Consider the following 56,956-nt stretch of genomic DNA (forward strand, 5'->3'; position numbering starts at 1 on the left):
GGGCGCCCAGTTTGAGGGCCAGTTCACGAGCGACATCGATTTCAGCGCGATGACGCTGACCATAATCAAAAGTGACGCAATGCACTTCATCATACTGGTGAAGTGCCTGAATCAGGCAGGTTGTGGAATCTTGTCCTCCGCTGAACACGACGACGGCACGTTTCATAGATCATCTCGACAGTTACGGTAAAAGCGTCATGTTAACGCCTGGCTAAAGCGGCGACCAGCTTCTTCACGCGTTTGGTGGAGGAAGCCAGGCTTCGGTGAAGTCAAACCAGCCGCGAGTGTTAAGGCGTATGCCGTTGACCCCCGGAGGCGCGCTGATTTGATACTGGTAGTTAAAGAGCGGTGTCAGGACGGCTGTCTCCATTAATCGGCTGAAGATAGCCTGAAGTCCTGCGTGTCGGTCACGTTCGTCGGCCTGCGTCTGCACCGCATCCAGCGTGGCCTGCAAATGGGCGTATGCCGGTGCGCTCAGCAGATGCGGCCAGAGCGCATCGCAGCGGAGCCATTGCTCAAGGGTATACGCTGGCGCTTCGCCAATCAGTCTGTCTCCCATCATGATGTCTGCATCGGCAAGCTGCTGGCAACCGTCCCACGTCTTGGCGTCGTGAAAGATGACGGTCAGTTCACAACCTTGCCGCGCAAGGTATGCTTTTAACTGGCTGGCCATGGTGTGAAGCTCAACCGGCAGGTGGTAGACAAGCGTCAATGCCTCTGGCAGCACAACGTCGGTTAAATCAGTCCACTGGGGGATCGCCCAGCCGGGAAGCAGTTCTTCGGTAGGAGTGATGAGCCCTTCGTTCAGGGGAAGCGTGTGCAGCAGCGTTGAGAGATGAATGATATTAATCAGCCGCTTTGCCTGAAGTTCGCTCAGACGCGGACTTTGTTTCAGCGTGAGGTAGCAGAAGCCCAGACTGGTGCTGTTACTCACCAGCCGCAGGCTGGTCAGCTCGTCGGCCTCGCCAATGGCGATTTGCACCGGGTGGCGACAGCTGGTGCCCAGACTGTAGTCAAAAAGCTGGGGCGTGATCCAGTACTCGATAGCCTTAAGTAACGGATGACCAAGGTGATACTGCTCGTGGCTTTCCAGACGCACCAGTTCAGGCTCAAAAACGCTCAGCCGAAAGGGACCGCTGCCCACCACGGGGTAATCAGGATGCGCCAGACGGCTACAGTAGGTTGCCAGCCTGTGCGCCAGCCAGTAGTCAGGTTGATGGAGAATAAACGTCAGGCTTTGCGGATGCGTGGTTTCGATACGTAAGACGCTGCGGAAAAGCGTGTCCATGCCGGGCTGCGATAGCAGCGCCGTCAGGCTTTGCCTGAGCTGTGCCGTCTCTATTTTATCGCCGTTATGCCAGTGCAGGGTGGAGCGTATGTAGAAATGCCAGCGCAGGCCGTCAGCAGAGACTTCCCAGTGATGCGCCAGATCGCCCGTGGGTTCACTGCTGTTACCATTAAAACGCGTCAAACCAGAGAATACCTGTCCCGCCAGATGCTGCTCCGCCCGGCCAGGGAGAAACCCCGGCTGAAGCGGCTCCAGCGAGCGATAGTAGGGAATACGCAGCGTCGGCGTATCGTTCTGCCATTGCCCGCCCATAAACGGATGCAGCAGCGATCGCAAATCTTCAGGCGCGAGCTGGGCCAGCTCCAGCGCGTTGTGCTGCTGTCCACTTTTCAGGGCCTCTTCCATCATCGTATTACGCAACGAATCCGGGGTGACGTGAAAGCGTAATTCCCCACGCTTTCCTCGTCCGGAGCGGGCGTGCCAGCTTAGCCAGCCCGCCTCCTGCGCCTGGCGCAGCAGGGTGCGTACATGTCGCTCGCTGCAAAAGCAGCGGCTGGCAAGTTCACTGATGGTCACCTGCTGCGTTGCGCCGGCGGAGGGGTGCCACAGACGCTGATACTGGTTAAGACGGTTAAGCTGGCGCATGAAAAACCCGGAACAATAATTATCATCTATTCACTATTACTTCCGTATATCTCACGTAATACTGATGCACAAGTTAACCGCATCACATTTCGGGAGTAATTATGGCTCGGCTCGCTGCATTTGATATGGACGGCACGCTGTTAATGCCGGATCACCGTTTAGGGGAGAAAACCCTGAACACACTTAAGCGCCTGCGCGAGCGTGAAGTCACCCTGACGTTTGCCACTGGTCGTCATGTGCTGGAGATGCGCCATCTGCTGGGAACATTTGCCCTCGATGCGTTCCTGATCACCGGCAACGGGACGCGCATTCACTCCGTCGAGGGCGATGTGCTGCACCGTCAGGATCTGGATCCGGAAGTGGCGGACATCGTCCTGCACAGCACCTGGGATACGCAGGCCAGCGTGCATGTTTTTAACGATGAAGGCTGGTTTACCGGGCGTGAGATCCCGGCCTTGCTGCACGCTCACGTTTACAGTGGCTTTAAATATCAGCTCATCGATTTGCGCCGCATTCCGGCACACAAGGTAACCAAGATCTGCTTCTGCGGCGATCACGACGATCTCTGCCGCCTGCGTATTCAGCTTAACGAGGCGCTGGGCGACCGGGCGCACCTGACCTTCTCGGCGGTGGACTGTCTTGAAGTGCTGCCGGTGGGCTGTAACAAAGGATCTGCGCTGGCGGTGCTGAGCGATCGTCTGGGGCTGACGATGCAGGACTGTATGGCCTTTGGTGACGCCATGAACGACCATGAGATGCTGAGCAGCGTAGGCCGTGGTCTGATTATGGGGAACGCGATGCCGCAACTTATCGCCGCGCTCCCGCATTTACCGGTTATCGGACACTGTCGTAACGAAGCGGTGTCCCATTTTTTGACGCATTGGCTGGACAAAAATAACCTCCCATATTCCCCCGAATAGCGAGATCCTTCCAGCAAGCCAGGCTAAAGCCTGGCTTTTTTTTATTTCACCAGATGCGAAATCTGCGCTTTCCACGGTTCAACATCGCCAATATTGGCCTGCACCCATTCTGCGTTGTAATAGGTGTCCAGGTAGCGCTCCCCGCTGTCGCACAGCAGCGTGACGACAGAGCCGCTAAGGCCTTCTTCACGCATTCTCGCGGCCAGTTGTAGCGCCCCCCACATATTGGTGCCGGTAGAGGCCCCGACTTTACGGCCAAGCTGTGTCTCCAGCCAGTGCGCCGTCGCGACGCTGGCGGCGTCCGGCACGCGGAGCATCTCATCCACAACGTCCGGAATGAACGAGGGTTCGACGCGCGGGCGACCAATTCCTTCGATCTTGCTCCCCACAGGGCTGCGCAGGCTGGCATCGCGAGATTGCCAGTAATCAAGGAACACCGAGTTCTGAGGGTCAACCACCATCAGCTGCGTATCATAACCCTGACAGCGGATATAACGTCCGATGGTGGCGGAGGTTCCGCCCGTGCCCGCGCTCATGACAATGTAAGAGGGGACGGGATGTGGCTCGTGGGTCATCTGGCGGAAAATGCTGTCCGCAATGTTATTATTGCCGCGCCAGTCGGTGGCGCGCTCGGCGAAGGTGAACTGGTCCATATAGTGACCATTTAGTTCGCGGGCCAGCATTTCGGAGGCCGCATAGATTTCGCAGGCGCTTTCCACAAAGTGGCAGCGTCCGCCGTAAAATTCGATCTGTTCAATTTTACGTTTCGCCGTGCAGGAGGGCATCACAGCGATAAACGGCAGGCCCAGCAGGCGGGCAAAGTAGGCCTCTGAGACGGCAGTTGATCCGGACGACGATTCAATAATCGTGGTGCCTTCTTTAATCCAGCCGTTACATAAACCGTATAAAAAGAGTGAACGCGCCAGGCGATGCTTCAGGCTGCCGGTAGGATGGGTACTTTCATCCTTCAGGTAAAGCTGAATGCCGGGAAATCCAGGCAAAGGCAGGCGGATCAAATGGGTATCTGCCGAGCGCTGATAGTCGGCATTTATTTCGCTGATGGCATGTTTAACCCAGGTGCTATTCATCGTAGTTATCCGTTTGTCATTTTGTGCCCAGCATAGCGAAAAGCACAGAAAAAATTGTTGCTATCTGGCCTTTAAAATAGAATGTAAGGAGAATAATTTTCTCTGGGAGGTGGATATGCTAGATAAAATTGACCGCAAGCTGCTTTCTTTGCTGCAAAGCGACTGCACCCTCTCTTTGCAGGCGCTGGCAGATGCCGTTAATCTGACCACCACACCGTGCTGGAAGCGCCTCAAGAAGCTGGAAGACGATGGCATTCTGCTGGGACGTGTGGCGCTGCTGGACCCCGAAAAACTGGGGCTTGGACTGACCGCCTTCGTCCTGATAAAAACGCAGCATCACAGCAGCGAATGGTACAGCCGCTTCGTCACCCAGGTTTCCGACATGCCCGAGGTGCTCGGCTTCTGGCGCATGGCGGGGGAATACGACTATCTTATGCGCGTTCAGGTGGCAGACATGAAGCGCTACGATGATTTTTACAAGCGGCTGGTCAATAGCGTACCGGGCTTGTCCGATGTCACCTCCAGTTTCGCCATGGAACAGATTAAATACACCACAGCGTTACCCATTGAATAACTTCATAAAATATCTTCAGGAAAAGACCGCGTGCGATTATTTGCCCAATTAAGCTGGTACTTTCGTCGGGAGTGGCAACGCTACCTCGGCGCGGTGGCCCTGCTTATTATCATTGCCATTTTGCAACTGATCCCGCCCAAAGTGGTGGGATACGTCGTGGATGGTGTTACGGAACAACATTACACCGCCGCACGGGTGATGATGTGGGTCGGTACGCTGGTGTTGACGGCCGTGGTGGTTTACCTGCTGCGTTATGTCTGGCGCGTGCTGCTGTTCGGCGCGTCCTATCAGCTTGCCGTTGAGCTGCGCGAGGACTTTTACCGCCAGCTGAGCCGCCAGCACCCTGAGTTTTATCTGCGTCACCGTACCGGGGATCTCATCGCCCGCGCCACTAACGATGTGGACCGTGTGGTGTTTGCCGCCGGTGAAGGGGTGTTAACGCTGGTGGATTCCCTGGTGATGGGCTGTGCGGTACTGATTGTGATGTCTACGCAAATTAGCTGGGAGCTCACGCTGCTGGCGTTGCTGCCGATGCCGCTGATGGCGCTGGCGATTAACCGCTACGGCGAGCAGCTCCATGAACGCTTTAAGCTGGCGCAGGCGGCGTTCTCGTCGTTAAACGATCGCACCCAGGAGAGCATGACCAGCATCCGCATGATCAAAGCGTTTGGTCTGGAAGACAGGCAGTCCGCGCTGTTTGCGGCCGACGCCGCCGATACCGGTGCGAAAAACATGCGCGTGGCGCGTATAGACGCCCGCTTTGATCCGACAATTTATATTGCGATTGGCATGGCGAACCTGCTGGCGGTGGGCGGCGGCAGCTGGATGGTGGTGCGAGGCACCATGACCCTCGGGCAGTTAACCAGCTTTGCGATGTACCTCGGGCTGATGATTTGGCCGATGCTGGCGCTGGCCTGGATGTTTAACATCGTTGAACGTGGGAGCGCCGCCTACAGCCGTATCCGCGCCATGCTGGCGGAAGTGCCGGTAGTGAACGATGGCAGCGAGCCGGTACCGGAAGGTCCGGGTGTTCTGAAGGCTGATATCCGCGTCTTTATCTACCCGCAAACGGAACATCCGGTGCTTGAAAACGTCAGTTTCACGCTGCGTCCTGGTCAGATGCTGGGCATCTGCGGCCCGACGGGCTCCGGTAAAAGCACCATTCTGTCACTGATTCAGCGCCATTTTGACGTGAGCGAAGGCGATATCCGTTTCCATGACGTCCCCCTGCCACGTTTGCTGCTGGATGACTGGCGCAGCCGCCTGGCGGTCGTCAGCCAGACGCCGTTTTTGTTTTCAGACACCATAGCCAACAATATCGCGCTCGGGTGCCCGACGGCGACACAGGACCAGATCGAGCATGTGGCGCGCTTAGCCAGCGTCCATGAGGATATTCTGCGCCTGCCGCAGGGCTACGACACAGAAGTGGGTGAGCGGGGCGTTATGCTCTCCGGTGGACAAAAACAGCGTATCTCTATTGCCCGCGCGCTGCTGCTGGACGCTGAGATCCTGATTCTGGATGATGCGCTGTCCGCGGTTGACGGGCGTACCGAGCATCAAATTCTGCATAACCTTCGCCAGTGGGGGGAGGGGCGCACGGTCATCATCAGCGCGCACCGTCTGTCGGCCCTTACCGAAGCCAGTGAAATTCTGGTGCTTCAGCACGGGCATATTGCCCAACGTGGTCAGCATGAACAGCTCGCCGGGCAGGCCGGCTGGTATCGGGATATGTACCGCTATCAACAGCTTGAAGCTGCGCTGGATGAGGAGGTCACCGATGCGTAAGTTTGGACAGATGTGGCCGACGTTAAAACGGCTGCTCGCCTATGGCTCACCGTGGCGCAAACCGCTTTCCATCGCCGTGCTGTTACTGTGGATCGCCGCGATTGCGGAGGTGACCGGTCCGCTGCTTATCAGCTATTTTATCGATAACATGGTGGCGAAAAGCTATCTGCCGCTGGGGCTGGTGGCGGGGCTGGGTGTGGCGTATGTCGGGCTACAGCTGACGGCGGCGGGGCTGCACTATGCGCAGTCGCTGCTGTTTAACCGGGCCGCCGTGGGCGTGGTCCAGCAGCTACGCACGGATGTGATGGATGCCGCGCTGCGTCAGCCGCTGAGCGAGTTTGATACCCAGCCGGTCGGGCAGGTTATTTCGCGCGTCACCAATGACACCGAGGTGATCCGCGACCTTTATGTGACCGTTGTCGCAACGGTTCTGCGCAGTGCCGCATTGATTGGCGCGATGCTGGTGGCGATGTTCAGTCTGGACTGGCGGATGGCGCTGGTGGCGATCGCTATTTTCCCGGCGGTGCTGATTGTGATGGTAATTTACCAGCGCTACAGCACGCCGATTGTTCGTCGCGTGCGCGCTTACCTTGCAGACATCAATGATGGCTTCAACGAAGTGATCAACGGCATGAGCGTTATCCAGCAGTTTCGCCAGCAGGCGCGTTTTGGCGAGCGGATGGGAGAAGCCAGCCGTTCGCACTATATGGCGCGGATGCAGACGTTACGTCTGGACGGCTTCCTGTTACGCCCGCTGCTGAGCCTCTTCTCTGCGCTGGTGCTGTGCGGGCTGTTGATGCTGTTTGGCCTGACGACGCGCGGAACCATTGAGGTGGGAGTGCTGTACGCGTTTATCAGTTACCTTGGCCGTCTTAACGAACCGCTGATTGAACTCACTACGCAGCAATCGATGCTGCAACAGGCGGTAGTCGCGGGTGAGCGTGTGTTTGAGCTGATGGACAGGCCGCGTCAGACCTATGGCGATGATGAACGTCCGCTGGAAAGTGGATCCATAGCGTTTGATCATGTCTCGTTTGCCTACCGCGACGATCAGCTTGTCTTGCAGGATATCAACCTCGAGGTACCGTCGCGCGGTTTTGTCGCCCTGGTTGGGCATACCGGCAGCGGCAAAAGCACGCTCGCCAGTTTGCTGATGGGCTACTATCCGTTGACGCAGGGGGAGATCCGTCTGGATGGACGGCCTCTTTCCGCGCTTAGCCACAACGCGTTGCGTAAAGGCGTCGCGATGGTGCAGCAGGATCCGGTAGTGCTGGCGGATACCTTTTATGCCAACGTGACGCTGGGACGATCTTTCACGCCTGAGCAGGTATGGGAGGTGCTGGAAACGGTGCAGCTGGCAGATCTGGCGCGCGGGTTAAGCGAGGGGATCAATACCCGGCTGGGCGAGCAAGGCAATAACCTCTCTGTCGGGCAAAAGCAGCTCCTGGCGCTGGCGCGCGTGCTGATTGAGACGCCGCAGGTGTTGATTCTGGATGAAGCGACCGCAAGCATCGACTCCGGTACCGAACAGGCGATCCAGCTGGCGCTGGCTGCCGTGCGGGATCGCACTACGCTGGTGGTGATCGCTCACCGCCTCTCAACGATCGTCGATGCCGATACCATTCTGGTGCTGCACCGTGGCCAGGCCGTTGAACGGGGTACGCACAGAGCGCTGCTTGAGGCGAAAGGACGCTACTGGCAGATGTATCAGTTGCAGCTGGCAGGCGACGAGCTGGCCGCCAGCGTGCGCGAGGAGGAGTCGCTCAGCGCCTGATGCACCATAACAAGGCAATGCGCTAACAGTCTTAACCGTTGGTGCAAAACTGAAACGCACCCTGCACTGCCATGGTGCGTTTTTTTTCACCCCTTCGCGGCGCATGCGCGCCGCGGCGCTTTCCTCCTCACATTTCACTTCTGGCACACCCTTTGCAATATACCTCTCGTGTTAGCTGCGGCCATTACCGAATTCTGACTGGAGGGGATATATGAAGCTGGTTACGGTGGTAATCAAACCATTCAAACTCGAAGACGTGCGTGAAGCGCTGTCTTCCATGGGTATTCAGGGACTGACTGTCACCGAAGTGAAAGGCTTTGGGCGTCAGAAAGGTCATGCCGAGCTTTATCGCGGGGCGGAATACAGCGTTAACTTCCTGCCAAAAGTGAAGATTGATGTGGCGATTGCCGACGATCAGCTTGATGAGGTGATTGATGTCGTCAGCAAAGCGGCCTACACCGGAAAAATTGGCGACGGCAAAATTTTCGTTGCCGAACTACAGCGCGTCATTCGCATCCGTACCGGCGAATCTGACGAAGCGGCGTTGTAAGTAACTCCTGGCACACAGTGATAGGGATCGAGAAAATGATGAAAGCAACAATGAAAACAGGTCTGGGTTCGCTGGCACTGCTGCCGGGCCTGGCAATGGCTGCACCTGCTGTGGCAGACAAAGCCGATAACGCCTTTATGATGATTTGCACCGCGCTGGTGCTGTTCATGACGATTCCGGGGATCGCGCTGTTTTACGGCGGCCTGATCCGCGGCAAGAACGTACTCTCCATGCTGACGCAGGTTGCCGTCACGTTCGCGCTGGTGTGCGTGCTGTGGGTGGTTTACGGTTACTCGCTGGCCTTCGGGGAGGGTAACGCCTTCTTCGGCAACGTTAACTGGGCGATGCTGAAAAATATCGAACTGACCGCGGTAATGGGCAGCTTCTATCAGTATATTCATGTCGCGTTCCAGGGCTCATTCGCGTGCATCACCGTGGGGCTGATTGTGGGCGCGCTGGCTGAGCGTATCCGCTTCTCTGCGGTACTGATTTTCGTGGTGGTCTGGCTGACGCTCTCCTATGTCCCGATTGCGCATATGGTCTGGGGCGGTGGTCTGTTGGCTTCCCATGGCGCTCTGGACTTTGCGGGCGGCACCGTTGTTCACATCAACGCCGCCGTAGCCGGCCTGGTAGGCGCATACCTGATTGGCAAGCGCGTGGGCTTCGGGAAAGAAGCATTTAAGCCGCACAACCTGCCGATGGTCTTTACCGGCACCGCCATCCTCTACTTTGGCTGGTTCGGCTTCAACGCAGGTTCAGCCAGCGCCGCTAACGAAATCGCCGCGCTGGCCTTCGTGAATACCGTGGTGGCAACTGCCGGGGCCATCCTCTCATGGGTATTTGGCGAGTGGGCCGTTCGCGGCAAGCCATCCCTGCTGGGTGCCTGTTCTGGGGCGATTGCCGGTCTGGTAGGTATTACGCCAGCATGCGGTTACGTGGGCGTGGGCGGCGCATTGCTGATCGGTATCGTCGCGGGTCTGGCGGGGCTGTGGGGCGTTACCGCACTGAAACGTATTCTGCGCGTTGACGATCCGTGTGATGTATTCGGCGTACACGGTGTGTGCGGCATTATCGGCTGTATCATGACCGGTATCTTTGCTGCACAATCTTTGGGCGGCGTGGGTTATGCTGAAGGCGTGACCATGATGCATCAGGTGCTGGTCCAGCTTGAAAGTATCGCGATTACGGTTGTCTGGTCGGGCGTTGTGGCCTTTATCGGCTACAAGCTGGCCGATATGACCGTGGGGCTGCGCGTACCGGAAGAGCAGGAGCGCGAAGGTCTGGACGTCAACAGCCACGGCGAGAATGCGTACAACGCATAATTTGAGTGCCTTGCCGGGTGGTGGCTTCGCCTTACCCGGCCTGAAAAAGTGAAATTTGCAGGCCCGGTAAGCGTAGCGACCGGGCTTTTTACCTCACCCTCGATTACGCATCACACCTTCCTGCACGGTAGAAGCCACCAGCACACCATCCTGGGTGTAAAACTCCCCGCGAACAAAACCGCGTGCGCTGGACGCAGAGGTACTTTCTACGCTGTAAAGCAGCCACTCGTTCATATCGAAAGGACGATGGAACCACATGGAATGGTCAATCGTGGCGACCTGCATCCCTTTTTCCAGGAATCCCACGCCGTGCGGCTGTAGCGCAACCGGCAGGAAGTTGAAATCCGACGCATAACCCAGCAGATACTGATGCACGCGCAAGTCTGCCGGTACGCTGCCGTTGGCGCGGATCCACACCTGGCGGGTGGGCTCAGCAGTATGCCCCTTCATTGGGTTATGAAATTCGACCGGGCGGATCTCCAGCGGTTTATCGCACAGAAACTTCTCTTTTACCTGCGGCGGCAGCAGATGTGCGAGTGCGCGGGCAATTTCGGTTTCCGATTTCAGATCGTCCGGCGATGGGGCAGACGGCATCTTTTTTTGATGCTCATAGCCCGGCTCTGGCGCCTGGAACGAGGCGGTCATGTAGAAGATGGGTTTGCCATGCTGGATGGCTGCCACGCGACGGGCGCTGAAGCTTTGACCGTCACGCAGAACTTCCACGTCGTAAACAATCGGTTTAGCACTGTCACCGGGGCGTAAAAAGTAGCTGTGAAACGAGTGCACCAGACGGTCTGCCGGGACGGTCTCCTTGGCGGCATACAGCGCTTGCCCCACGACCTGGCCGCCAAAAACCTGGCGTAAGCCTAAATCTTCGCTCTGTCCGCGAAAAAGCCCTTCTTCTATTTTTTCCAGGTTCAGCAATGTCAGCAGATTGTTCAGTGCCTGACTCATAGTGGTCCTCAATAAACGCCGTGGCGAAAGATACGCTGAGTATAACGCAGAAACGATAGTGGTCCGATGGGTAGAATTATCTTAATACCTGGGCAAAATTAGGCATAAATCCGTGATTTGTGCCACACTTGTTTACGTTATGTGAATAAAACGACATCGGATGGGATCGATCCCGCCGGTGCATTGATGATAAGGAGACTTCAATGAAACTCGTGCCTATGTTAAGCGGTGTTGCAATGGCGGTGGCGTTGTCCGCCTGTGCGGATAAGAGTGCCGATGTAGCGGTACCAACGGCGACCCCAAACGGGATTAACACCCTTTCACAGCAAGCTATTCGACAGCCTAACGTGTCCGGTACCATCTGGATCAAACAGAAAGTCGCTCTGCCGCCGGACGCGGTTTTAACGGTCACGTTATCCGATGCGTCTCTGGCGGATGCACCGTCTAAAGTCCTTGCACAGCGTGCAGTTCGTACAGAGGGTAAACAGGCGCCGTTCAGCTTCGTGCTGCCGTACAACCCGTCTGACGTTCAGCCTAACGCGCGTATCCTCCTGAGCGCGGCGGTAACGATCAACGATAAGCTGGTCTTTATCACCGATACCGTGCAGGAAGCGGTCAACAAAGGGGGCACCAAAATCGACCTGACCCTGGTCCCGGTGCAGCAGACTGAAGTACCTGTGGCAACGCAGACCAATCAGCCGACCTTGCCTACACCGCCAACACAGTTGTAACTTTCTTTCGCCCTCTTCATTTTGACGGGAGAGGGCGTCAGTATTCCCAGCGATACTTCTGCATATCTATCTGTCCCGTCCCGGACACCTGTACCCCTTCTGAGAGTAATGCCTGACGCTGGCGCTGCAAGTCTGGCCCGGTGAGGGAAATGGCGCCATGGCGATTAACGACCCGGTGCCATGGTAACGTACTTCCCTCCGGAAGCCTTCTTAGCACGCCGCCAACCTGACGCGCTGCGCGCGGAGAGCCCGCCAGTCGGGCGACTTCCCCATAGGTCGTGACACAACCTTCCGGAATCGAGGCCACGATTAGCCACACTCGCTGTGGGAAAGTGTCATGTTCGTCCATTGTTTCTCCAGCGGGAAATCAGCGAAGGGTAATGTTATACGAAGATAAAGAAGATTGTCGGGTCAGTTTGCGCAATAATCCAGCATCCAGTTGCCAGCGGCTTGCAATTGAGGTGCTCCACAGGGATAATGCGCCAGCGCGTTGGTTATCAACGCTCTCAATGGGGGCTCTGTTGGTTCTCCCGCAACGCTACTCTGTTCACCAGGTCAGGTCCGGAAGGAAGCAGCCAGGGCAGACGACGTGGGTGCCGGGATGTAGCTGGCAGGGCCCCCACCCATTTGTGTTCTTCTCTGAAGTTTCCCCCTATATAAACCTTCTCAATTATGTGCCTATTTTGTTCGTGCAATATATCCTTCATTGAACTGAAATAATAATGTCATAAACCTGTAATAATAGACTGTCATTTTATTATCGGGCGTCTTTTTGTTGTCATAAGTAAAAAAATATATATCTGGATAACAAACTTATCTTCGTGTATTAAATTAAACACGTGTTCCGAAAGGATGTGACAATCATGGTAACTGCGGTTTTAAACGTTAAAATTGATGAAGCGCTAAAAGAAAGACTCCGCCACTATGCGGAAGACAATAATGAGAATTTAAGCGTGACCACAGAGAAACTGCTGCTGCTGGCATTTGAAGCAGTAGAAGAGGCGGGAGTATCGGAAGAGGATGTTGATAATCAGCATACGGAAGAAGAGAGCGTAAATCCATTTACTCCTAAAGAAATCAAAGCACTACGTAAACTTCTGAAGAAGAGAAAATGAAACAACAACTATCGACTGCCAGCGATTACAACGAGGCCTGCAATCTGTTACGTTCGGGCTATGTGAAACATGTTCGTCTTGGCTGGAATGTAGGAAGTGATGAGTTCTTTCGAATTGCGTCTGACTGGTGTGATACCGGTGCAAAAATAAAGAAAGAAGGTGAAAATTTCATTATTTCGCTGAAAGGCTTCCCGATTCCTCCTCAACATTAAGTTGTTCTTCATGAAAACAGCTGACTGCATGCGTTACAGTCAGCTGTTTTTATTGTTTCTGGCGAATAATTTACACCAGGCTCCGTTTTACTGGCGGTGTACTTTTATTTAAGGCAAGCCACAGCGGTTTGATACGCAGTAATGCCTCTTCAAGTTCTGGCGAATTGAGTGAGAAGGGCATACGCAGGTAGCGGTCAAACGCGCCTGAAAGCCCAAAGCGCGTGCCGGTGCCCATAATGATGCCTGTCGTTTCCGCACGTGCCGCCAGTTGAGTCGCCAGCATGCCGGGTAGTTCAATCCAGTATGAAAGTCCTCCCTCCGCTTCCTGAAACCGCCATTCGGGGAAATGCTCCCGTAACATCTGGCCGCAGCGGTCACGCCGTTCTGCCAGCATTTGCCGCCGGGCAGGCAGGAAGGTTTCACTGTTTTCGATAAGCCACAGCGTGGCCAGCTGTTCCAGCACCGGAGAGCCCAGATCCAGCGTATCGCGCGTCTGTGCGAGCGTGGCGATAGTGCGGGACGAGGCGCGGATCCAGCCGAGACGAAGCCCACCCCAGAAGCTTTTGCCTGCGGAACCCAGCGTAATCACTGCGGCCTCCGGGTTAAAGGCGGCCAGCGGCGGCGGCGGGGGAGCATCGAACCAGAGATCGACCATGGTTTCATCCACCACCAGCGTGGTGCGGGTTTGCGCGGCGATGTCGGTTATGGTCTGACGCGTCGCGGCATCCATGCAGCGCCCGGTCGGATTATGAAAATCCGGCATTAGATAGGCCAGACGCGGGGCTGTCTGGGCAAGCGTTGCGGCAAAACCATCGGTATCCCAGCCCGTTTCTGGCAGCGAGACGCCCACGGGCCGGCATTGCGCCCCCTGAATCGCGGCTATCGCCAGCGGGTAGGTGGGATGATCCACCACCACGCGATCCCCGGGCCCGGTCATCATTCTTAAGATCAGGGCGAAGCCGCTGACGGCACCGTTCACCACCATCACTTCGTCTGCCCGGGTGGGCAGACCGCGTGCGGTGTAGCGGGCGGCGATAGCTTCACGCAGCGCTGGAAGCCCAAGCTGATCGTACCCGGTCAGCGCCAGATTCGGCGTAATGGTCGTCAGCGCGTGGGTGTAGGCCTGATGGATCTCTGGCCCTGCGTTGAGCGCGGCGGTTGAGAGATCCAGCGCCGCGCTGGCAGTGGAAAGCGTGGGCACGGCCCGGCTGTCTGGCAGGATCGCCCGGGAACCGCTGCCGTGACGGCTCTCCAGAAAACCCTCTTCACGCAGATGCGCCAGCGCGCTGCTGATGGTGGTGCGGCTGACGTCCAGTGCGGCGGCCAGTTCCCGCTCTCCGGGCAGGCGCGTGTTTAGCGCCAGCCTGCCATCCAGAATTAACAGGCGTAACGCGTCAGCCAGCTGGCGCCACCGCGGGGTGCGGGAAGAGGTTTGTTGCCAGTGCCCTAACAGGCGAACCAGAGACTGGCTTCCAAAACGACGTGATGACATGTGCAGTCCACTATTTGAAAACTGGACATTAATCATAGTGCCATTTTCAGCGAAGATGGAAGCTGGTTCTTCGGAGAAGAGAAAATGGTGCGTCGTCTGGTACAACTTTATGTCGGTTTAGCCCTTTACGGACTTTCAACCGCGATGTTTATTCGTTCGGATCTGGGTGTTGATCCCTGGAATGTTTTTCACCTTGGCGTCGCCATCCAGGCCGGAATGAGCATCGGCACGGTGATGATTTTAACCGGGGCTGCGGTGCTGCTGCTATGGATCCCGCTGCGTCAGCTTCCGGGGTTGGGTACGGTCAGTAACGTGATTTGTATTGGCCTGGCGGCAGATGCGTCAATGGCATTGATCCCGGAACTCACCTCGCTGCCCGTGCGCATCACCCTGCTGGTTTCCGGCATTGTGGTTAACGCCCTTGCCACCGGAATGTATATCGGCGCGGGTTTTGGCGCAGGCCCGCGCGACGGTCTGATGACCGGCATACACGCCCGGCTGGGCTGGTCGATCCGCAGCGTGCGTACCGCAATCGAGGTGACCGTGTTGATTGTCGGCTATCTCCTCGGGGGAGCGTTTGGCGTCGGAACCGTGCTGTATGCGTTAACCATCGGCCCGCTGATCCAGCTTTGTTTGCCGTGGTTTCGCCAGAGACCGCGCATGCAGAAAGCCGCGCAGCCGGAGCGGATTGCTTAATTTTGCGAAGCGCTCACAGGCTATAATGGCGTAACTGTGTCAGAATAGTGACTACCTTTTACGACGCCAGAATCTATGAAAGCGATCACTCTTTATGACGTTGCCCGCGTAGCGGGCGTTTCTTATCAGACCGTTTCCCGGGTGATTAACGACGCGGAACACGTTTCTGCCCGTACGCGGGAAAAGGTCCGACAGGCCATGGCGGCGCTACATTATGTACCTAACCGTGGCGCGCAGCAGCTGGCCGGGAAACGCACTCGCACGCTGGGGCTGATGACCAGCGATCTGGCGCTGCATGCGCCGTCGCAAATCGCCTCAGCTGTAAAATCCCGGGCAGTGGAGCAGGGGGCTGGCGTGCTCATCTCTATGGTGGAGCAGCCCGCGCAGTGTCAGGCTGCTTTGCAGGAGTTACTGGCGCAGCGCGTGGAGGCGCTGCTGGTGAACGTTCCGCTGGAAGATGCTCAGGCAGAAATGCTTCAGGAAATGGCCTCGCCGACCCCGGTTCTTTTTCTTGATGTTTCCCCCACAGCTCGGGTTAACAGCCTCGTTTTCAATGCTGAACAGGGCGCTGGCCTGGGGGCGGAGCATCTGCTTTCGCTGGGGCACCGGCGAATTGCGCTGCTCGCCGGGCCGGAAAGTTCTGTCTCTGCCCGGGCTCGCCTGGCGGGATGGAAAACTACGCTGGCTCAGGCTGGCGTGGAGGCGTTTGCGGTAGCGCAGGGCGACTGGAGCGCGGCCTCGGGCTACGAGAAAGGGCATCAGCTTCTGGCGGGCGCACAGCTGCCGGAAGCGATCCTTGTGGCGAACGATCAGATGGCGCTTGGCGTTTTACGCGCCTGTGCGGAAAAAGGCGTTGCGGTACCGGGGCAGATCTCGGTTGTCGGGTTTGATGATACGGCTGACAGCGCGTGGTTTTCCCCTCCGCTGACCACCGTTCGGCAGGCGTTCCGCGAGGCCGGTGAACGCAGCGTGGAGTGGCTCCTGGCAACTGCCCGTCACGCCGAACCCTGGCAACAACAACTTCCCGTTACGTTGATCGTTCGTCATTCCACCGCGCCGCGCGCCGTACAACAGGCCGATCGTGAAGAGCTGGCGCAACAGCTAAGAACGCTGGCGCTGCTGGCGGAGAAACTGGCGCGCAGCTAGCGCTTTTGTGATCGTGCTCGCCTGGTGACGATCAAAGTCTTTACCGCCACCGTTTACCATGGCATGTTGACTAAAATTGTGAGCGCTTCGCAAAGAGGATGATATGTCTTCCACATTGCCGCTGACCCTCAGCGCAATTCTGGCTCGTCGTGACTGGGAAAACCCGGGCGTGACGCAGTGGAATCGTCTGGCCGCACACGCGCCTTTTCATAGCTGGCGCGATGAAACCCTCGCCCGGGAGGATAAGCCTTCGCTGAGCAAGCGTCTGCTTAACGGCATCTGGCGATTCAGCTTTTTCCCGGCACCAGAGCAGGTGCCCGAGGCATGGGTAACGGACGATCTGTCTGATGCCGTTGAGATGCCCGTGCCGTCGAACTGGCAGATGGAGGGATTCGATACCCCCATCTACACCAACGTCACCTATCCGATAAATGTGAACCCGCCCTATGTACCGGCTGAAAACCCAACCGGTTGTTACTCGCTCACATTTGAGATGGATGATGCCTGGCTGCTCAGCGGGCAAACCCGCATTATCTTTGATGGGGTGAATTCAGCTTTTCATCTGTGGTGTAACGGCCAGTGGATAGGCTATTCCCAGGACAGCCGTCTGCCTGCGGAGTTCGACCTCAGCGCGGTGCTGCGACCGGGGCAGAACCGCCTGGCGGTGATGGTGTTACGCTGGTGCGACGGAAGCTACCTTGAAGATCAGGACATGTGGCGGATGAGCGGCATTTTCCGTGACGTCTCGCTGCTGCACAAGCCGGAAACGCAGATTGCCGATTATCAGATCGTGACCGATCTGAATGCCGAATGCGATCGGGCGCTGCTCCGGGTTGACGTTGCGCTGGAAGGCTTACGCTATGCCGAATGCGAGGTGGCGTTTACCCTGTGGCGTAACGGCGAAGCCTGCGCGCAAATCACGCAACAGCCCGGATCGGCCATCGTGGACGAACGCGGCAGTTGGGCGGAGCGGCTCACGGTGGCGATACCCGTGAACAATCCCGCGCTGTGGAGCGCTGAAACACCGGAACGCTATCGTTTGACCATGTCGCTTCGGGATGTGCAGGGCAACATGCTGGAGACTGAAGCCTGCGATGTCGGTTTCAGACGCGTCGAAATCAGCAACGGCCTGCTGAAGCTTAACGGCAAACCGCTGCTGATCCGCGGCGTGAACCGTCATGAACATCATCCTGAGAAGGGGCAGGTGATGGATGAGGCGACCATGCGCCGCGACATCGAACTGATGAAGCAGCATAACTTCAATGCCGTGCGCTGCTCGCATTATCCGAATCACCCTCTGTGGTACACGCTTTGCGATCGCTACGGCCTGTACGTGGTCGATGAGGCGAATATTGAAACCCATGGCATGGTGCCGATGAGCCGCCTGGCGGACGATCCGCGCTGGCTGCCTGCCATGAGCGAACGCGTCACGCGTATGGTGCAGCGGGACCGGAATCATCCGTCCATCATAATCTGGTCCCTGGGGAATGAGTCCGGGCATGGGGCGAATCACGATGCGCTGTACCGCTGGCTGAAAAGCACCGATCCCACGCGGCCGGTGCAGTACGAAGGCGGGGGGGCCAGTACGGCGGCAACTGATATTATTTGCCCGATGTATGCCCGCGTCGATCAGGATCAGCCGTTCCCGGCGGTGCCAAAGTGGTCGATTAAAAAGTGGATTGGTATGCCGGACGAAACCCGTCCGCTGATCCTGTGCGAGTATGCCCACGCGATGGGTAACAGCTTTGGCGGCTTTGCCAGCTACTGGCAGGCATTCCGCAGCCATCCCCGGTTGCAGGGCGGCTTTGTCTGGGACTGGGTCGATCAGGCGCTGACGAAAAAAGCGGAAGACGGCACGGCATTCTGGGCCTACGGCGGCGATTTTGGCGATAAGCCCAACGATCGTCAGTTCTGCCTCAACGGGCTGGTGTTTCCCGATCGCACCCCGCATCCCGCCCTTTACGAGGCACAGCGTGCCCAGCAGTTCTTTACCTTTACGCTGGTGAGCACCGCTCCGCTGCTCGTTGATATCCAGAGCGATTATCTGTTCCGTCATACTGACAACGAGAGTCTGCGATGGTCGGTGGCGCGTGACGGTGTGGTGTTGGCTTCCGGCGAAATAACCCTTTCTGTTGCGCCCCAGGGGACACAGCGCGTGGAGATCCCGCAGCCTGAACTTGTCGCTGAGCCGGGCGAGGTCTGGCTCAACGTGGAGATCGTTCAGCCGCAAGCCACGCCGTGGTCGCCGTCCGGCCACCGTTGTGCCTGGGATCAGTGGCCGCTCCCGGCTCCGCTGTACCTTACGCCACCGAAAGCAGACGGAACCCCACCACAGTTAACGGTGCAGGACGAGGTGCTGGACATCACTCATCAGCAGCAGCGCTGGCAGTTTAGCCGTCTCACCGGCAACCTGACCCAGTGGTGGAACGCGGGCGCTGAAACGCTCCGTTCCCCGCTAACGGATAACTTTACCCGGGCGCCGCTGGATAATGACATTGGCGTCAGCGAGGCGACCCGCATCGATCCGAACGCGTGGGTGGAACGCTGGAAAGCGGCAGGGATGTATGAGATATCCTCGCGCCTTATCCAGTGTGAAGCGGAGCAGCATGCCCGTGAGGTGGTGGTGACCACGCAGCACGTCTGGGAGCATCAGGGTAAAGCGCTGTTTATCAGCTACAAGGTCTGGCGGATTGATGACCACGGGTTACTGCACGGTGATGTGCAGGTGACGGTGGCGTCTGACATTCCTGAACCCGCTCGCGTGGGCCTGAGCGTTATGCTGGCGGATATCCCGCAAACGGTGCGCTGGCTGGGGCTGGGCCCGCTGGAGAACTATCCGGACAGAAAACTGGCGGCGCAGCAGGGGCGCTGGGCGTTACCGCTGGACGCCATGCAGACGCCGTATATCTTCCCGACGGAGAACGGTTTACGCTGCGACACCCGTGAGCTGACGTTTGGCTCACATCACTTCCAGGGACAGTTCCATTTCTCCCTGAGCCGTTACAGCCAGCAGCAACTGCATACGACAACGCATCAGCACTTGCTGCGGGAAGAGGCTGGCTGCTGGTTGAATCTTGATGCCTTCCACATGGGCGTGGGGGGGGACGACTCATGGAGCCCGAGCGTAGCTCCCGCCTTCATTCTGCAAAACCGTCGGCTGCGCTACACGTTTTGCTGGCAGCAGAACGGCTGAGCCGAAACGTGCGGCCACTGTCGTGGCCGCACGTAACACCGCGTAATGGGTTTATTTCCTTAGGTTGTGCTCGGCCCAGCGAATGAAATCTTCTTTAGGCAGCGCCTTGCTGAAATACCAGCCCTGTCCGTACTGCACGCCGTGGCGATGCAACCATTCGAGCTGCCCTTCAGTTTCAATGCCTTCTGCGACCATCGCCAGCTTAAGCGATTTGGCCATTTCGATGATGTGGGGAGTCACGTTCTTATACTCCAGCGCGTCCACAAAGGATTTATCAATCTTCAGGGTATCGACATCAAGATCCTGCAAATAGCTCAGGCTGGAGTAACCCGTACCAAAATCATCAATGTAGATGGCATGCCCGGAGCGCCGAAACGCAGCGATGGCAGGGGCGCTGACGGCAGGATCGGCAAAGCCGCGCTCGGTCAATTCAAGGGCGATCTGGCGCGGGTGGACGCCCCATTTGTTGAGCAATTGACTCAGCAGGCGAGGCAGCTCGGGGGACGTTAAATCGGATGGTGCAAGGTTGACAGAAATGTGCAGTTCCGGGTGATGATGCAGCCAGGCACCTAAATCCTCAAACACCTTATTCACCACCAGCTGTGTCAGCGTTGAAATAAGCCCCGTCTGCTCCGCCAGGGGAACAAAGAGATTAGGCGACAGGTCACTGCCATCTGGCTGCGGCCAGCGCATCAGCGCTTCTGCACCCACCAGTTTTCCACTGCATAGCGCCACAATGGGCTGATAGTGAACCTCGATCTCCCGGTTGTTGATCGCGTCGATCAGCCGGTTACGCGGGGAAAGCAAACGGCGGAGGATGCGAAGCACAATAAGGGCTGCAACCAGGCTTATCAGTATGCCTGCCGGTAGCCAGATGATCAGCTGCTGATGCCAGGATGCCGCGAGCGGTTTTAACGATGCCCAGGCAATAACCGTAAGCCCCAGTTCTGGCACCGGTTTCAACACGTACATCGAGCCGTTGTATTGCACGCGCTTAACGTCCTGCTGCTCCTTAACGACAGAAAGAATATACGGGTCGAGAATATTGCTTCTGGCAAATATCCGATGGGTTTCGCTGCCCACCAGGGCGGCATCCATCGAAATGTCACCGAACGGGACAACATCCACAAGCGACGCCGGATCGACCATTACCAGATAATGTCCTTTCCCCAGAACGGCCATATAACGGTGAATGCCGAGGTCGTTTTGCGAGGTGAGCCACGCGCTATATCCGTCTGCGGTGATCCGCATCGGGGGCGGTAAGATCGCCGTATTACTGGATTGTTCCAGAGAGGAGCAGAGCGGCTTCAGGTTATCGATATACATCACTTCCTGAATATAGCGCCATGAGAACGCGACACGACGCATTTCGCGTAAGTGCGGAGGAGTGCAGGGCGGGGCGTTGAACAACTGTAGGTGCGTGAGCGCCTGTTTTGCCTGCGCAACGACTCTGTCGGTACGGATCAGGACGCGCGAGGCATATCTGTCCAGTGCATCCACAAATTTCGCCTCTGCCTGACGATGCGCCAGCCAGATACTGAGGCACACAGGGACCAGCACAGAGAAGATCAGTACGCCTGTCACCAGGCTGACCAGATGTCGGGTTCGCATGCTGCTGTATCCTTTCCATATGCCCGACCAGGGCATGGAGTTTGCGCGCCAGATGAAAAATTTTTTATCGCTAAATGATATAGTTATAGCATGTAACAGTCTCTGGCAGTATTTGAAAAAACCTTTCAAAAACAGGCTGTGCGTCACAGGGGTTGTTTTTGCAGCAAAGCTCAGATAGTATTTTGTTATGTTATAACAATACATGAAGGCCAGAGATGAAACCGAATATCCATCCAACCTATCGCACCGTTGTGTTTCACGACACCACGGCTAATGAATATTTTAAAGTTGGCTCAACGATTAAGACAGACCGTGAAATTGAGCTTGAGGGGAAAACGTATCCCTACGTTACTCTTGATGTCTCCTCTAAATCACATCCGTTTTATACCGGGAAGCAGAAGACCTTCTCGACGGATGGCAGCGCGGCACGCTTCCGCAAGCGTTTTGGTGGCTTTCTTGATGCGAAGCGAGGCTAATCATGCAGGTGCTTAACTCATTGCGCAGTGCAAAACAGCGTCACCCGGATTGCCAGATAGTCAAACGCAAGGGACGCTTATACGTGATTTGCAAATCTAACCCGCGCTTTAAGGCGGTGCAGGGGCGTAAAAAAAGACGCTAGACGCGCGTTTCTCGCCAGCTTTCCAGGGATCTTTTCTGTTTGCCATCGACGGTAAAATTGTCGGTGGCAAGCCAGCTTTCAAACGCGCTCGCCAGCGCTGACCACTCTTTGTCGAGAATTGAAAACCAGTCGGTGTCCCGGTTTCGGCCTTTAATGACCAGCGCCTGGCGAAAACGCCCTTCAAACTGAAAGCCAAGACGCAGGGCCGCTTTGCGGGAGGGGTCGTTCAGGCTGTTGCACTTCCATTCATAACGTCGGTAGCCCAGGGTATCGAACACGTACCGCATCAGCAGATACTGCGCTTCTGTCGACATGGGCGTGCGGCTTAACAGTGACGAGAAGTGAACATGTCCCACTTCTACAACGCCGTTTTTAGGATCGATCCGCATAAGGGACAGCGTCCCGACAGGAGATTGGGTCTGGTTATCGATAACGCTAAAGTGGATGGGATCGGATAATTTGCTCACGCTCGCCACCCATTCGGCAAACTCCTCTGCGGTGGCATCGGGTTCACGCAGCAGCCACGTCCAGCTTCGGGTATCTCCGGCCAGGGAATACGCAGAGAACAACGCGTGGGCATGCTCCACGCGCAGCGGCTCAAGCCGACAATAGCGACCCTGAAGTACCACCCGGGACGGGTGCGGGCGAGGCTGCCAGTCGGTAAGGCTTTCCCCTACAGGTTGTCCAAACTCATTGAATACACTCATCTTTATTTCCACGATGTTGAAAAGATCTCCAGATTAGTGAATTACTGGTTCCTTAAAAAGAACCAGCAGGCTATGTTTTGCTGGTACCACGAGGAGGTAAAGATGAATATACCGGGTGATGAGCTATACACCCTGCTCCATGCTGCGCTGAAAAAACGTGGGGAAGAAACGCTCCAGCGCGCGCTCTACCTTGCTTTGCGGGAGGCCATACTGTGCGGAAGGCTTCGGTCCGGCAGTCATTTGCCCGGCTCGCGAACGCTGGCGCAGCAGATCTCGGTGTCCCGAAACACTGTTAATGCGGCGCTGGACCAGCTCACGCTCGAAGGTTATTTGCTGCGTAGCCGCCAGGGTACGCGGGTGGGGCAATTCGCTCATCGTACGATTGCCCGGACATTACCGGACCCGGACGTCAGGCTGACAAAACGTGTTGCCCTGCTGCCCGCGCCTGTGCCGCGCGACACTCCGGTGATGGCATTTACGCCAGGAACGCCTGCCATCAACTATTTCCCCTTGCCGCTGTGGCGGCGGTTATACGATCGCGTCCTGCGCGAGGAGGGGAGCGCCCTGTTAGGGTATGGTGACCCGGCCGGCGAGCCGACGCTACGGGCCGCCATTGCCCGCCATCTTGCGCTCTCCCGCGGCATTGACTGCGATGCCAGCCAGATTGTGATAACCGAAGGGGCACTGGAGGGCGTCAATCTGTGCACGATGCTGTTAAGCGAGCCGGGGGATGTCGCCTGGGTTGAAAATCCCGGCTATAGCGGCGCTAAAAGCGCTTTCGTCAAAACCGGCCTGGCGATGAGCGGCATACCGGTTGATGACGAGGGGATGTGCTGGGAAGGGTTGTGTGCGCCTTCACCCACGCTGATTTTTACCTCGCCATCGCATCAGTTCCCTTACGGAAGCGTGCTCAGCGCGCGGCGGCGTCTGGCGCTGCTGGAACTGGCCCGGCAGCACAGCGCGTGGATCATTGAGGACGATTACGACAGCGAATTCCGTTATGCCGGTGAGCCCGTACCGGCGATGCTGGGAATGGTCAACAATGCGCCCGTTGTGTATCTGGGGACGTTCAGCAAAACGCTGTTTCCGTCGCTCAGAATGGGGTTCATGGTATTACCGCCAGCGCTGGCGAAGGCAGCGCGTCCGGCCATCGGCTCGCTGCTGCGCGGCGGGCATCGCGCTGAACAGCGCACCCTGGCGCTATTTATTGAGGAAGGCCACTATGCGCGACATCTTGCCGCCATGCGCCGACTTTATCGTAAGCGATACCGCCAGCTGCGGGAGGTGCTAAGTGCAGAGCTTCATACGCCGCACCGTGTTCTTGCCGGAGAAGGAGGGATGCACCTGGCGCTGGCGATTGACGGTATCGACGACCAGCGGCTGGTGGAGCAGGCAAGAGCGTTTCAGCTGGCACCCGCTGCACTGAGCGGGTACTACCTTGAGACGACGCAGGGGCAAACCGGTCTGGTTTTAGGTTACGGCAATACCTCTGCTTCGCAGTTTGCGCCGGGTATTCGACGTCTTCAGGCGCTCATTACACAGCAGCGGGGCGGGAAAGGGTAAAGACATCATAAAAAGAGAGCTGGCCCTTGGTGATGACCATTTTCTGCAACTTCTCTTTTTGCCCGGCTTCGACAGCCGGCGAGTGCAGGATGCTGTCGATCAGCTCCTTCGGCACGTAACGCGTGTTGTACCACTCCCCGTTGTAGCAGACGCGGAAATCGAGTACGTCGATATCTTCATACCGGTAACGCGGATTGACGTCGAAAAAGAAAAACGCGTTAAACACCACGAACAGCACAACCAGCAGCCAGACGGAATCGACCAGCGTTTCAGACTTCAGCATGACGATAAGCGTTGCCAGCCAGGCGGCGTACATGGCGACGAACAATCCGGGATGTTTGCGAATAAAGCTGATGCTAAAGCGCGGACGATTGTCGCGCTTTTCGCGGGTATTGAGCTCGTCGATGGTGGCGGTAAGCAGGCGCTGTATCTCTGTCATTTTTTGCCTTTATGATTGTTAAAAATACAGGTGATCTGCCTATTTTATGAGAGGGGTTTATGCGATGAAAGTAACAGTTATGCCAGGAAAAAGCATAACAGTTACTCAGGATGCGCTTAGATCATTTTAATGATTTTCGCCGGATTCCCGCCCACTACCGCATTGGCCGGCACGTCTTTGGTCACTACCGCGCCGGAAGCGATAACCGCATTATCGCCAATGGTCACGCCCGGATTAATCACCGCGCGTCCGCCGATCCAGACGTTATGGCCTATGGTGACCGATTTACCATACTCCAGCCCGCTGTTACGTTCGGTCGCGTCCAGAGGATGCGTGGCCGTATAAATGTGCACCCCCGGTGCGAGCATACAGTTATCGCCAATGCGGATAGGGCAGACGTCCAGCATGACGCAGTCGAAGTTGGCGTAAAAATTGTTGCCCAGATAGATGTTATAGCCGTAGTCGCAGCGGAAACTCGGCTCAATATAAGCGCCTTCGCTTTGACCCAGCAGGTCAGATAATAAGGCGCGACGTTCGGCCTTCTCATCGGGTGCGGTATGGTTATAGCGGTGAACAATATGACGAGCGCGTAAACGGTCAGCCCTCAGCGTGTCATCGCCGGGGCGATAATATTCACCGGCAATCATCTTCTGTTTTTCTTCACTCATGGGAACCTCTCTGGAATCGTTTTACGTAGCGTAAAGAGGATTAGCCAGAAAGGGAACGTTCCCTAAAAGTGGCTGTGACGGGAGTCACAACATTCTTGCGTATAAATACGTTTTATACGGGGACCTGGCGTTTGCACTTGAAGCGTAATACGAAAGGTAAATTCAGCTTAACAACGGGCGTAGTGCCTTAAAGTCTCTCTTCAACGACTAACGAACAAATTTCCATACCGAAGAGGGGATCTTGTCATAGAGTTTATTCATGGTCAGTTCAGCAAGACGATGGTCGGCAGCTGAATAAAATACCGCCAGTTCATTATCAGACAGCTCGTATTTATTTTTCTCAATAACACGTTCGAGCGTGTCAATTGACTGACAGCGTCGCAGGCGCATCAAATAATCGACTTTAGTTAATGGTTTATCAGACATAAAATTCACCTTAGTATTTGTAATAATTTTAACAGGAAAGACTAACCGGATTAGCTCTGCTGACATTCGTGAAGCAGCGAAATAGACGGTTTCCTGATTTACGCCATTTCTGCAAATCCTGTGCGTTAATGCCGTAGCTGCTGAACAACATAAAGGTGTCGTCCAGGTATTCATCAATTTGCTCTATCAACTTATTATCTTCATTGTACTTAATTTTATAATTAAGTGCGAAGGTTGCGATATGCTCGATCAGCTCATTAAGCTGTAAATTGATCGCAGACGTTGGATCGTTCACCCAGCCATGGTTACTTTCTTCAAGATTGGCAAGGCAGTCATGGTACAAGGATTCGCAGAGAAATTTCAACTGCGCGATATCATGCCTTTTTGGCGAGTACTCGTCCATAGCGCATCCCCTTCTGAGTGATTTTTTACTCACCGAACATCATGTCGGGATGGATACAACTTGCTTAGCCACACGGGAGCTGTGTTCCTGATAACTCTAACTATAAGCCACTCTGATCAGGATTTCACCGCGCTATTACGAAAAATTACAATTAAAACGTTTCCTTGCGAGCGCTTACGCAAATGTGACCTCAGACGCGAACACTTTTATCGAGAGAAACCCTTTTTTTAATCCGTTCCTTAAGATTCATTGAGTTAGCGCAATGTTTCAATTGAAGTCCGGATTCAGATGTCTTCGGCATTTACGATGATTTAGGATTTGTCCGAATATTTTAGGCGATGAATTGATATAAAAAGAATGCTGAATTCTACGATTAGCTTATCGGATTATTATGATAAGTCTTATCAGGACGGGTGAAAATAAATAAAACGACAATAAGACTATTTTATGAATTTTTCTGAAAATGAAAAAGGCCGCAAATGCGGCCTTTTTATCATGTGAAACCGGTATCAGTGATGTTCTACCGAATGATTGTGCTCCACATCTTCATTTTTGCGGCTAAAGCGGCGACGTACCACCACGAAGAACACCGGTACAAAGAAGATGGCGAGAACGGTCGCAGTGACCATACCACCCATTACACCGGTACCTACCGCGTTCTGTGCGCCGGAGCCTGCGCCTGAGCTGATAACCAGCGGCATAACGCCGAGGATAAACGCCAGGGACGTCATCAGGATTGGACGCAGACGCATACGAACGGCTTCAAGCGTTGCTTCAATCAGGCCTTTACCTTCTTTCTCCATCAGATCTTTGGCAAATTCGACGATAAGTATCGCGTTCTTCGCCGACAAGCCAATGGTTGTCAGCAGGCCCACCTGGAAGTAAACGTCGTTAGTCAGCCCACGGAAGGTTGCGGCAAGCAGCGCACCGATAACCCCCAGCGGAACCACGAGCATAACGGAGAACGGAATCGACCAGCTCTCATACAATGCCGCCAGACACAGGAACACCACAATCAGTGAAATGGCGTACAGGGCAGGGGCCTGGTTACCGGACAGACGTTCCTGATAGGACATACCGGTCCAGTCGTAGCCAATACCCGCAGGCAGTTTGCTGGCCAACTCTTCCATCAGGTTCATGGCTTCACCGGTGCTTCGGCCCGGCGCCGCCTGACCGAGGATCTCCATCGAAGGCAAGCCGTTATAACGCTCCAGACGCGGCGAACCGTATTCCCAGCGCGAAGTTGAGAAGGCGGAGAACGGCACCATCTGGCCATCGCTGCCGCGAACGTACCAGTTGTTGATATCGTTCGGCAGCATACGGTATTGCGCTTCGGACATGACGTACACTTTCTTCACGCGACCACGGTCGATGAAGTCGTTGACGTAGCTGCCACCCCAGGCTGCACCCAGCGTGGTATTGATGTCACTGATGGACACACCCAGCGCCTGTGCTTTTTCCTGGTCGATATCGATCTTGTACTGCGGCGTATCTTCCAGACCGTTAGGACGCACGCCCACCAGCAGGTCAGGGTGTTTAGCCACCTCGCCAAATAGCTGGTTACGCGCCTGAGTCAGTTTTTCGTGGCCCAGACCGCCCTGGTCAATCAGCTGGAAGTCGAAGCCGGTCGCCGTACCCAGTTCAACAATCGCTGGCAGGTTAAAGGCGAAGACCATCGCATCTTTAATCTGTGAGAAGGTACCCATGGCCCGGTTGGTAATGGCTTCAACTTTGTTCTCATCACCCGGACGTTCGGACCAGTCTTTCAGAGAAACGAAGGCAATACCGGTGTTCTGACCACGACCCGCGAAGCCAAAGCCGTTAACCGCAAACACGGATTCGACGTTGTCTTTCTCTTTGGTCAGGAAGTAGTCGGTCATCTCATCCAGCACTTTTTGCGTACGTTCTTGCGTCGCACCCGCCGGAAGCTGAGCCATGCTCAGGAACACGCCCTGGTCTTCATCTGGCAGGAACGAGCTTGGCAGACGAACAAACAGGAAAGCCATGCCCACCACGATGATGATATAGAGCAGCAGATAACGACCGGTGCTGCGCAGGATGTTCCCCACGCTGTCGGTGTAGTGATGCGTACTCTTATCAAACATGCGGTTAAACCAGCCGAAGAACCCTTTGTGCTCGCCGTGGCCACCTTTCTTAATCGGCTTCAGCATGGTCGCACACAGAGCTGGCGTCAGAATCAGGGCTACCAGCACCGACAGCGCCATCGCGGAAACGATGGTAATAGAGAACTGACGGTAAATCGCACCGGTTGAACCACCGAAGAAGGCCATCGGGATAAATACCGCAGACAGAACCATCGCGATACCGACCAGCGCGCCCTGGATCTGGCCCATTGATTTACGGGTTGCTTCCTTCGGCGGCAGGCCTTCTTCCGCCATCACACGCTCAACGTTTTCGACCACTACGATGGCGTCATCCACCAGCAGGCCGATGGCGAGCACCATCCCGAACATCGTCAGGGTGTTTATCGAATAGCCAAATATCGCCAGAACCGCGAAGGTGCCGAGCAGTACAACCGGCACGGCGATGGTTGGGATCAGCGTTGCGCGGAAGTTTTGCAGGAACAGGTACATTACCAGGAAGACGAGGATGATCGCCTCAACCAGGGTTTTTACCACTTCGTGAATCGAAATTTTAACGAACGGCGTGGTGTCATACGGGTAAACAATTTTCAGACCTGACGGGAAGAAAGGTTCCATCTTCTTCAGTTCTGCACGGATAGCCGTCGCGGTGTCCAGGGCGTTCGCCCCAGTCGCCAGTTTGATACCTAAACCGGAAGCCGGTTTACCGTTGAACTTCGCAATAACGTCGTAGTTCTCGCCACCCAGCTCCACTTTCGCCACGTCACGCAGGCGAACCTGCGAACCGTCCTGATTCACCTTCAGCAGAATTTTACTGAACTCATCCGCCGAGGTCAGACGCGTTTGCGCGATGATAGACGCGTTAAGCTGCTGGCCTTTCACCGGCGGCGTGCCGCCTAACTGACCGGCTGCAACCTGGGCGTTTTGCGCTTTAATTGCGCTGATCACGTCAACCGGGGTCAGCTGGAAGTTGTTCAGCTTATTCGGATCCATCCAGATACGCATCGCGTACTGTGAACCGAACAGCTGAACGTCACCCACACCAGACGTACGGCTGATGGCGTCCTTCATGTTGGCGCCCACGTAGTCGGAAATATCTTCCTGCGTCATGGTGCCATCGGTGTTAATCACGCCGACAACCATCAGGAAGCTACTGGACGATTTCTCGACGCTCACACCCTGTTGTTGCACTTCCTGCGGCAGCAGGGGCATCGCCAGCTGCAGTTTGTTCTGCACCTGAACCTGCGCAATGTCCGCATCCGTACCTGATTCAAAGGTCAGGGTAATCTGAACTGTACCGGTTGAGTCACTGTTTGAGGACATGTACATCAGGTTATCGATACCGTTCATGTTCTGTTCGATAACCTGCGTAACGGTGTCCTGCACCGTTTTGGCATCAGCGCCCGGGTAGGTTGCGGAGATCGTCACTGCCGGCGGCGCAATCGTTGGATATTGCGCAACAGGCAGCTTCAGGATCGCAAGTCCCCCGGCCAGCATGATGATAATGGCGATCACCCACGCAAATATGGGGCGATCGATAAAGAAATTAGGCATGTCTTAACGGCTCCTGTTTAAGTTAAGACTTGGTTTGTTCTGACTGGCCAGCGGCCGATGCTTGTTGTTTGTCGTCAGATTTCACTTCCTGAGCTTTGACCTGCGCGCCAGGACGAACTTTTTGCAAACCAGTAATAATCACGCGATCGCCATCTTTCAGACCTTCCGTTACCAGCCACTTGTCGCCAATCGCCTGCGTTGCAGTGATATTGCGTGTTTCGACTTTGTTATCGGCACCCACAACCAGCGCGCTCGCATCGCCGCGTGGCGTACGGGTCACGCCTTGCTGCGGAACCAGAATGGCGCTTGGGTTAGTCCCTTCTTCAAGACGGGCGCGTACGAACATACCCGGCAGCAGGGTTTTATCCGGATTCGGGAAAATAGCCCGGATGGTGATAGAGCCGGTGGTCTGATCGACGGTCACATCAGAAAATTCCAGTGTGCCTGTCTGTGAGAACTTGATACCGTCGTTGGTAACCAGTTCAACTTTGGCTTTACCGTTTTCCTGTTTCAGTTGTCCGCTGGCAAGCTCCTGTTTGAGACGCAGGAAATCGTTGCTGGACTGTGTAACGTCAACGTAGATCGGGTCAAGCTGCTGCACGGTGGCCAGCGCGTTGGTTTGACCGTTCTGCACCAGCGCACCTTCGGTGACGGCTGATTTACCAATACGACCGCTGATAGGGGAGGTCACTTTGGTGTAGGCGAGGTTAATACGCGCGGTTTCTACCGCCGCTTTCGCCGCCACAACGGCTGCATTGGCTTGCTGTGCATCGGCCAGGGCAGAATCGTAATCCTGTTGGCTGATGTACTGCGTGCCGAGCAGTTTCTTGTAACGATTCAACGTCAGTTGCGAAATTTTGGCTGCCGCTTCTGCTTTCGCCAGATCGCCTTTAGCGCTCTCATAAGACGCCTGATAGGTTGCTGGATCAATCTGATAAAGAGACTCACCTGCTTTCACATCACCGCCTTCGGTGAAGTTACGTTTCAGGATGATACCGCTCACCTGCGGACGTACTTCTGCAATGCGATAGGCGCTGGTGCGGCCCGGTAGTTCTGTTGTCATCTGGAGAGGTTCGGATTTGAGCGTCACGACGCCAACTTCTGGCACCTGCTGAGCTCCTTGTTGAGCCTCTTTGTCGTCACATCCTGTAAGCGCTAAGCTGCCTGAGAGCATCAGAACGACCGCCAGAGGCGTTAACCCTCTGTTTTTGTTCATATGTAAACCTCGAGTGTCCGATTTCAAATTGATCAAGGGTCCTGAGTCTAAAAACCCATTGCTGCGTTTATATTATCGTCATGCTATGGTACATACATTCATAAATGTATGTAAATCTGACTCCTGTAAATTCATCAACGTATGGCACGAAAAACCAAACAACAAGCGCTGGAAACCCGACAACACATTCTGGATGTGGCAATGCGTTTGTTCTCACAGCAGGGTGTTTCGGCAACCTCGCTGGCGCAGATTGCTCAGGCCGCGGGCGTCACGCGGGGAGCGATTTACTGGCATTTTAAAGACAAGTCAGATCTGTTTGGTGAAATCTGGGAGCTTTCAGAGTCCAGCATCAGCGATCTTGAGAGTGAGTATCGGGCAAAATTCCCTCACGATCCACTCTCAGTATTAAGAGAAATATTAGTATATATCCTTGAAGCGACTGTTGTGGAAGAACGCCGACGTCTGATGATGGAAATCATCTTCCATAAATGTGAGTTTGTTGGCGAAATGGCGGTGGTTCAGCAGGCGCAGCGCGACCTGTGTCTGGAAAGCTACGATCGCATCGAGCAAGTTCTTAAGGAATGTATGCAGGCCGACATGCTTCCCGCTACGCTGTTAACGCGCCGGGCGGCGATCCTGATGCGCAGCTATATTTCCGGCCTGATGGAAAACTGGCTTTTCGCCCCGCAGTCGTTCGATCTGAAATCAGAGGCGCGCAGCTACGTCGCGATTTTCCTGGAGATGTGCCAGCTTTGCCCGACCCTCCGCAGCGAGGGAGCGCCGCTTACTGCCTGAATCTTTCCAGGAAATGTCTTAGAGGATTACCTTCCCGCTATTCTGCTTTAGCCGGGCGTGATATTCTTCACGCCCGACTATTTTCGGTCATTTCTCAGATCACATTCACGACTATGCTGCACACCTATCGCTCGACACATTTTGTTCTGGCCGTTTTTTTGATCCTGCTGTTTTTCTTTGCAGCCGCACCGCATTCCTGGGCCCGTGCAGACAACGGCAGTGACGTCCCGACGCGTGCCGAGGTTCAGTCGCAACTCGACACCCTGAATAAACAAAAAGAACTCTCCGCCCAGGAAAAGCTCGTTCAGCAGGACCTGACGGAAACCCTGGATACGCTGGATAAGATCGATCGCATCAAAGCCGAAACGGCCCAGTTGCGGCAGAAGGTCGCTCAGGCGCCGGAGAACATGCGTAAAGCAACGGAGGCCCTGAACGCGCTTAGCGACGTTGATAACGACGATGAAACCCGAAAAACGCTTGCCACGCTTTCGTTGCGCCAGCTCGAGTCGCGCGTGGCGCAGCTGCTGGACGATCTGCAAACGGCGCAGTCCGATCTCTCGACCTATAACAGCCAGCTGGTTTCGCTGCAAACCCAGCCTGAGCGCGTGCAGAACGCCATGTATTCTGCATCGCAACAGCTACAGCAGATACGTAACCGTCTGAATGGCATTACCGTGGGGGAAGGGGCGCTTCGACCGACCCAGCAAACGCTGCTGAACATCCAGCAGACGCTGCTGAACGCGGAGATTGAACAGCAGCGTAAGAGTCTGGAAGGCAACACGGTGTTGCAGGATGCGCTGCAAAAACAGCGTGACTACGTGAACGCGAATATCAACCGGCTCGAGCATCAGCTTCAGCTGTTGCAGGAGGCGGTGAACAGCAAGCGCCTGACGCTGACCGAAAAAACGGCGCAGGAAGCGGTCTCGCCAGACGAAACGGCGCGTATCCAGGCCAATCCGCTGGTGAAGCAGGAGCTGGAAATTAACCATCAGCTGAGCGAGCGCCTGATTCAGGCGACTGAAAGCGGCAGCGCGCTGGTGCAGCAGAATATTAAAGTCAAAAACTGGCTGGATCGCGCTTTGCAGGCTGAGCGCAATGTCAAAGAGCAGATTGCCGTCCTGAAGGGAAGCCTGCTGCTGTCGCGCATTCTTTACCAGCAGCAGCAGACGCTGCCGTCCGCCGACGAGCTGGAAGACATGACCAACCGCATTGCGGATTTGCGTCTTGAACAGTTTGACGTTAACCAGCAGCGCGATGCCCTGTTCCAGAGCGATACGTTTGTTGCCAAAGTGGAAGAAGGCCATTCAAGTGAAGTAAACGGTGAAGTTCACGACGCGCTGTTGCAGGTTGTGGATATGCGCCGCGAACTGCTCGATCAGCTTAATAAGCAACTGGGCAACCAGCTGATGATGGCGATTAACCTGCAAATCAACCAGCAGCAGCTGGTGAGCGTGTCTAAAAGCCTCCAGGAGATCCTGACCCAGCAGATTTTCTGGGTGAACAGCAACAAACCCATGGACTGGGACTGGTTTAAATCTTTCCCTGAAACGCTGAAATCCCAGATCAAAAGCATGAAAATTACCGTGAACTGGGAGAAAGCCTGGCCTGCGGTAATGATTGCCTTCCTTGCGGGTCTGCCTTTGCTGCTCATCGCCGGAGTAATACGCTGGCGTTTGAAATGGCTGAAGCAGTACCAGGCGAAGCTGGCCTCGGAAGTGGGGCAACTGCGTAACGACAGCCAGCTGCACACACCGAAAGCGATCCTGATCGATCTGATCCGTGCTCTGCCGGTCTGCCTGCTGATCCTCGCCGTCGGCCTGATCCTGTTGACCATGCAGCTCAATATCAGCGACCTGCTGTGGGCGTTCAGCAAAAAGCTGGCGCTGTTCTGGCTGGTGTTTGGTCTGTGCTGGAAAGTGCTGGAAAAAGACGGCGTCGCGGTCCGACACTTCAACATGCCGGAGAAACTCACCAGCCACTGGCGTCGCCAGATTGTACGTATCAGCCTCGCGCTGTTGCCGCTGCACTTCTGGTCCGTTGTGGCCGAGCTTTCGCCGCTGCATCTGATGGATGACGTGCTGGGACAGCTGGTAATTATGCTGAACCTGCTGCTGATAGCCGTCCTGATGTGGCCGATGTGCCGCGACAGCTGGCGTGATAAAGAGTCCCACAATCTTCGTCTGGTTACCGTAACGGTGCTGGCGATCATTCCGCTGGCGCTGATGGTGCTGACGGCAACGGGTTACTTCTATACCACGCTTCGTCTGTCAGGCCGCTGGATTGAAACCGTGTATCTGGTGATCCTGTGGAACCTGCTGTTCCAGACCGTGCTGCGCGGTTTGAGCGTGGCGGCGCGCCGCATTGCGTATCGTCGTGCTGTTGCCCGTCGACAGCATCAGGTTAAAGAGGGGGCTGAAGGGGCTGAGCCGCAGGAAGAGCCGACCATTGCCCTGGAGCAGGTCAACCAGCAAACGATGCGTATTACCATGCTGGTGATGATTGCGCTGTTTGCGGTGATGTTCTGGGCCATCTGGTCTGATTTAATTACCGTCTTCGCCTACCTCGACAGTATCACCCTCTGGCAATACAACGGTACCGAAGCGGGCGCTGCGGTAATGAAAAGCGTCACCATGGGCAGCCTGCTCTTTGCGCTGGTGTCGTCGGTGGTGGCCTGGGCGTTGATCCGCAACCTGCCTGGTCTGCTGGAAGTGCTGGTGCTCTCAAGGCTGAACCTGCGTCAGGGGGCGTCGTATGCCATTACCACCATCCTGAACTACGTCATTATTATTGTCGGGGCGATGACGGTATTCGGCTCGCTGGGCGTCTCGTGGGATAAACTCCAGTGGCTGGCGGCGGCGCTGTCGGTAGGTCTGGGCTTCGGCTTGCAGGAGATCTTCGGTAACTTTGTTTCTGGCCTGATAATCCTGTTCGAACGTCCGGTGCGTATCGGCGATACCGTCACCATCGGCACCTTCTCCGGGACCGTCAGCAAGATCCGTATTCGTGCGACCACCATCACTGACTTCGATCGTAAAGAGGTGATCATCCCGAACAAAGCCTTCGTGACCGAGCGACTGATCAACTGGTCGCTTTCGGATACTACGACGCGCGTGGTGGTCCGACTCGGGGTGGCCTATGGTTCAGATCTGGATAAAGTGAAAGAGGTCCTGCTGGAAGCCGCGAAATCACATCCTAAAGTGATGCACGATCCTGCGCCTGACGTGTTCTTCACCACCTTCGGGCCAAGCACGCTGGATCATGAGCTGCGCCTGTACGTACGCGAACTACGCGATCGCAGCTACACCGTCGATGAGCTGAACCGCACCATTGACCGTCTGTGCCGTGAAAACAACATTAATATCGCCTTCAATCAGCTTGAGGTTCACCTGCGTAACGAGAAAGGTGACGAACATACGGAAGTGAAGCGCGAGATTAAGGGTGACGAAAACTCCGCCCCTCACCCTGCCCTCTCCCCAGAGGGGAGAGGGTAAAAAGCGAATCAGGGCAGATCTTTCAAACCGCACCTAACGGTCCCCTCTCCCTCCAGGGAGAGGGCTAGGGTGAGGGTGAGGGCAACCGGCCTTCACCTTTCCCTCAAAATCCCGCCGCACAATCTCCAGCGCTTTCAGCACCGTCTCCGCCGGGATCTCGTGATTCTCCAGCAGCATAATTAAATCGACGGCCAGCTTGACCTCGTCGGGGGCATTTTCCAGTGACATTAGTGGCTCCTGTTAACGGGTCAGGCGTTCAATGACGCGTTCAATATCATCCAGCGCCTGACGGCAGCGGACGATGCGGCCTTCCAGCGCGCTGATTTCACGCATTAATAACTGCTGCTGTTGCAGCGTTTCGCTGGTGGTCAGGCGGGCTTCGCGCTCACACTTCATCTCAAACAGACGCCGCTCAAACTCCTGGTTCTCCAGCCGCTTGCGCTGCCATTTTCCGAGCCCAGGCGAGGCGCTGTCCCACGCCCGTAGCGGCCAGGCGGCGATTTCGCGGTGCAGGGCGGTGATCTGCTCGGTAAGATGCTCCGCAAGCCACACCACCTGTTCCTGCTGTTCACTCTCAACCGCGTGGCGAAGCTCGTCGAGGTTGGTCTGCATCTCAGCAAGGTAATCCTGAATGACGGTACTGCGGGTGCGGAAGAGCTGCCGATCAAAGCGCGGTTTCAGCGTAGCATGTCCCATCAGCGGTGTGGCCTGCGCCCGCAGCGCGATCAGCTGATTTTGCAGCCTCTCAAGAAGCAGTGCTGTTTTCAATGCGCTCTCCAGTGGTAAAGTAGCCGTTCAGTTTGATAACGATTCGCATTATGCAGCGTACTATTTTAATCATCATTGGCTGGCTCGCGGTAGTGCTGGGTACGCTAGGCATCGTATTGCCCTTGCTGCCGACCACCCCGTTCATCCTGTTGGCCGCCTGGTGCTTCGCCCGCTCGTCGCCGCGTTTTCACCACTGGCTCCTGTACCGTTCGTGGTTTGGCGGCTACCTGCGGCACTGGCAAAAACACCGGGCCATGCCGCCCGGGGCCAAGCCGCGCGCCATTGCCTTCATCCTGATCACCTTCGCCGTCTCGTTATGGCTGGTGAAAATGATGTGGGTGCGCATTCTGCTGCTGGCAATCCTGGCCTGCCTGCTGATCTTTATGTGGCGGATCCCCGTGGTTGATGAAAAGCAACAAAAGCACTGAAGCCTCATCATGGCGGTTGCAATTATGGCGCACAGCCAGTAAATTCGACCGTTTTCGAGCACAGGTGCGCCTGGTCAAAGGTTAAACAACTGTTACTTTGACCGACTCGTCGCGCGCCGTGAGTAACACTGTTTCATTTAGGCACAAACCGATGACCGCAACTGCACAGCAGCTTGAATATCTGAAAAATAGCATCAAAAGTATCCAGGATTATCCAAAGCCTGGCATTCTTTTCCGTGATGTCACCAGCTTGCTGGAAGACCCGAAAGCGTACGCCCTCAGCATTGAACTGCTGGTTGAGCGTTATAAAAACGCCGGGATCACCAAAGTAGTAGGTACCGAAGCCCGTGGCTTCCTGTTCGGCGCACCGGTTGCGCTGGCGATGGGCGTGGGTTTTGTGCCGGTGCGTAAGCCGCGCAAACTGCCGCGTGAAACCATTGCTGAGAGCTATGAGCTGGAATACGGCACCGATCAGCTGGAAATTCACGTTGATGCCATCAAGCCAGGCGACAAAGTGCTGGTGGTGGACGATCTGCTGGCAACCGGCGGCACCATCGAAGCGACCGTGAAGCTGATCCGCCGTCTGGGCGGGGAAGTGACCGACGCGGCATTCATCATCAACCTGTTCGATCTTGGCGGCGAGCAGCGCCTGGAAAAACAGGGTATTACCAGCTACAGCCTGGTACCTTTCCCGGGACATTAATCCCGTATCTCACAACCTCGCTCAATGGGTGAGGTTGTGATAGCATTCCCCTCCATTAATTCACCTTCCAGCGTTGCAGAGCCTGCCCATGAGTTATCAGGTGTTAGCCCGTAAATGGCGACCACAAACCTTTGCTGACGTTGTCGGTCAGGAACATGTGCTGACGGCCCTGGCGAACGGCTTGTCGCTAGGTCGCATCCATCACGCCTATCTTTTCTCCGGCACCCGTGGCGTCGGTAAAACCTCTATTGCCCGTCTGCTGGCAAAAGGTCTGAACTGCGAAACCGGGATCACCGCCACCCCGTGCGGCGTATGTGACAACTGCCGGGAGATCGAGCAGGGGCGTTTTGTCGATCTGATCGAGATCGACGCCGCCTCGCGCACCAAGGTGGAAGACACCCGCGATCTGCTCGACAACGTGCAGTACGCCCCGGCGCGCGGCCGCTTCAAGGTCTATCTGATCGATGAAGTGCACATGCTGTCGCGCCACAGCTTCAACGCCCTGCTGAAAACGCTGGAAGAGCCGCCTGCGCATGTCAAATTCCTGCTGGCGACCACCGATCCGCAAAAGCTGCCGGTCACGATCCTGTCGCGCTGCCTGCAATTCCATCTGAAGGCGCTGGACGTTGAGCAGATCCGCGCACAGCTTGAACACATTCTTGATGAAGAGAAGATCGTTCACGAGCCGCGCGCCCTGCAGCTGCTGGCCCGCGCGGCGGACGGCAGCCTGCGTGATGCGCTGAGCCTGACTGACCAGGCAATTGCCAGCGGTGACGGTAAGCTTTCCACTGACGCGGTCAGCACCATGCTCGGCACGCTGGATGACGATCAGGCGCTGTCGCTTATCGAAGCGATGATTGCCGCCAACGGTGAGCGGGTAATGACCCTCGTCAACGATGCCGCCGCCCGTGGCATTGAATGGGAAGCGCTGCTGGTCGAGATGCTCAGCCTGCTGCATCGCGTGGCGATGCTGCAATTGTCTCCGTCGGCCATTGGCGCGGACATGGCGACCATTGAACAGCGGATGCGTGAACTTGCGCGCACCGTGCCGCCGGCTGATGTTCAGCTTTATTATCAGACGCTGCTGATTGGCCGCAAAGAGCTGCCGTTTGCACCGGATCGCCGGATGGGCGTTGAAATGACGCTGCTGCGCGCGCTGGCCTTCCATCCGCGCAAGCCATTGCCGGAGCCGGAAACGCCCCGGCAGTCCTTTGCGCCGGTTGCGCCGACTGCGGTAATGTCACCGCAGCAGGTGCCACCGCAACCGGCATCGCCGCCGCCGCAGAACGTGCCGCTGTCGGATGCCACCAGTTCGGTGCTTGCCGCACGAAGCCAGTTGCAACGTGCGCAGGGAGCAACCAAACCAAAAAAGAGTGAACCGGCAGCGCCTGCAAGAGCGCGGCCGGTGAACAACGCCGCGCTTGAACGACTGGCCTCGGTAACGGAGCGCGTGCAGTCGCGTCCGGCACCGTCCGCGCTCGAGCAAAAAGCCCCGGCGAAAGAAGAGGCATACCGCTGGAAGGCGACTACCGTTGTTGAAACGGTCAAGGAAGTGGTCGCCACGCCAAAAGCGCTGAAAAAGGCGCTTGAGCATGAAAAAACGCCGGAGCTGTCCGCGAAGCTCGCGGAAGAGTCCATCGAGCGCGACGCCTGGGCCGCTGAGGTCAGCAAACTTCAGCTGCCGAAGCTGGTGGAGCAGGTCGCGCTGAATGCCTGGAAAGAGCAGGAAGGCAATCAGGTGCGTCTGCATCTGCGTCCGGGCCAGCGACATCTGAATTCCCCTGGTGCGCAAAAGGCGCTGGCCGAGGCGCTTACCGCCTTACAGGGTGTGCCGGTTGAATTGACTATCATTGAAGATGATAATCCGGCGGTGAAAACGCCGCTCGAGTGGCGACAGGCGATTTATGAAGAGAAGCTCGCGCAGGCGCGCGAGTCGATTATCGCGGATAACAACATCCAGACCCTGCGCCGGTTCTTCGACGCCGATCTGGATGAAGAGAGTATTCGCCCCCTTTGATCGTGAGTCTGACTTACGGTTGTAATCCTTAACGTGAAAGAAGAGAGAAGCCTATGTTTGGTGGAAAAGGCGGTCTGGGTGGCCTGATGAAGCAGGCTCAGCAGATGCAGGAAAAAATGCAGAAGATGCAGGAAGAGATCGCTCAGCTGGAAGTCACGGGTGAATCCGGTGCCGGTCTGGTCAAGGTGACCATCAACGGTGCGCATAACTGCCGTCGCGTTGAAATCGACCCGAGCCTGCTCGAAGACGATAAAGAGATGCTGGAAGATCTGGTTGCAGCCGCGTTTAACGATGCCGCTCGCCGTATCGACGAAACCCAGAAAGAGAAAATGGCCTCTGTTTCCAGCGGTATGCAACTGCCGCCGGGCTTTAAGATGCCATTCTGATGCAAACCAGTCCGCTGCTCACGCAGTTAATGGAAGCACTGCGCTGCCTGCCGGGCGTTGGCCCGAAGTCGGCGCAGCGTATGGCGTTTACGCTATTGCAGCGCGACCGCAGCGGCGGGATGCGCCTGGCGCAGGCTCTGACCCGCGCCATGTCAGAAATTGGTCACTGTGCGGATTGCCGGACCTTTACCGAGCAGGACGTCTGTAACATCTGCACGAACCCGCGTCGTCAGGAAAACGGTCAGATTTGCGTGGTGGAGAGTCCGGCGGACATCTACGCCATCGAACAAACCGGGCAGTTTTCCGGCCGCTATTTCGTGCTGATGGGGCATCTCTCCCCGCTGGACGGCATCGGCCCGGATGATATCGGTCTCGATCGTCTTGAACAGCGTCTTGAGTCCGAGACGATCAAAGAGGTGATCCTCGCCACCAACCCGACGGTGGAAGGGGAGGCAACCGCCAACTACATCGCCGAGCTGTGCGCGCAGTACGGCGTTGACGCCAGCCGCATCGCCCACGGCGTGCCGGTCGGCGGTGAGCTGGAGATGGTCGACGGCACCACGCTGTCGCACTCGCTGGCCGGACGACACAAGATTATTTTCTGACCAAACGGAGGCTGCGTGCGCGGCCTCCGCTTGAAAATTCCCCCCCTTATCCCCATCTCTCACTCAACGTTTTACAACCCCATTAAATGGCATTGTTGAGGTCGACTTAGATGAAAGGACAAGAAACCCGTGGTTTCCAGTCAGAAGTAAAACAGCTTCTGCACCTGATGATCCATTCCCTGTATTCCAACAAAGAAATCTTCCTGCGTGAGCTGATTTCCAACGCCTCCGATGCGGCGGACAAGTTGCGCTTCCGCGCGCTGTCCAACCCGGATCTGTACGAAGGCGATGGCGAACTGCGCGTGCGCGTCTCTTTTAATAAAGTGAACCGCACCCTGACGATTGCCGATAATGGCATCGGGATGAACCGCGACGAGGTGATCGACCATCTCGGCACCATCGCTAAATCCGGCACCAAAGCGTTCCTCGAGTCCATGGGCTCTGACCAGGCGAAAGACAGCCAGCTGATCGGTCAGTTCGGCGTAGGCTTCTACTCGGCATTCATCGTGGCGGATAAAGTCACCGTACGCACCCGCGCTGCGGGCGACAGCGCCGAAAACGGCGTGCTGTGGGAATCCAAAGGGGAAGGCGAATACACCGTTGATGATATCACCAAAGCGGATCGCGGCACCGAAATCACTCTGCACCTGCGCGAAGGCGAAGACGATTTCCTGAACGACTGGCGCGTACGCTCCATCATCAGCAAATATTCTGACCACATCGCGCTGCCGGTTGAGATTGAAAAACAGGAAGAGAAAGACGGCGAAACCGTGGTTTCCTGGGAGAAAATCAACAAGGCGCAGGCGCTGTGGACGCGCAACAAAGCTGAAATTAAAGACGACGAGTACAACGAGTTTTACAAGCACATCGCCCACGACTTTACCGACCCGCTGACCTGGAGCCACAACCGTGTGGAAGGGAAGCAGGAGTACACCAGCCTGCTGTACATTCCGGCGCAGGCGCCGTGGGACATGTGGAACCGCGATCACAAGCACGGCCTGAAGCTGTACGTGCAGCGCGTCTTCATCATGGACGACGCCGAGCAGTTCATGCCGAACTACCTGCGCTTTGTGCGTGGCCTGATAGATTCCAACGATCTGCCGCTGAACGTCTCCCGTGAAATTCTCCAGGACAGCACCGTCACCCGTAACCTGCGTAACGCCCTGACCAAGCGAGCGTTGCAGATGCTGGAAAAACTGGCGAAAGACGATGCGGAAAAATACCAGACCTTCTGGAAACAGTTCGGCCTGGTGCTGAAAGAAGGCCCGGCGGAAGACACCGCGAACGTGGAAGCTATCGCTAAACTGCTGCGCTTCGCCTCTACGCACAACGACTCCTCCGCCCAGACCGTGTCGCTGGAAGAGTACGTCTCCCGCATGAAAGAAGGGCAGGAGAAGATCTACTACATCACCGCCGACAGCTATGCGGCAGCGAAGAGCAGCCCGCATCTGGAGCTGCTGCGTAAGAAAGGCATCGAAGTGCTGCTGCTGTCTGACCGCATCGACGAGTGGATGATGAACTACCTGACCGAGTTCGACGGTAAATCCTTCCAGTCCGTTGCTAAAGCCGACGAGTCTATCGATAAGCTGGCGGATGAAGTGGACGACAGCGCGAAGGAAGCCGAGAAGGCGCTGGAGCCGTTCGTTGAGCGCGTGAAAACCCTGCTGGGCGACCGCGTGAAAGAGGTGCGCTTCACGCACCGTCTGACCGATACGCCAGCCATTGTCACCACCGATGCGGACGAAATGAGCACCCAGATGGCGAAACTGTTCGCGGCGGCGGGCCAGGCCGTGCCGGAAGTGAAATATATCTTTGAGCTTAATCCGGATCATCCGCTGGTGAAACGCGCGGCGGATACCCAGGACGACGCCCGCTTTGCGGAGTGGGTTGAACTGCTGCTGGATCAGTCCCTGCTGGCCGAGCGCGGCACCCTGGAAGATCCTAACCTGTTCATTAAACGTGTGAATGCGCTGCTGCTGGCGTAATACAAAACCTACCCCTCACCCTGGCCCTCTCCCCAAAGGGGAGAGGGTATAATCGTCCCCTCTCCCCTTTGGGGAGAGGGTTAGGGTGAGGGGGCATTCTCGCACTAACCCAAATAATCTCCCCCCGTTAACCGTTTCAGCCTCCCCGCCTTCCTTGAGCGATACCCGTTCTGGTGGTATTGTTTAGCGCTTTTGAAAAATTGAATCGACATTTGAGGGGATTTTCGCAATGCGTATTATTCTGCTTGGCGCTCCGGGCGCGGGTAAGGGAACTCAGGCTCAGTTCATCATGGAGAAATACGGTATTCCGCAAATCTCTACTGGTGACATGCTGCGTGCCGCTGTTAAATCTGGCTCCGAGCTGGGCAAACAAGCTAAAGACATCATGGACGCAGGCAAGCTGGTGACCGACGAACTGGTTATCGCGCTGGTAAAAGAGCGCATTGCTCAGGAAGACTGCCGCAATGGTTTCCTGCTGGACGGCTTCCCGCGCACCATTCCTCAGGCTGACGCCATGAAAGAAGCGGGCATCAACGTGGATTACGTGCTGGAGTTCGATGTACCGGACGAACTGATCGTTGACCGTATCGTTGGCCGTCGCGTGCACGCTGCCTCTGGCCGCGTTTACCACATCAAATTCAACCCACCTAAGGTTGAAGGCAAAGACGACGTGACCGGCGAAGAGCTGACCACCCGTAAAGACGATCAGGAAGAAACCGTGCGTAAACGCCTGGTGGAATACCATCAGATGACCGCACCGCTGATCGGCTACTACTCCAAAGAGGCGCAGGCGGGTAACACCAAATACGCGAAAGTTGACGGCACCAAAGCCGTGGCTGACGTACGTGCAGAGCTGGAAAAAATCCTCGGCTAAGCGCACCTCTCTCACCCGGAGCCCCGGGTGAGAAAAATTCTCATCTTACCTATTACAGCAATGGGTTTCGTTTAAACGCATTTCCGCTACAATTGACAGCCTATCAAATGGTTAAGAGGCGTGAATGAGTCAGGCGAAAACCGGCATCCTGCTTGCCAATCTGGGCACCCCAGAAGCACCTACTCCAGCGGCGGTAAAACGCTACCTGCGACAATTTTTAAGCGACACGCGCGTCGTGGATACCCCAAGACTGCTGTGGTGGCCACTGCTGCGTGGTGTCATTCTGCCGATTCGTTCTCCGCGTGTAGCAAAGCTCTATCAGTCCGTGTGGATGGAAGAAGGCTCGCCGCTGATGGTCTACAGCCGTCGTCAGGAGAAGGCGCTGGCCGCCCGTCTGCCGGACATGCCCGTTGCGCTCGGTATGAGCTACGGTAAGCCATCCCTGGAAAGCGCCGTCGACTCTCTGCTGGCGCAGGGCGTTGAACACATTGTGGTGCTGGCCCTTTATCCGCAGTATTCGTGCTCCACGGTGGCTGCCGTCTGGGACGAACTGGCACGCATTCTGGCGACCCGCCGCCGTATACCGGGCATCACCTTTATCCGCGACTACGCCGATAACGAGCTGTACATTCAGGCGCTTGCCAGCAGCGCGCGCGCGTCGTTTGAAAAACACGGCGAGCCGGATCTGCTGCTGCTCTCCTATCACGGTATTCCGCAGCGTTTCGCGAACGAAGGGGACGATTACCCCCAGCGTTGCCGCGATACCACCCGCGAGCTGGTCTCCGCCCTCGGCCTGCCGCCTGAGAAGGTGATGATGACCTTCCAGTCGCGCTTCGGTCGTGAACCGTGGTTGACCCCGTATACTGATGAAACGCTAAAAATGCTGGGCGAGAAGGGCGTGAAGCACATTCAGGTTATGTCGCCGGGCTTCTCGGCGGATTGTCTGGAAACGCTGGAAGAGATTGCCGTCCAGAACAAAGAGTTCTTCATGGAGGCCGGCGGAACGAAATACGAATACATTCCTGCGCTTAACGACTCCCCTGAACACATTGATATGATGGTGTCACTGGTCACCACCCGCCGCTGATCGCGTTACGGGCCGGGTTTGTGCTACCATTCCCGGCCCGTATTCTTTGCACAGTTCAGACCATGAAATTTCCCGGTAAACGTAAGTCCAAACACTATTTCCCCGTCGATGCCCGCGATCCGCTGTTACAGCAAATTCAGCAGGAAAGCGAAACCAGCGCTGCCTGGGTGGTCGGTATCGATCAGACGCTGGTGGACATTGAAGCCAAAGTGGATGATGCGTTTGTCGCACGTTACGGTCTGAGCGCCGGGCACTCGCTGGTGATTGAGGATGACGTTGCCGAAGCGCTGTATCAGGAACTGATGCGCGAAAATCTTATCACCCACCAGTTTGCTGGCGGCACCATCGGTAACACCATGCACAACTACTCCGTTCTGGCAGACGACCGCTCGGTGCTGCTTGGCGTGATGTGCAGCAATATCGAAATCGGTGGCTACGCCTACCGCTACCTGTGCAATACCTCCAGCCGCACCGATCTGAACTATTTGCAGGGCGTTGACGGGCCAATTGGTCGTTGCTTTACGCTGATAAGCGATTCCGGCGAGCGTACCTTTGCCATCAGCCCCGGCCATATGAACAAGCTACGCGCTGAAAGTATTCCGGAAGAGGTGATCGCGGGCGCGTCTGCGCTGGTGTTGACGTCTTATCTGGTGCGCTGCAAGCCGGGCGAACCAATGCCGGACGCAACCATGAAGGCAATTGAGTATGCGAAGAAATACAACGTGCCTGTGGTTCTGACGCTGGGCACCAAATTCGTCATTGCCGACAACCCGGAGTGGTGGCAGGCCTTCCTGAAAGAACACGTCTCGATTCTGGCGATGAATGAAGAAGAAGCCGAAGCGCTGACCGGCGAAAGCGATCCGCTGCTGGCGTCTGATAAGGCGCTGGACTGGGTGGATCTGGTGCTCTGCACCGCCGGGCCGGTCGGGCTGTACATGGCGGGCTTCACGGAAGAAGAGAGCAAGCGGAAAACCCAGCACCCGCTGCTGCCAGGCGCTATCGCCGAATTTAACCAGTACGAGTTCAGCCGCGCCATGCGTCATAAAGACTGCATCAACCCGCTGCGTATCTTCTCCCACATTGCACCGTATATGGGGGGCCCCGAGAAGATCATGAACACCAACGGCGCGGGCGACGGCGCGCTGGCCGCGCTGCTGCACGACATCACCGCTAACGCCTACCACAAAACCAATGTGCCGAATTCCAGCAAACACACCTTCAACTGGCTGACCTATTCCTCGCTGGCGCAGGTGTGCAAGTACGCGAACCGCGTGAGTTATCAGGTGCTGAACCAGCATTCACCGCGCTTAACGCGTGGGCTGCCGGAACGGGAAGACAGCCTCGAAGAGGCGTATTGGGACAGGTAAAAGAAGACCCCTCACCCTGGCCCTCTCCCCAAAGGGGAGAGGGAACTTGAACACCCTCTCCCCTTTGGGGAGAGGGCTGGGGTGAGGGGACCAGGCCGCACAAAATTTACCCCGTCACCGCCTCTTCAACCGGCGGCTTCGTCAGCATTGTCAGCATCGTATTCGCAATCTCACGCTCACCCATCACCACCTGATTCGCGCCGCGCTCGGTAATGTACTCTACTTCGTCATCATAATGGGCGCGGGCTATGATTTCGATATGCGGGCATTTTTCACGGGCTGTGGCGACAATCTCGCCAGCCTCGTAACCGTTCGGGATAGTGAGCAGCAGCCAGCGAGCGCAGTCCAGATGCGCCAGATTCATAATCTCTTCGTTAGCCGCGTTGCCCAGCACCGCGCGGATGCCGCGCTCGCGAAGCTCGTCGACGCGAGTGCGTGACGTTTCAATCACTACAAGTGGAATGCCCTGAGCCATCAGTTTTTCACCCAGCAGGCTGCCGACGCGGCCAAAACCGACCAGCAGCGCGTGGTTGCAGATATCCACCGGGATCTGTTTCTCTTCTTCTGTCGCCTCTTCCAGCGTCAGCTCTTCGAGGGTTTCGGTCTTCTCGAGATATTTCTCCAGCAGGGCAAACAATACCGGGTTCAACATGATGGAGAGGATCGCCCCCGCCAGCACCAGATTTTGCCCAGCCTGTGGCAGCAGATTCAGGGCCATCCCCAGACCAGCCAGAATAAAGGCGAACTCGCCAATCTGCGCCAGGCTGGCGGCGATGGTCAGCGCCGTGCGCGGCGAGTGACCGAACATCCGCACCAGGAAGAAGGCGGCAACGGACTTACCAAAGATGATGATTGCCAGCGTACCCAGCACGGCCAGCGGCTGCTGGATGAGGATCATCGGGTCGAACAGCATCCCGACGGAGACAAAGAACAGCACCGCGAACGCATCACGTAGTGGCAGAGTATCGTGCGCGGCACGGTGGCTCAGCTCGGACTCGTTCAGCACCATCCCGGCGAAGAATGCGCCCAGCGCAAAGGAGACGTCAAACAGCTCGACAGCGCCAAAGGCAATGCCCAGCGCCAACGCAAGGACCGAAAGCGTGAACAGTTCACGCGAGCCGGTGGCGGCGCTGCGGGACATGATCCACGGCACCAGACGGCGGCCCACCAGCATCATGATGGCAATAAACGCCACAACCTTACCGATGGTAATGCTCATATCCAGCGCCAGCGAAGCGAAGCCGATATTCTCTTTTTCCATCATCCCGGCGACGGCGGGCAGCAGTACCAGCGTCAACACCATCACCAGATCTTCAACTATCAGCCAGCCAATCGCGATTTGCCCGCGCTGGCTGTCTATCAGCTGCCTCTCTTCAAGCGCGCGCAGCAGCACCACGGTACTGGCGGTTGAAAGACACAGCCCAAATACGATACCGGTCATGATTGACCAGCCCAGCACCGCCGAAAGCGCCATGCCCAGCAGCGTCGCCACCCCTATCTGGGCGATCGCTCCCGGTATGGCGATCGACTTTACCGCCATCAGATCCTTCAGGGAAAAATGCAGTCCGACGCCAAACATCAGCAGGATAACGCCCAGTTCCGCCAGCTCCGGTGCAAGTTTGGTATCTGCGACAAAACCCGGCGTAAAGGGTCCTGCCAGCACGCCCGCTAACAAATAGCCTACCAGGGGCGAAATACGCAGTTTGTTGGCAATCATGCCGAGGATAAAAGCGAGCACAAGTCCACCAACAATGGTGGTGATAAGCGGTGTGGCGTGGTGCATTCCGTCTCCTTTCGCGATGGGTGATCCATTTTTGGTGCAAATACCAAAAAGCCGATTAATAGTTTATGACAATTTTTACGCTTATGTTTATGAATAATTGTTGAAATCACAATAAAAAGGCAATAAGCATAAAAAAAGGCAGATTTTGATAAATTTGCTGAGGGGAGGGAGAGGAAAGCCTTATGGCATCAGGTTATCCGGCTGCCAAAGTTTAACTTTGGCAGCCATGAAGTTACGCTTTATGACGGTTGTCAGGCAGGAATATGGTCAACATCCCCAGAAGTGGCAGGAAAGCGCAGATTTTATAGACCAGGAAGATGCTGGTGTGGTCTGCAACCATCCCTAACACGGCGGCGCCAAGGCCGCCCATGCCAAAGGCAAAACCGAAAAAGAGACCGGAAACCATACCGATACGTCCCGGCAGTAGCTCCTGCGCATAGACCAGAATGGCTGAAAACGCCGACGCGAGAATAAAACCAATAATCACTGTCAATATTCCGGTCCATTCCAGCGTTGCGTACGGTAAAACAAGCGTAAACGGCGCAACGCCGAGGATAGAGCCCCAAATCACATATTTACGTCCGATTTTATCTCCCACAGGGCCGCCAATCACCGTGCCTGCCGCCACCGCAAACAGGAAGGCAAAGAGATGGAACTGGGCGTTTTGTACCGATAATCCGAATTTTTGCATCAGATAGAAGGTGTAATAGCTGCTAATGCTCGCCATATAGAAATATTTCGAGAAAATCAGCACCAGCAACACGCTGACGGCAAGGATCACCTTATTACGCGGAAGGGGATTGGTTATCTTCGCGACAGGTTTTCCCTTATTTACGCGGTGCTGCGCGGCATACCAGCGGCTGATTTGCGCCAGGACGACAATCGCCAGCAGCGCGGCCAGCACAAACCACGCCACGTTGCCTTTGCCGTAAGGCGCGATAATTACCGCCGCCAGCAGAGGACCGAGGGAGCTACCAACGTTCCCCCCCACCTGGAACAGAGACTGCGCCAGCCCGTGGCGTCCGCCGGAGGCCATACGCGCCACGCGGGACGATTCCGGATGGAACACCGATGAACCGGTTCCTACCAGCGCCGCGGCAACCAGTACCGCCTCAAAGCTGCCCGCCATGGCCAGCAGCACCAGCCCGCTCAGGGTGAAGCACATCCCAATGGGCAGCGACCATGGCATCGGGTATTTGTCCGTCCAGTAGCCCACCACCGGCTGTAGCAGCGAAGAGGCCAGCTGGAAGGTCAGGGTGATCATCCCGATCTGCACGAAGGTTAATGAGAACTCAGACTGCAACAGCGGGTAGATCGCCAGAATCAGCGACTGGATCATGTCGTTGAGCAGATGAGAGAGACTGATTGCGCCTAATACTTTGAAGGAAGTGCGCGATTTCGGCGGCGACGCCGGAACGCCCTGAACAGGCTGGGTTGATTCACTGATTGCCATAAATACCACGTCAATTTGTAATTAGAGATGCAGGGAGTAATTATTATCCGACTAACATACTCGTCCGTGACATTTGAAGAAAGTCGCAATTCTGAAAACTTATTTGTCTATTCTTGTGAGTCACTGTAATTTTTGCGTTTGTCTATGGGTCAGGGAGAGAGAAGATGAAGTTAATAAAGCGTGGCGTCGCGCTGGCGCTCATCGCCGCATGGGGGCTGACAAGCCTGCCCGCGCAGGCGTATGAAAAAGATAAAACCTATAAAATTACCATTCTGCATACTAACGATCATCACGGCCATTTCTGGCGCAGCGAATACGGTGAATATGGCCTGGCGGCGCAAAAAACGCTGGTGGACGGCATTCGTAAAGAGGTCTCGGCTCAGGGCGGCAGCGTGCTGTTGCTGTCGGGCGGGGATATTAATACCGGCGTACCGGAATCTGATTTGCAGGATGCCGAGCCTGATTTCCGCGGCATGAATTTAATTGGTTACGACGCGATGGCGGTCGGAAACCACGAGTTTGATAACCCGCTGAGCGTATTGCGCCAGCAGGAAAAGTGGTCCAAATTTCCGTTCCTTTCCGCCAATATTTATCAGAAAAGCACCGGCGAGCGCCTGTTTAAACCGTGGGCGCTGTTTAAGCGTCAGGATCTGAAGATCGCGGTCATCGGCTTAACCACCGACGATACGGCCAAAATTGGCAACCCTGAATTTTTCACCGACATCGAATTCCGTAAACCGGCGGACGAAGCGAAGCTGGTGATCCAGGAGTTGCAGCAGAATGAAAAACCGGATGTGATTATCGCTACCACCCACATGGGGCATTACGACAACGGTCAGCACGGCTCTAACGCGCCGGGCGACGTGGAGATGGCGCGCAGCCTTCCTGCGGGCTCGCTGGCGATGATTGTGGGCGGTCATTCGCAGGATCCGGTCTGCATGGCTTCTGAGAATAAAAAGCAGGTAGATTATGTGCCCGGCACGCCGTGCGCGCCGGATCGTCAGAACGGGATCTGGATTGTACAGGCCCACGAGTGGGGTAAATACGTTGGCCGTGCGGATTTCGAATTCCGTAACGGCGAGATGAAGCTGGTGCACTATCAGCTCATCCCGGTCAACCTGAAGAAGAAAGTGACCTACCCGGACGGCAAAAGCGAGCGGGTACTCTACACGCCAGAGATCGCTGAAAACCAGCAGATGCTCTCCCTGCTGACGCCGTTCCAGAGCAAAGGGAAAGCGCAGCTGGACGTGAAGATTGGCACGCTTAACGGACGACTGGAAGGGGACCGCAGCAAAGTCCGCTTCGTACAAACCAACATGGGGCGTCTGGTGCTGGCCGCGCAGATGGCGCGCACGAATGCGGATTTCGGCGTGATGAGCGGCGGCGGTATTCGTGATTCCATCGAAGGCGGAAACATCACCTATAAAGACGTGCTCAAAGTGCAGCCGTTTGGCAACGTGGTGGTGTATGCGGACATGAGCGGGAAAGAGGTAATTGACTACCTGACCGCCGTGGCGCAGATGAAGCCGGACTCCGGAGCGTATCCGCAGTTTGCTAACGTCAGCTTCGTCGCGAAGGACGGTAAGCTCAACGATCTCAAAATCAAAGGCGAACCTGTTGATCCGGCGAAAACCTACCGCCTGGCAACGTTAAGCTTTAACGCCACCGGCGGCGACGGCTATCCGCATATCGATAACAAACCGGGCTATGTAAATACCGGGTTTATTGATGCGGAAGTGTTAAAGCAGTTTATCCAGCAAAATTCACCGATTGACGTGAACGCGTATGAGCCGAAGGGCGAGGTGAGCTGGCAGTAGAGCGGGTGTGTTGTGCCGGGTGGCGGCTACGCCTTACCCGGCCTACATTCGAATCGTAGGCCCGGTATGCGCAGCGCCACCGGGCAATTTTCTCAATCCCTGCGCGCAATATCCGCAAATTTCGCGTCCAGCATTTTCGCCAGATCGCCTGCGGCCAGTTCGATATCCAGCCCGCGTTTGCCGCCAGAAATATAGATCGTCTCAAATTCCTGCGAAGGCGCATCGATCAGGGTCGGCAGACGCTTTTTCTGGCCGAGCGGGCTGATCCCGCCGACCAGATAACCCGTAGTGCGTTGCGCAACCATCGGGTCTGCCATATCGACCTTTTTCGCTCCCAGCGCTTTGGCCACTTTCTTCAGATCAAGCTGTCCGGCGACGGGCGTCACTGCCACGGCGAGGTGCTTCATATCGCCATTCACCGCGACCAGCAGCGTTTTGTATACCTGGTCCGCGTTCAGCCCCAGCTTGCGCACCACTTCATCACCAAAGTTGGTTTCGTTCGGATCGTGATCGTAGGTGTGGATCCGGAAAGAAATTTTGTTTTTTTCGAGTAATTTAACGGCGGGAGTCATGGCTATCCTTCTTACGACAGACGGTTCATGCCAGCAGCATACGCCTGACGTTTGTCTAAAAAATAGCACCATCTTGCGCAATAGTATTGGCAGTGATGGTTACTTTGAGCGACAATCGGCGTAGCCGAAGGTCACTTCGGTATAATAAAAACGATGAAATTCCTCTTTGACGGGCCAATAGAAATATTGGCCATTTTTTTATTTCAGCAGCGACGGCAAATTCCCTTCTCCGTACAAATGCAACGCGCCAACCGCGACAACATAACGACCGGCAGGCAGGGCATACAGCGTCTCCCGCCACGCCTGGTTGCGCGCGTTCATCAGCACATCATACAACGATTCACTGAACGTCGACGGTAACGCCAGCTTACCGTCTGCGGGCGGCGCATCCAGCCACCAGCCAATCATCGTTTGCAGCAGACGCGCGTTGGTGTGCCAGTGGGTCAGGGTATCATCCAGCAGCATCTTGCCGTCATCAGGAAGCTGGCGAAGAAGCGCAATCTGGCTGTCCGTGCCTTCCAGTTCAATGACGGACAGGTTGCACGCCCTTGCCGCATTCAGCAGTTGATAATCGATACCGTAATCGCCGCGCAGCCCCAGGCGCTGCGCCTGGGTTGCCTGTAGCACCATGGCAATTTGCCACAGGGGCAGGGTGTCGAGCATTGAGAGCGAGACGCCGGACTCATCCGCAAGACGGGTAAGCTCAGCCAGCTGCGTCTCGTTAAGACGTTCAGCCAGGGGGCGGTCGCTTTCCAGCCCGGCAAACGGCGATTCATGGCCGGAGATGTCGGCTTCGACGATCAGCGCGTCGGCGCGCTTCAGTAGTTTAATCAGGCCGGAGGGCAGGGGGGACATATCCTGCGTGCCCATATGAATGCTTCCCACCAGGTGCAGTTGCTGCCCACCCGGAAGCGAAATATCCATACCGGGCCAGGCATAACGGCGGGGAAAAAGGGCGCGAAACGATGTTTTTATACGATTAAACAGACCCATACGCGCTCCATAAACGGAAAGGTTCATGCTAGCGCGTGGGGAAGGGGGGCGCAATAGGCGAAAGCCGGGCGGCGCTGCGCTTACCCGGCCTGCTTCCGGGATTCTACGCTTTCGGTTTAAACCGCAGCAGACGGTTAGCGTTGCTCACCACGGTAATTGACGAGAGCGCCATCGCCGCACCCGCAACAACCGGGTTCAGCAGGGTGCCGGTCAGCGGCCACAAAATCCCGGCGGCAATCGGAATGCCGAGCGAGTTATAGACGAAGGCCCCCAGCAGGTTCTGCTTCATGTTGCGCAACGTGGCTTTCGAAATCGCCAGCGCATCCGCCACGCCCATCAGGCTGTGGCGCATCAGGGTGATCGCCGCAGTTTCAATGGCGACATCGCTCCCGCCGCCCATCGCAATACCTACGTCAGCCTGCGCCAGCGCCGGGGCGTCGTTGATGCCGTCGCCGACCATCGCCACCTGACGACCATCACGTTGCAATTTCCTGATGGCGTCCGCTTTGCCATCTGGCAGTACGCCGGCTATCACCTCATCAATCCCGGCTTCTCTGGCGATGGCGTTAGCGGTAGTCGGGTTATCACCGGTTAACATCACCAGGCGATAGCCCGCATGGTGCAGGCGTTGCAAGGCATCCACGCTGTCCTGGCGTAACGGATCGCGTACGGCCAGCAGCGCCGCCACCTGACCATCCCTCGCCAGCAGAACCGGCGTCGCGCCCTGAGAGGCCTGCGCGTTCAGCTCAGCGTCCAGCACGGACGTATCAACACCGTGTTCAGTTAGCAGTGCCTGGTTACCCAGCAGCAGCGTATGGCCTTCTGCTTCACCGCTGACCCCTAAACCGCGCAGGGTGCGGAAGTTGCTTACCTGCGGCAGGCGGGCATCACCGGCTTTCTCAAGGATGGCGCGCGCCAGCGGGTGACTGGAGCCTTGTTCCAGCGCGGCGGCCAGGCGCAGGGCATCCGTCTCCGTACAGCCAATGGTATTAACGGCCACTACCTGCGGTTTGCCCTCGGTGAGCGTGCCGGTTTTGTCAAAGACGAGGGTGTCCAGCGTGCTTGCCCGTTGCAGGGCGTCAGCATCACGGACCAGTACGCCAAATTCGGCGGCGCGTCCGACGCCAGAGATAATCGACATCGGCGTGGCCAGACCAAGGGCACAAGGGCAGGCGATGATCAGTACCGTGGTGGCGATCACCAGGGTGTAGACAATCTGCGGCGCCGGGCCGAAGAAATACCAGATTGCCGCGCTCAGCAGGGCAATACCGACCACCACTGGCACAAAAATGGCGGAGATTTTATCGGCAAGCTGACCAATTTCCGGCTTACTGCTCTGCGCCTGGCGGACCATCCGAATGATGCGTGACAGTGTGGTATGACTGCCAACGGCGCTGGCGCGGAACAGCACGCTGCCGTCCTGTACCACCGTACCCGCATGCACCGCATCGCCCTGAGATTTCTGCTGGGGGATCGGCTCACCAGTCAGCATGGCTTCATCAAGCCAGGCATCGCCCTGGGTGATTTCACCGTCGACGGGCACGCGGTCACCGGTGGTGAGACGCAGCGTCATACCGGGTTGCACCTCTGAGAGAGGAACGTTTTTTTCCCCATCGTCGGTGACCACGCGGGCCGTCGGCGGGGTTAAATCGAGTAATCTTTCCAGCGCTTTCGACGAACGCTGACGCGCGCGGGCTTCGAGCATATGGCCTAAGTTAATCAGACCTATAATCATCGCGCTCGCTTCATAATAGAGATGGCGCGCCTCCATCGGGAACCACTGCGGCCAGACGTTAACGCTCATCGAATACAGCCACGCCGCACCCGTCCCGAGCGCGACCAGCGTGTCCATCGTCGCGGTGCGGTTTTTCAGGCTCTTCCAGGCGCTGGTATAGAAATGTCCGCCTGCAAACACCATCACCGCAAGGGTAATCAGACCAATCACCAGCCACAGGGTGCGGTTGTCTGCGGTGACCATCATGTTGTCACCCATCATGCCCCACACCATCACCGGAATACCGACCAGCAGGGCGACGATCGCCTGCCAGCGGAAGCGCTTCATGGTGGCGACAGCCGTTTCCTGCTGGCGCTCGCGGCGCTCGGCATCATCTTCGATGGCCTCCGCCCCGTAGCCCGCTTTCTCCACGGCCTGCACTAAATCTGCGGCGGAGGCACTGCCCATCACCAGCGCAGTACGCTCCGCCAGGTTTACCCGTGCCTGTGCGACGCCCGGTACCGCCTGTAAGGCGTTTTGTACCCGGGAGACACAGCTGGCGCAGCTCATGCCGTTGATCAGCAGCTGTTGGCTGTCATCAATATCATCAGCTACCGGAAGCTCAGGAGTGGCCGCTGTCAGTGCTTCCGACGGGGATGATGACTCTGCCAGCGGTTTAGCCTTTGGGTGGCTTAACTCCGCCCCGTAACCGGCCTGTTTAATGGTATCAATCAGCGCGTCGGCGCTGGCGCTGCCGGTCACGGCGGCATGATCGATAGTCACCTCAGCGCTTTCCACATCAGGACGCTGCTCCAGGCTTTCTTTAACACGTTTGACACAGTGGCCGCAGGAGAGGCCGTCCAGTGTCAGGTCAATAGTGTGAGACATAACAAAACTCCCGTATAATGTTCTGGTCAATTGTTGACCTTCACTCTGCTTTTCGCTAACTGTTATGAAGGTTAAACCTTCCATCAAGGGGAAGGTCAAGGGGGAAATGTGAATATCAGCGATGTTGCGAAAAAAACCGGCTTAACCAGCAAAGCGATTCGCTTTTATGAGGAAAAAGGGCTGGTGACGCCACCGTTGCGCAGTGAGAACGGCTACCGCAGCTATACGCAGCTGCATCTTGATGAACTGACGTTACTGCGCCAGGCAAGACAGGTAGGATTTAACCTTGAAGAGTGCGGCGAGCTGGTTAACCTGTTTAACGATCCGAAACGCCACAGTGCCGACGTGAAAAAACGTACGCTGGAAAAAGTGGCGGAGATCGAACGCCATATCATCGAATTACAGGCGATGCGTGAGCAACTGCTACAGCTGGCAGAATCCTGCCCGGGAGATGACAGCGCCGAGTGCCCGATTATCGACAATCTTTCCGGCTGCTGCCACCGTAAAACCCACGCCTAACAGGCTTTAATCCGCAGGGTAATGCCTTCCACCGCAATGACCTCAACCCGCGTGCCGGCGCTGAGGTCATCATCGGCCACCACCGGCCATGAACTGTCCCCCACGCGCATATGACCGCGTCCGTTGATCAGCGCGTTATCAAGCGTAAAACGTTTACCCACGATCTGCTGCCCACGCTGATTGAGATGCGCGTCGACCGGCTTCTGCGCCTTCACCCGTTTGTTCAGCCAGCGCCACCACAGCCAGGCGGCCAGCAGCGTCAGCACGGCAAACAGCGCGCCCTGCCACTCCCAGCCGACAGGCAGCAGCCAGACGACCAGCCCGGTAATCACAGCGGCAACACCGCTCCACAGCAGATAACCGTTGCCGCCAAGCATCTCGGCGGCCAGCAGCAAGCCGCCAAGGCTTAGCCAGAACGCATGAGGATGTGCAACGATGAGCTCAATCATTTTTTACGCTCGTTTCCGCCGTCTTTGATCAACTCGGCAATTCCGGCGATAGATCCCATCAGACTGCTGGCATCCAGCGGCATCATCACCACTTTGCTGTTGTTCGCAGAGCCGATCTCCTTCAGCGCATCGGTATATTTTTGCGCGACGAAGTAGTTCACAGCCTGGATATCCCCGGCGGCAATCGCCTCGGAAACCATTTGCGTCGCGCGGGCTTCCGCTTCTGCCGAACGTTCACGCGCTTCTGCCTGGAGGAAGGCAGACTGACGGTCGCCCTCGGCTTTCAGGATCTGCGACTGTTTTTCCCCTTCCGCTTTCAGGATCTCGGCCTGACGCACCCCTTCGGCTTCAAGAATATAGGCGCGTTTGGTACGCTCGGCCTTCATCTGCGCATTCATGGAAGCAATCAGCTCTGCCGGTGGGCGCACGTCGCGGATCTCAATGCGGGTCACTTTGATCCCCCACGGATTGGTGGCTTCATCAACAATGTGCAGCAGGCGGGTATTAATGCTGTCGCGCTGGGAGAGCATTTCGTCCAGCTCCATCGAGCCAAGCACGGTACGGATGTTGGTCATCGTCAGGTTGACGATCGCCAGCTCCAGGTTGCTCACCTCATAGGCCGCTTTCGGCGCATCAATCACCTGAATAAAGCACACCGCATCGATGGTGACGTTGGCGTTATCCTTAGAGATGACTTCCTGGGAAGGAATATCCAGCACCTGCTCCATCATGTTGATTTTACGCCCAATTCTGTCCATGAAGGGGACGATCAGGCTTAAACCCGGCTGAAGGGTATTGGTGTAGCGACCGAAACGTTCGACGGTCCACTGGTAACCCTGCGGGACAATTTTGACGCCTGCGCCCACGATAACCAGCGCAACGAAAATAAGGACAGGAACAACGATGAGCATAAAAACCTCCTGTTTTGCATGCCGTAACGAGAAAAATTGCGTATTTGTTGAACGTAAGTATATCGGTTAACGGGCGGGATTTCGCCCCTGTAAAGAGGTGGGAACCGGACTGGTAAAATTAAAACGCCCCGCCAGGAGAGCGGGGCGCATAGCGTTACTCTTCAGACCAGGTATAGCTGAAGTCGGTGATAAACCCATCCCCGGCGTCAGCGATGGCTTTCGATAAGCCCTGATAGTATTTTTCCAGGCCGATGGCCTCTATCTGCTGGATCTGCTCGCGAACGGGAGCGCAGAACAGTACTGCATTGCCCGCTCCGACACGTTTGTTGTTCGGCGGCAGATCGCCGGTAATCCCCTTAAACCAGGTTCTGATCCCTTGCTTTAAGCTGTGCGGCGCTTTTGCAAGATCCTTCTGGCCTGTCAGCACCTGTAAGGTGGGGAACTCATTTGCATTGACGGCGGTTTTCATGCGTGCAAAGAACGCGGTAAAAAGCTCAAAAGAGCCGAGATCCGTGACGCGAGGCTTGGTGGTTTTTCCGTTTTTATTGCCCATTTTTC

Annotated in this window: 52 protein-coding genes, 1 other RNA gene and 1 other annotated feature (2 of these 54 only partly in view); of the genes, 29 read left to right on the forward strand and 24 right to left on the reverse strand. The window is 56.2% G+C overall.

What is annotated here, in order from left to right; translation table 11 throughout:
* Both queC and INF86_RS04485 read right to left on the reverse strand, forming a co-directional pair.
* A protein-coding gene (queC, locus tag INF86_RS04480; RefSeq protein WP_045142053.1) for a 7-cyano-7-deazaguanine synthase QueC crosses the window boundary here: on the reverse strand, positions 1 to 166 show its start. 530 nt of this gene lie to the left of the window's left edge; 166 of the gene's 696 nt are visible here — the first part of the coding sequence; the start codon lies at positions 164 to 166; its stop codon lies beyond the left edge, outside the window.
* A gap of 66 nt (positions 167 to 232) precedes the next feature.
* A complete protein-coding gene (locus INF86_RS04485) occupies positions 233 to 1,933 on the reverse strand; it encodes an SgrR family transcriptional regulator (protein WP_063150411.1) in 1,701 nt (566 codons plus the stop codon).
* A gap of 101 nt (positions 1,934 to 2,034) precedes the next feature.
* Between INF86_RS04485 and cof the strand changes: the two genes are divergently transcribed.
* Complete coding sequence (gene cof / locus INF86_RS04490; protein WP_023299454.1) at positions 2,035 to 2,853, forward strand: HMP-PP phosphatase; 819 nt, start codon at positions 2,035 to 2,037, stop codon at positions 2,851 to 2,853.
* A 41-nt stretch (positions 2,854 to 2,894) separates the two neighbouring features.
* Here cof and INF86_RS04495 read toward each other — a convergent pair whose 3' ends face one another.
* A complete protein-coding gene (locus INF86_RS04495; protein WP_108367252.1) occupies positions 2,895 to 3,941 on the reverse strand; it encodes a PLP-dependent cysteine synthase family protein in 1,047 nt (348 codons plus the stop codon).
* 115 nt (positions 3,942 to 4,056) lie between these two features.
* Here INF86_RS04495 and INF86_RS04500 point away from each other — a divergent pair, with 115 nt between their 5' ends.
* From INF86_RS04500 to amtB, 5 genes are all read left to right on the forward strand, one after another.
* A complete protein-coding gene (locus INF86_RS04500; RefSeq protein WP_022647254.1) occupies positions 4,057 to 4,515 on the forward strand; it encodes an Lrp/AsnC family transcriptional regulator in 459 nt (152 codons plus the stop codon).
* Between the two features lie 30 nt (positions 4,516 to 4,545).
* Complete coding sequence (locus INF86_RS04505) at positions 4,546 to 6,300, forward strand: SmdA family multidrug ABC transporter permease/ATP-binding protein (protein WP_045307882.1); 1,755 nt, start codon at positions 4,546 to 4,548, stop codon at positions 6,298 to 6,300.
* Complete coding sequence (locus INF86_RS04510; RefSeq protein WP_171936205.1) at positions 6,293 to 8,074, forward strand: SmdB family multidrug efflux ABC transporter permease/ATP-binding protein; 1,782 nt, start codon at positions 6,293 to 6,295, stop codon at positions 8,072 to 8,074. The genes INF86_RS04505 and INF86_RS04510 overlap by 8 nt, the downstream gene beginning before the upstream one ends.
* A 211-nt stretch (positions 8,075 to 8,285) precedes the next feature.
* Positions 8,286 to 8,624 (forward strand): P-II family nitrogen regulator, encoded by a 339-nt coding sequence (gene glnK / locus INF86_RS04515; protein WP_006809867.1) that lies wholly within the window; start codon positions 8,286 to 8,288, stop codon positions 8,622 to 8,624.
* 35 nt (positions 8,625 to 8,659) lie between these two features.
* The gene (gene amtB / locus INF86_RS04520; RefSeq protein ID WP_022647257.1) at positions 8,660 to 9,946 is read left to right on the forward strand and encodes an ammonium transporter AmtB; all 1,287 of its coding nucleotides are present in this window, start codon (positions 8,660 to 8,662) and stop codon (positions 9,944 to 9,946) included.
* Positions 9,947 to 10,039: 93 nt separating this feature from the next.
* Here the strand turns inward: amtB and tesB are convergent, their stop codons facing one another.
* Complete coding sequence (tesB, locus tag INF86_RS04525; RefSeq protein WP_193543262.1) at positions 10,040 to 10,900, reverse strand: acyl-CoA thioesterase II; 861 nt, start codon at positions 10,898 to 10,900, stop codon at positions 10,040 to 10,042.
* A gap of 203 nt (positions 10,901 to 11,103) precedes the next feature.
* Between tesB and INF86_RS04530 the strand changes: the two genes are divergently transcribed.
* Entirely contained in the window at positions 11,104 to 11,631 is a 528-nt protein-coding gene (locus INF86_RS04530; RefSeq protein ID WP_022647259.1) for a YbaY family lipoprotein, read from the forward strand.
* Positions 11,632 to 11,668: 37 nt separating this feature from the next.
* On the opposite strand, the gene INF86_RS04535 is transcribed toward INF86_RS04530, so the two are convergent.
* A complete protein-coding gene (locus tag INF86_RS04535) occupies positions 11,669 to 11,980 on the reverse strand; it encodes an MGMT family protein (protein WP_193543263.1) in 312 nt (103 codons plus the stop codon).
* Between the two features lie 170 nt (positions 11,981 to 12,150).
* Between INF86_RS04535 and ffs the strand changes: the two genes are divergently transcribed.
* The 3 genes from ffs (at position 12,151) to INF86_RS04550 (ending at position 12,958) form a co-directional block, all read left to right on the forward strand.
* An RNA gene (gene ffs / locus INF86_RS04540) (signal recognition particle sRNA small type) lies at positions 12,151 to 12,247 on the forward strand.
* A 247-nt stretch (positions 12,248 to 12,494) separates the two neighbouring features.
* Positions 12,495 to 12,746, forward strand: coding sequence for a hypothetical protein (locus tag INF86_RS04545; protein WP_022647261.1), 252 nt, complete (start codon positions 12,495 to 12,497; stop codon positions 12,744 to 12,746).
* Positions 12,743 to 12,958: a hypothetical protein gene (locus INF86_RS04550; RefSeq protein WP_006809861.1), complete on the forward strand. Its 216-nt coding sequence runs from the start codon at positions 12,743 to 12,745 to the stop codon at positions 12,956 to 12,958. The genes INF86_RS04545 and INF86_RS04550 overlap by 4 nt, the downstream gene beginning before the upstream one ends.
* A gap of 70 nt (positions 12,959 to 13,028) precedes the next feature.
* Here the strand turns inward: INF86_RS04550 and INF86_RS04555 are convergent, their stop codons facing one another.
* Positions 13,029 to 14,450 carry a PLP-dependent aminotransferase family protein gene (locus INF86_RS04555; protein WP_023305590.1) on the reverse strand — a complete coding sequence of 474 codons (1,422 nt, stop codon included), beginning with the start codon at positions 14,448 to 14,450 and terminating at the stop codon, positions 13,029 to 13,031.
* An 84-nt stretch (positions 14,451 to 14,534) separates the two neighbouring features.
* Between INF86_RS04555 and INF86_RS04560 the strand changes: the two genes are divergently transcribed.
* From INF86_RS04560 to INF86_RS04570, 3 genes are all read left to right on the forward strand, one after another.
* The gene (locus INF86_RS04560) at positions 14,535 to 15,146 is read left to right on the forward strand and encodes a YitT family protein (RefSeq protein WP_022647263.1); all 612 of its coding nucleotides are present in this window, start codon (positions 14,535 to 14,537) and stop codon (positions 15,144 to 15,146) included.
* Positions 15,147 to 15,221: 75 nt separating this feature from the next.
* Complete coding sequence (locus INF86_RS04565) at positions 15,222 to 16,292, forward strand: LacI family DNA-binding transcriptional regulator (protein ID WP_022647264.1); 1,071 nt, start codon at positions 15,222 to 15,224, stop codon at positions 16,290 to 16,292.
* Between the two features lie 103 nt (positions 16,293 to 16,395).
* The gene (locus INF86_RS04570; RefSeq protein WP_193543264.1) at positions 16,396 to 19,485 is read left to right on the forward strand and encodes a beta-galactosidase; all 3,090 of its coding nucleotides are present in this window, start codon (positions 16,396 to 16,398) and stop codon (positions 19,483 to 19,485) included.
* Positions 19,486 to 19,536: 51 nt separating this feature from the next.
* Here the strand turns inward: INF86_RS04570 and INF86_RS04575 are convergent, their stop codons facing one another.
* The gene (locus tag INF86_RS04575) at positions 19,537 to 21,096 is read right to left on the reverse strand and encodes an EAL domain-containing protein (RefSeq protein WP_063199709.1); all 1,560 of its coding nucleotides are present in this window, start codon (positions 21,094 to 21,096) and stop codon (positions 19,537 to 19,539) included.
* Positions 21,097 to 21,311: 215 nt separating this feature from the next.
* Here INF86_RS04575 and INF86_RS04580 point away from each other — a divergent pair, with 215 nt between their 5' ends.
* Together INF86_RS04580 and ykgO are read left to right on the forward strand one after the other, a co-directional pair.
* Complete coding sequence (locus INF86_RS04580) at positions 21,312 to 21,572, forward strand: type B 50S ribosomal protein L31 (RefSeq protein ID WP_015571255.1); 261 nt, start codon at positions 21,312 to 21,314, stop codon at positions 21,570 to 21,572.
* Positions 21,573 to 21,574: 2 nt separating this feature from the next.
* Positions 21,575 to 21,715, forward strand: a complete 141-nt coding sequence (gene ykgO / locus INF86_RS04585; protein WP_003859006.1) for a type B 50S ribosomal protein L36 — start codon at positions 21,575 to 21,577, stop codon at positions 21,713 to 21,715.
* Here the strand turns inward: ykgO and INF86_RS04590 are convergent.
* Entirely contained in the window at positions 21,712 to 22,422 is a 711-nt protein-coding gene (locus INF86_RS04590; RefSeq protein WP_193543265.1) for a GNAT family N-acetyltransferase, read from the reverse strand. The two genes, ykgO and INF86_RS04590, sit on opposite strands and share 4 nt — an antisense overlap.
* Before the next feature lie 102 nt (positions 22,423 to 22,524).
* Between INF86_RS04590 and INF86_RS04595 the strand changes: the two genes are divergently transcribed.
* On the forward strand, positions 22,525 to 23,985 hold the full coding sequence (locus tag INF86_RS04595; protein WP_023299463.1) for a PLP-dependent aminotransferase family protein: 1,461 nt from the start codon (positions 22,525 to 22,527) through the stop codon (positions 23,983 to 23,985).
* Here INF86_RS04595 and INF86_RS04600 read toward each other — a convergent pair.
* From INF86_RS04600 to acrA, 6 genes are all read right to left on the reverse strand, one after another.
* Positions 23,957 to 24,424, reverse strand: coding sequence for a YlaC family protein (locus tag INF86_RS04600; protein WP_022647269.1), 468 nt, complete (start codon positions 24,422 to 24,424; stop codon positions 23,957 to 23,959). The genes INF86_RS04595 and INF86_RS04600 overlap by 29 nt on opposite strands.
* Before the next feature lie 116 nt (positions 24,425 to 24,540).
* Entirely contained in the window at positions 24,541 to 25,092 is a 552-nt protein-coding gene (maa, locus tag INF86_RS04605; protein WP_023305596.1) for a maltose O-acetyltransferase, read from the reverse strand.
* A 207-nt stretch (positions 25,093 to 25,299) separates the two neighbouring features.
* Complete coding sequence (locus tag INF86_RS04610; RefSeq protein ID WP_015571250.1) at positions 25,300 to 25,518, reverse strand: HHA domain-containing protein; 219 nt, start codon at positions 25,516 to 25,518, stop codon at positions 25,300 to 25,302.
* 28 nt (positions 25,519 to 25,546) lie between these two features.
* Positions 25,547 to 25,921 carry an Hha toxicity modulator TomB gene (gene tomB, locus INF86_RS04615; protein WP_006809850.1) on the reverse strand — a complete coding sequence of 125 codons (375 nt, stop codon included), beginning with the start codon at positions 25,919 to 25,921 and terminating at the stop codon, positions 25,547 to 25,549.
* A gap of 509 nt (positions 25,922 to 26,430) precedes the next feature.
* Positions 26,431 to 29,577, reverse strand: a complete 3,147-nt coding sequence (gene acrB / locus INF86_RS04620; RefSeq protein WP_023299464.1) for a multidrug efflux RND transporter permease subunit AcrB — start codon at positions 29,575 to 29,577, stop codon at positions 26,431 to 26,433.
* Positions 29,578 to 29,599: 22 nt separating this feature from the next.
* Complete coding sequence (acrA, locus tag INF86_RS04625; protein ID WP_022647272.1) at positions 29,600 to 30,793, reverse strand: multidrug efflux RND transporter periplasmic adaptor subunit AcrA; 1,194 nt, start codon at positions 30,791 to 30,793, stop codon at positions 29,600 to 29,602.
* 141 nt (positions 30,794 to 30,934) lie between these two features.
* Between acrA and acrR the strand changes: the two genes are divergently transcribed.
* Positions 30,935 to 31,588, forward strand: coding sequence for a multidrug efflux transporter transcriptional repressor AcrR (gene acrR / locus INF86_RS04630; RefSeq protein ID WP_032624732.1), 654 nt, complete (start codon positions 30,935 to 30,937; stop codon positions 31,586 to 31,588).
* Between the two features lie 113 nt (positions 31,589 to 31,701).
* Entirely contained in the window at positions 31,702 to 35,079 is a 3,378-nt protein-coding gene (gene mscK, locus INF86_RS04635; protein ID WP_046620519.1) for a mechanosensitive channel MscK, read from the forward strand.
* A gap of 33 nt (positions 35,080 to 35,112) precedes the next feature.
* Here the strand turns inward: mscK and rsmS are convergent, their stop codons facing one another.
* Complete coding sequence (rsmS, locus tag INF86_RS04640) at positions 35,113 to 35,307, reverse strand: pleiotropic regulatory protein RsmS (RefSeq protein WP_022647275.1); 195 nt, start codon at positions 35,305 to 35,307, stop codon at positions 35,113 to 35,115.
* 12 nt (positions 35,308 to 35,319) lie between these two features.
* Positions 35,320 to 35,847 (reverse strand): primosomal replication protein N'', encoded by a 528-nt coding sequence (gene priC, locus INF86_RS04645; RefSeq protein WP_193543266.1) that lies wholly within the window; start codon positions 35,845 to 35,847, stop codon positions 35,320 to 35,322.
* A gap of 50 nt (positions 35,848 to 35,897) precedes the next feature.
* Here priC and INF86_RS04650 point away from each other — a divergent pair, with 50 nt between their 5' ends.
* The 9 genes from INF86_RS04650 to INF86_RS04690 all read left to right on the forward strand — a co-directional run bounded on the left by INF86_RS04650 (position 35,898) and on the right by INF86_RS04690 (position 45,299).
* Positions 35,898 to 36,275 carry a DUF454 family protein gene (locus INF86_RS04650; protein WP_001189855.1) on the forward strand — a complete coding sequence of 126 codons (378 nt, stop codon included), beginning with the start codon at positions 35,898 to 35,900 and terminating at the stop codon, positions 36,273 to 36,275.
* Between the two features lie 151 nt (positions 36,276 to 36,426).
* Positions 36,427 to 36,978, forward strand: a complete 552-nt coding sequence (gene apt, locus INF86_RS04655; protein ID WP_000127359.1) for an adenine phosphoribosyltransferase — start codon at positions 36,427 to 36,429, stop codon at positions 36,976 to 36,978.
* Positions 36,979 to 37,066: 88 nt separating this feature from the next.
* Complete coding sequence (gene dnaX / locus INF86_RS04660; protein WP_023299467.1) at positions 37,067 to 38,995, forward strand: DNA polymerase III subunit gamma/tau; 1,929 nt, start codon at positions 37,067 to 37,069, stop codon at positions 38,993 to 38,995.
* Positions 38,325 to 38,389 (forward strand) — a sequence feature (DnaX frameshifting element). (Overlaps the previous gene by 65 nt.)
* A 53-nt stretch (positions 38,996 to 39,048) precedes the next feature.
* Positions 39,049 to 39,381 carry a YbaB/EbfC family nucleoid-associated protein gene (locus INF86_RS04665; RefSeq protein WP_003858972.1) on the forward strand — a complete coding sequence of 111 codons (333 nt, stop codon included), beginning with the start codon at positions 39,049 to 39,051 and terminating at the stop codon, positions 39,379 to 39,381.
* Complete coding sequence (recR, locus tag INF86_RS04670) at positions 39,381 to 39,986, forward strand: recombination mediator RecR (protein WP_006809843.1); 606 nt, start codon at positions 39,381 to 39,383, stop codon at positions 39,984 to 39,986. Before INF86_RS04665 ends, recR begins: the two co-directional genes overlap by 1 nt.
* A 110-nt stretch (positions 39,987 to 40,096) precedes the next feature.
* Positions 40,097 to 41,971, forward strand: coding sequence for a molecular chaperone HtpG (gene htpG / locus INF86_RS04675; RefSeq protein ID WP_193543267.1), 1,875 nt, complete (start codon positions 40,097 to 40,099; stop codon positions 41,969 to 41,971).
* 229 nt (positions 41,972 to 42,200) lie between these two features.
* A complete protein-coding gene (adk, locus tag INF86_RS04680; RefSeq protein ID WP_022647279.1) occupies positions 42,201 to 42,845 on the forward strand; it encodes an adenylate kinase in 645 nt (214 codons plus the stop codon).
* Positions 42,846 to 42,969: 124 nt separating this feature from the next.
* Entirely contained in the window at positions 42,970 to 43,932 is a 963-nt protein-coding gene (gene hemH / locus INF86_RS04685) for a ferrochelatase (RefSeq protein ID WP_017383216.1), read from the forward strand.
* A gap of 62 nt (positions 43,933 to 43,994) precedes the next feature.
* The gene (locus tag INF86_RS04690; RefSeq protein ID WP_022647280.1) at positions 43,995 to 45,299 is read left to right on the forward strand and encodes an inosine/guanosine kinase; all 1,305 of its coding nucleotides are present in this window, start codon (positions 43,995 to 43,997) and stop codon (positions 45,297 to 45,299) included.
* Between the two features lie 106 nt (positions 45,300 to 45,405).
* Here the strand turns inward: INF86_RS04690 and ybaL are convergent, their stop codons facing one another.
* Both ybaL and INF86_RS04700 read right to left on the reverse strand, forming a co-directional pair.
* On the reverse strand, positions 45,406 to 47,082 hold the full coding sequence (ybaL, locus tag INF86_RS04695; RefSeq protein WP_022647281.1) for a YbaL family putative K(+) efflux transporter: 1,677 nt from the start codon (positions 47,080 to 47,082) through the stop codon (positions 45,406 to 45,408).
* Positions 47,083 to 47,314: 232 nt separating this feature from the next.
* Complete coding sequence (locus tag INF86_RS04700) at positions 47,315 to 48,535, reverse strand: MFS transporter (RefSeq protein WP_063163454.1); 1,221 nt, start codon at positions 48,533 to 48,535, stop codon at positions 47,315 to 47,317.
* A 164-nt stretch (positions 48,536 to 48,699) separates the two neighbouring features.
* Between INF86_RS04700 and ushA the strand changes: the two genes are divergently transcribed.
* Positions 48,700 to 50,352, forward strand: coding sequence for a bifunctional UDP-sugar hydrolase/5'-nucleotidase UshA (gene ushA, locus INF86_RS04705; RefSeq protein WP_023305601.1), 1,653 nt, complete (start codon positions 48,700 to 48,702; stop codon positions 50,350 to 50,352).
* Positions 50,353 to 50,444: 92 nt separating this feature from the next.
* Here the strand turns inward: ushA and ybaK are convergent, their stop codons facing one another.
* The 3 genes from ybaK to copA all read right to left on the reverse strand — a co-directional run bounded on the left by ybaK (position 50,445) and on the right by copA (position 54,519).
* Complete coding sequence (ybaK, locus tag INF86_RS04710) at positions 50,445 to 50,924, reverse strand: Cys-tRNA(Pro)/Cys-tRNA(Cys) deacylase YbaK (protein ID WP_010428207.1); 480 nt, start codon at positions 50,922 to 50,924, stop codon at positions 50,445 to 50,447.
* A 198-nt stretch (positions 50,925 to 51,122) separates the two neighbouring features.
* The gene (locus tag INF86_RS04715; protein WP_023299471.1) at positions 51,123 to 51,917 is read right to left on the reverse strand and encodes a TraB/GumN family protein; all 795 of its coding nucleotides are present in this window, start codon (positions 51,915 to 51,917) and stop codon (positions 51,123 to 51,125) included.
* Between the two features lie 103 nt (positions 51,918 to 52,020).
* On the reverse strand, positions 52,021 to 54,519 hold the full coding sequence (copA, locus tag INF86_RS04720; protein WP_045621267.1) for a copper-exporting P-type ATPase CopA: 2,499 nt from the start codon (positions 54,517 to 54,519) through the stop codon (positions 52,021 to 52,023).
* Positions 54,520 to 54,627: 108 nt separating this feature from the next.
* Between copA and cueR the strand changes: the two genes are divergently transcribed.
* On the forward strand, positions 54,628 to 55,038 hold the full coding sequence (gene cueR, locus INF86_RS04725) for a Cu(I)-responsive transcriptional regulator (RefSeq protein WP_017383222.1): 411 nt from the start codon (positions 54,628 to 54,630) through the stop codon (positions 55,036 to 55,038).
* Here the strand turns inward: cueR and INF86_RS04730 are convergent.
* From INF86_RS04730 to INF86_RS04740, 3 genes are all read right to left on the reverse strand, one after another.
* Positions 55,035 to 55,487, reverse strand: a complete 453-nt coding sequence (locus tag INF86_RS04730; RefSeq protein ID WP_023299473.1) for an NfeD family protein — start codon at positions 55,485 to 55,487, stop codon at positions 55,035 to 55,037. The two genes, cueR and INF86_RS04730, sit on opposite strands and share 4 nt — an antisense overlap.
* A complete protein-coding gene (locus INF86_RS04735; protein WP_003858941.1) occupies positions 55,484 to 56,398 on the reverse strand; it encodes an SPFH domain-containing protein in 915 nt (304 codons plus the stop codon). Before INF86_RS04735 ends, INF86_RS04730 begins: the two co-directional genes overlap by 4 nt.
* Positions 56,399 to 56,552: 154 nt before the next feature.
* Positions 56,553 to 56,956, reverse strand: partial view of a hypothetical protein gene (locus INF86_RS04740; RefSeq protein WP_022647288.1) — the 3' end only. It continues 451 nt past the right edge of the window; the window shows 404 of its 855 coding nt (coding positions 452-855); the start codon falls outside the window, past its right edge — the gene reads right to left on this strand; its stop codon occupies positions 56,553 to 56,555.

Origin of the sequence: Enterobacter cloacae complex sp. I1M (assembly GCF_014982425.1) — a bacterium.
Taxonomy (GTDB): Bacteria; Pseudomonadota; Gammaproteobacteria; order Enterobacterales; family Enterobacteriaceae; genus Enterobacter; species Enterobacter intestinihominis.

Excerpts from the sequence above, each read along its gene's own strand:
- INF86_RS04485 (WP_063150411.1), bottom strand. The coding sequence starts at position 1,933 with ATGCGCCAGCTTAACCGTCTTAACCAGTATCAGCGTCTGTGGCACCCC.
- cof (WP_023299454.1), top strand. The coding sequence starts at position 2,035 with ATGGCTCGGCTCGCTGCATTTGATATGGACGGCACGCTGTTAATGCCG.
- INF86_RS04495 (WP_108367252.1), bottom strand. The coding sequence starts at position 3,941 with ATGAATAGCACCTGGGTTAAACATGCCATCAGCGAAATAAATGCCGAC.
- INF86_RS04500 (WP_022647254.1), top strand. The coding sequence starts at position 4,057 with ATGCTAGATAAAATTGACCGCAAGCTGCTTTCTTTGCTGCAAAGCGAC.
- INF86_RS04510 (WP_171936205.1), top strand. The coding sequence starts at position 6,293 with ATGCGTAAGTTTGGACAGATGTGGCCGACGTTAAAACGGCTGCTCGCC.
- glnK (WP_006809867.1), top strand. The coding sequence starts at position 8,286 with ATGAAGCTGGTTACGGTGGTAATCAAACCATTCAAACTCGAAGACGTG.
- amtB (WP_022647257.1), top strand. The coding sequence starts at position 8,660 with ATGATGAAAGCAACAATGAAAACAGGTCTGGGTTCGCTGGCACTGCTG.
- tesB (WP_193543262.1), bottom strand. The coding sequence starts at position 10,900 with ATGAGTCAGGCACTGAACAATCTGCTGACATTGCTGAACCTGGAAAAA.
- INF86_RS04530 (WP_022647259.1), top strand. The coding sequence starts at position 11,104 with ATGAAACTCGTGCCTATGTTAAGCGGTGTTGCAATGGCGGTGGCGTTG.
- INF86_RS04535 (WP_193543263.1), bottom strand. The coding sequence starts at position 11,980 with ATGGACGAACATGACACTTTCCCACAGCGAGTGTGGCTAATCGTGGCC.
- INF86_RS04545 (WP_022647261.1), top strand. The coding sequence starts at position 12,495 with ATGGTAACTGCGGTTTTAAACGTTAAAATTGATGAAGCGCTAAAAGAA.
- INF86_RS04550 (WP_006809861.1), top strand. The coding sequence starts at position 12,743 with ATGAAACAACAACTATCGACTGCCAGCGATTACAACGAGGCCTGCAAT.
- INF86_RS04555 (WP_023305590.1), bottom strand. The coding sequence starts at position 14,450 with ATGTCATCACGTCGTTTTGGAAGCCAGTCTCTGGTTCGCCTGTTAGGG.
- INF86_RS04560 (WP_022647263.1), top strand. The coding sequence starts at position 14,535 with ATGGTGCGTCGTCTGGTACAACTTTATGTCGGTTTAGCCCTTTACGGA.
- INF86_RS04565 (WP_022647264.1), top strand. The coding sequence starts at position 15,222 with ATGAAAGCGATCACTCTTTATGACGTTGCCCGCGTAGCGGGCGTTTCT.
- INF86_RS04570 (WP_193543264.1), top strand. The coding sequence starts at position 16,396 with ATGTCTTCCACATTGCCGCTGACCCTCAGCGCAATTCTGGCTCGTCGT.
- INF86_RS04575 (WP_063199709.1), bottom strand. The coding sequence starts at position 21,096 with ATGCGAACCCGACATCTGGTCAGCCTGGTGACAGGCGTACTGATCTTC.
- INF86_RS04580 (WP_015571255.1), top strand. The coding sequence starts at position 21,312 with ATGAAACCGAATATCCATCCAACCTATCGCACCGTTGTGTTTCACGAC.
- ykgO (WP_003859006.1), top strand. The coding sequence starts at position 21,575 with ATGCAGGTGCTTAACTCATTGCGCAGTGCAAAACAGCGTCACCCGGAT.
- INF86_RS04590 (WP_193543265.1), bottom strand. The coding sequence starts at position 22,422 with ATGAGTGTATTCAATGAGTTTGGACAACCTGTAGGGGAAAGCCTTACC.
- INF86_RS04595 (WP_023299463.1), top strand. The coding sequence starts at position 22,525 with ATGAATATACCGGGTGATGAGCTATACACCCTGCTCCATGCTGCGCTG.
- INF86_RS04600 (WP_022647269.1), bottom strand. The coding sequence starts at position 24,424 with ATGACAGAGATACAGCGCCTGCTTACCGCCACCATCGACGAGCTCAAT.
- maa (WP_023305596.1), bottom strand. The coding sequence starts at position 25,092 with ATGAGTGAAGAAAAACAGAAGATGATTGCCGGTGAATATTATCGCCCC.
- INF86_RS04610 (WP_015571250.1), bottom strand. The coding sequence starts at position 25,518 with ATGTCTGATAAACCATTAACTAAAGTCGATTATTTGATGCGCCTGCGA.
- tomB (WP_006809850.1), bottom strand. The coding sequence starts at position 25,921 with ATGGACGAGTACTCGCCAAAAAGGCATGATATCGCGCAGTTGAAATTT.
- acrB (WP_023299464.1), bottom strand. The coding sequence starts at position 29,577 with ATGCCTAATTTCTTTATCGATCGCCCCATATTTGCGTGGGTGATCGCC.
- acrA (WP_022647272.1), bottom strand. The coding sequence starts at position 30,793 with ATGAACAAAAACAGAGGGTTAACGCCTCTGGCGGTCGTTCTGATGCTC.
- acrR (WP_032624732.1), top strand. The coding sequence starts at position 30,935 with ATGGCACGAAAAACCAAACAACAAGCGCTGGAAACCCGACAACACATT.
- mscK (WP_046620519.1), top strand. The coding sequence starts at position 31,702 with ATGCTGCACACCTATCGCTCGACACATTTTGTTCTGGCCGTTTTTTTG.
- rsmS (WP_022647275.1), bottom strand. The coding sequence starts at position 35,307 with ATGTCACTGGAAAATGCCCCCGACGAGGTCAAGCTGGCCGTCGATTTA.
- INF86_RS04650 (WP_001189855.1), top strand. The coding sequence starts at position 35,898 with ATGCAGCGTACTATTTTAATCATCATTGGCTGGCTCGCGGTAGTGCTG.
- apt (WP_000127359.1), top strand. The coding sequence starts at position 36,427 with ATGACCGCAACTGCACAGCAGCTTGAATATCTGAAAAATAGCATCAAA.
- dnaX (WP_023299467.1), top strand. The coding sequence starts at position 37,067 with ATGAGTTATCAGGTGTTAGCCCGTAAATGGCGACCACAAACCTTTGCT.
- INF86_RS04665 (WP_003858972.1), top strand. The coding sequence starts at position 39,049 with ATGTTTGGTGGAAAAGGCGGTCTGGGTGGCCTGATGAAGCAGGCTCAG.
- recR (WP_006809843.1), top strand. The coding sequence starts at position 39,381 with ATGCAAACCAGTCCGCTGCTCACGCAGTTAATGGAAGCACTGCGCTGC.
- htpG (WP_193543267.1), top strand. The coding sequence starts at position 40,097 with ATGAAAGGACAAGAAACCCGTGGTTTCCAGTCAGAAGTAAAACAGCTT.
- adk (WP_022647279.1), top strand. The coding sequence starts at position 42,201 with ATGCGTATTATTCTGCTTGGCGCTCCGGGCGCGGGTAAGGGAACTCAG.
- hemH (WP_017383216.1), top strand. The coding sequence starts at position 42,970 with ATGAGTCAGGCGAAAACCGGCATCCTGCTTGCCAATCTGGGCACCCCA.
- INF86_RS04690 (WP_022647280.1), top strand. The coding sequence starts at position 43,995 with ATGAAATTTCCCGGTAAACGTAAGTCCAAACACTATTTCCCCGTCGAT.
- ybaL (WP_022647281.1), bottom strand. The coding sequence starts at position 47,082 with ATGCACCACGCCACACCGCTTATCACCACCATTGTTGGTGGACTTGTG.
- INF86_RS04700 (WP_063163454.1), bottom strand. The coding sequence starts at position 48,535 with ATGGCAATCAGTGAATCAACCCAGCCTGTTCAGGGCGTTCCGGCGTCG.
- ushA (WP_023305601.1), top strand. The coding sequence starts at position 48,700 with ATGAAGTTAATAAAGCGTGGCGTCGCGCTGGCGCTCATCGCCGCATGG.
- ybaK (WP_010428207.1), bottom strand. The coding sequence starts at position 50,924 with ATGACTCCCGCCGTTAAATTACTCGAAAAAAACAAAATTTCTTTCCGG.
- INF86_RS04715 (WP_023299471.1), bottom strand. The coding sequence starts at position 51,917 with ATGGGTCTGTTTAATCGTATAAAAACATCGTTTCGCGCCCTTTTTCCC.
- copA (WP_045621267.1), bottom strand. The coding sequence starts at position 54,519 with ATGTCTCACACTATTGACCTGACACTGGACGGCCTCTCCTGCGGCCAC.
- INF86_RS04730 (WP_023299473.1), bottom strand. The coding sequence starts at position 55,487 with ATGATTGAGCTCATCGTTGCACATCCTCATGCGTTCTGGCTAAGCCTT.
- INF86_RS04735 (WP_003858941.1), bottom strand. The coding sequence starts at position 56,398 with ATGCTCATCGTTGTTCCTGTCCTTATTTTCGTTGCGCTGGTTATCGTG.